The sequence below is a fragment of the Lacrimispora sp. genome, assembly GCF_047605665.1.
GTDB lineage: Bacteria > Bacillota > Clostridia > Lachnospirales > Lachnospiraceae > Lacrimispora.
Map to the genome: position 1 here is coordinate 57,672 of NZ_JASGFH010000010.1, position 57,671 is coordinate 115,342.

49 protein-coding genes and 1 other annotated feature (1 of these 50 only partly in view) are annotated in these 57,671 nt (G+C 47.5%); of the genes, 10 read left to right on the forward strand and 39 right to left on the reverse strand.

Annotation, left to right across the window (positions count from 1 at the left end):
- From QM657_RS09895 to QM657_RS09985, 19 genes are all read right to left on the reverse strand, one after another.
- Positions 1–854 carry the start of a hypothetical protein gene (locus QM657_RS09895; protein WP_415066474.1) on the reverse strand. 1,651 nt of this gene lie to the left of the window's left edge, so the window shows 854 of its 2,505 coding nt (coding positions 1–854); it begins with the start codon at positions 852–854; its stop codon lies off the left edge, out of view.
- Between the two features lie 1,238 nt (positions 855–2,092).
- On the reverse strand, positions 2,093–3,610 hold the full coding sequence (locus QM657_RS09900) for an ATP-binding protein (RefSeq protein WP_415066475.1): 1,518 nt from the start codon (positions 3,608–3,610) through the stop codon (positions 2,093–2,095).
- Positions 3,607–4,284 carry a response regulator transcription factor gene (locus QM657_RS09905; protein WP_415066476.1) on the reverse strand — a complete coding sequence of 226 codons (678 nt, stop codon included), beginning with the start codon at positions 4,282–4,284 and terminating at the stop codon, positions 3,607–3,609. The genes QM657_RS09900 and QM657_RS09905 overlap by 4 nt, the downstream gene beginning before the upstream one ends.
- 245 nt (positions 4,285–4,529) lie before the next feature.
- Entirely contained in the window at positions 4,530–5,372 is an 843-nt protein-coding gene (kduI, locus tag QM657_RS09910; RefSeq protein ID WP_415066477.1) for a 5-dehydro-4-deoxy-D-glucuronate isomerase, read from the reverse strand.
- Between the two features lie 97 nt (positions 5,373–5,469).
- Positions 5,470–6,579, reverse strand: a complete 1,110-nt coding sequence (locus QM657_RS09915; RefSeq protein WP_415066478.1) for a glycosyltransferase — start codon at positions 6,577–6,579, stop codon at positions 5,470–5,472.
- The gene (locus QM657_RS09920) at positions 6,576–7,688 is read right to left on the reverse strand and encodes a glycosyltransferase (protein ID WP_415066479.1); all 1,113 of its coding nucleotides are present in this window, start codon (positions 7,686–7,688) and stop codon (positions 6,576–6,578) included. The genes QM657_RS09915 and QM657_RS09920 overlap by 4 nt, the downstream gene beginning before the upstream one ends.
- Before the next feature lie 193 nt (positions 7,689–7,881).
- Positions 7,882–8,409, reverse strand: coding sequence for a GNAT family N-acetyltransferase (locus tag QM657_RS09925; RefSeq protein ID WP_415066480.1), 528 nt, complete (start codon positions 8,407–8,409; stop codon positions 7,882–7,884).
- 120 nt (positions 8,410–8,529) lie between these two features.
- Positions 8,530–10,359, reverse strand: a complete 1,830-nt coding sequence (locus QM657_RS09930; protein ID WP_415066481.1) for a 5'-nucleotidase C-terminal domain-containing protein — start codon at positions 10,357–10,359, stop codon at positions 8,530–8,532.
- A gap of 205 nt (positions 10,360–10,564) precedes the next feature.
- Positions 10,565–12,364 (reverse strand): aspartate--tRNA ligase, encoded by a 1,800-nt coding sequence (gene aspS / locus QM657_RS09935; RefSeq protein WP_415066482.1) that lies wholly within the window; start codon positions 12,362–12,364, stop codon positions 10,565–10,567.
- 33 nt (positions 12,365–12,397) lie between these two features.
- Complete coding sequence (hisS, locus tag QM657_RS09940) at positions 12,398–13,648, reverse strand: histidine--tRNA ligase (RefSeq protein ID WP_415066483.1); 1,251 nt, start codon at positions 13,646–13,648, stop codon at positions 12,398–12,400.
- 223 nt (positions 13,649–13,871) lie between these two features.
- On the reverse strand, positions 13,872–15,326 hold the full coding sequence (hemZ, locus tag QM657_RS09945) for a coproporphyrinogen dehydrogenase HemZ (protein WP_415066484.1): 1,455 nt from the start codon (positions 15,324–15,326) through the stop codon (positions 13,872–13,874).
- 10 nt (positions 15,327–15,336) lie between these two features.
- Positions 15,337–15,984, reverse strand: a complete 648-nt coding sequence (locus QM657_RS09950) for an MBL fold metallo-hydrolase (protein WP_415066485.1) — start codon at positions 15,982–15,984, stop codon at positions 15,337–15,339.
- A 31-nt stretch (positions 15,985–16,015) separates the two neighbouring features.
- Entirely contained in the window at positions 16,016–18,337 is a 2,322-nt protein-coding gene (locus tag QM657_RS09955) for a RelA/SpoT family protein (protein WP_415066486.1), read from the reverse strand.
- 54 nt (positions 18,338–18,391) lie between these two features.
- Positions 18,392–19,387, reverse strand: coding sequence for an adenosine deaminase (gene add, locus QM657_RS09960; RefSeq protein WP_415066487.1), 996 nt, complete (start codon positions 19,385–19,387; stop codon positions 18,392–18,394).
- Between the two features lie 141 nt (positions 19,388–19,528).
- Entirely contained in the window at positions 19,529–20,410 is an 882-nt protein-coding gene (gene lsrF / locus QM657_RS09965) for a 3-hydroxy-5-phosphonooxypentane-2,4-dione thiolase (protein ID WP_415066488.1), read from the reverse strand.
- 38 nt (positions 20,411–20,448) lie between these two features.
- On the reverse strand, positions 20,449–21,606 hold the full coding sequence (locus QM657_RS09970; RefSeq protein WP_415066489.1) for a substrate-binding domain-containing protein: 1,158 nt from the start codon (positions 21,604–21,606) through the stop codon (positions 20,449–20,451).
- A 53-nt stretch (positions 21,607–21,659) separates the two neighbouring features.
- Entirely contained in the window at positions 21,660–22,655 is a 996-nt protein-coding gene (locus QM657_RS09975; protein ID WP_415066490.1) for an ABC transporter permease, read from the reverse strand.
- Positions 22,652–23,650, reverse strand: a complete 999-nt coding sequence (locus QM657_RS09980; protein ID WP_415066491.1) for an ABC transporter permease — start codon at positions 23,648–23,650, stop codon at positions 22,652–22,654. The genes QM657_RS09975 and QM657_RS09980 overlap by 4 nt, the downstream gene beginning before the upstream one ends.
- Positions 23,647–25,182: a sugar ABC transporter ATP-binding protein gene (locus QM657_RS09985; protein ID WP_415066492.1), complete on the reverse strand. Its 1,536-nt coding sequence runs from the start codon at positions 25,180–25,182 to the stop codon at positions 23,647–23,649. Before QM657_RS09985 ends, QM657_RS09980 begins: the two co-directional genes overlap by 4 nt.
- A gap of 292 nt (positions 25,183–25,474) precedes the next feature.
- Between QM657_RS09985 and QM657_RS09990 the strand changes: the two genes are divergently transcribed.
- The 3 genes from QM657_RS09990 (at position 25,475) to QM657_RS10000 (ending at position 28,410) form a co-directional block, all read left to right on the forward strand.
- Positions 25,475–26,395 (forward strand): sugar-binding transcriptional regulator, encoded by a 921-nt coding sequence (locus QM657_RS09990; RefSeq protein ID WP_415066493.1) that lies wholly within the window; start codon positions 25,475–25,477, stop codon positions 26,393–26,395.
- Between the two features lie 30 nt (positions 26,396–26,425).
- Positions 26,426–27,991, forward strand: coding sequence for an autoinducer-2 kinase (gene lsrK, locus QM657_RS09995; RefSeq protein ID WP_415066494.1), 1,566 nt, complete (start codon positions 26,426–26,428; stop codon positions 27,989–27,991).
- A gap of 68 nt (positions 27,992–28,059) precedes the next feature.
- Complete coding sequence (locus QM657_RS10000) at positions 28,060–28,410, forward strand: cupin domain-containing protein (RefSeq protein WP_415066495.1); 351 nt, start codon at positions 28,060–28,062, stop codon at positions 28,408–28,410.
- A 69-nt stretch (positions 28,411–28,479) separates the two neighbouring features.
- Here the strand turns inward: QM657_RS10000 and QM657_RS10005 are convergent, their stop codons facing one another.
- The 15 genes from QM657_RS10005 to QM657_RS10075 all read right to left on the reverse strand — a co-directional run bounded on the left by QM657_RS10005 (position 28,480) and on the right by QM657_RS10075 (position 44,061).
- The gene (locus QM657_RS10005; protein ID WP_415066496.1) at positions 28,480–29,388 is read right to left on the reverse strand and encodes an AEC family transporter; all 909 of its coding nucleotides are present in this window, start codon (positions 29,386–29,388) and stop codon (positions 28,480–28,482) included.
- A 5-nt stretch (positions 29,389–29,393) separates the two neighbouring features.
- On the reverse strand, positions 29,394–30,617 hold the full coding sequence (locus tag QM657_RS10010) for an NAD(P)-dependent oxidoreductase (RefSeq protein ID WP_415066497.1): 1,224 nt from the start codon (positions 30,615–30,617) through the stop codon (positions 29,394–29,396).
- A 222-nt stretch (positions 30,618–30,839) separates the two neighbouring features.
- Complete coding sequence (locus QM657_RS10015; RefSeq protein WP_415066498.1) at positions 30,840–31,364, reverse strand: adenine phosphoribosyltransferase; 525 nt, start codon at positions 31,362–31,364, stop codon at positions 30,840–30,842.
- Between the two features lie 172 nt (positions 31,365–31,536).
- Entirely contained in the window at positions 31,537–32,424 is an 888-nt protein-coding gene (locus QM657_RS10020) for a site-specific tyrosine recombinase (protein WP_415066499.1), read from the reverse strand.
- Positions 32,425–32,622: 198 nt separating this feature from the next.
- On the reverse strand, positions 32,623–33,201 hold the full coding sequence (locus QM657_RS10025; RefSeq protein WP_415066501.1) for a stage II sporulation protein M: 579 nt from the start codon (positions 33,199–33,201) through the stop codon (positions 32,623–32,625).
- Between the two features lie 111 nt (positions 33,202–33,312).
- Positions 33,313–33,861: an NUDIX hydrolase gene (locus tag QM657_RS10030; protein WP_415066502.1), complete on the reverse strand. Its 549-nt coding sequence runs from the start codon at positions 33,859–33,861 to the stop codon at positions 33,313–33,315.
- Between the two features lie 26 nt (positions 33,862–33,887).
- Positions 33,888–34,682, reverse strand: coding sequence for a pyrroline-5-carboxylate reductase (proC, locus tag QM657_RS10035; protein ID WP_415066503.1), 795 nt, complete (start codon positions 34,680–34,682; stop codon positions 33,888–33,890).
- 79 nt (positions 34,683–34,761) lie between these two features.
- Positions 34,762–35,529, reverse strand: coding sequence for a DeoR/GlpR family DNA-binding transcription regulator (locus tag QM657_RS10040; RefSeq protein WP_415066504.1), 768 nt, complete (start codon positions 35,527–35,529; stop codon positions 34,762–34,764).
- A gap of 108 nt (positions 35,530–35,637) precedes the next feature.
- A complete protein-coding gene (locus tag QM657_RS10045) occupies positions 35,638–37,038 on the reverse strand; it encodes a GntP family permease (protein ID WP_415066505.1) in 1,401 nt (466 codons plus the stop codon).
- Between the two features lie 31 nt (positions 37,039–37,069).
- Positions 37,070–38,071 carry a 4-hydroxythreonine-4-phosphate dehydrogenase PdxA gene (gene pdxA, locus QM657_RS10050; RefSeq protein ID WP_415066506.1) on the reverse strand — a complete coding sequence of 334 codons (1,002 nt, stop codon included), beginning with the start codon at positions 38,069–38,071 and terminating at the stop codon, positions 37,070–37,072.
- A 20-nt stretch (positions 38,072–38,091) separates the two neighbouring features.
- On the reverse strand, positions 38,092–39,399 hold the full coding sequence (locus QM657_RS10055; RefSeq protein ID WP_415066507.1) for a four-carbon acid sugar kinase family protein: 1,308 nt from the start codon (positions 39,397–39,399) through the stop codon (positions 38,092–38,094).
- Positions 39,400–39,660: 261 nt separating this feature from the next.
- On the reverse strand, positions 39,661–40,995 hold the full coding sequence (nox, locus tag QM657_RS10060; RefSeq protein ID WP_415066508.1) for a H2O-forming NADH oxidase: 1,335 nt from the start codon (positions 40,993–40,995) through the stop codon (positions 39,661–39,663).
- A gap of 112 nt (positions 40,996–41,107) precedes the next feature.
- Positions 41,108–41,983, reverse strand: coding sequence for an L-serine ammonia-lyase, iron-sulfur-dependent, subunit alpha (gene sdaAA, locus QM657_RS10065; protein WP_415066509.1), 876 nt, complete (start codon positions 41,981–41,983; stop codon positions 41,108–41,110).
- Between the two features lie 13 nt (positions 41,984–41,996).
- Positions 41,997–42,662 carry an L-serine ammonia-lyase, iron-sulfur-dependent subunit beta gene (gene sdaAB / locus QM657_RS10070; protein WP_415066510.1) on the reverse strand — a complete coding sequence of 222 codons (666 nt, stop codon included), beginning with the start codon at positions 42,660–42,662 and terminating at the stop codon, positions 41,997–41,999.
- 232 nt (positions 42,663–42,894) lie between these two features.
- The gene (locus QM657_RS10075) at positions 42,895–44,061 is read right to left on the reverse strand and encodes an MFS transporter (protein WP_415066511.1); all 1,167 of its coding nucleotides are present in this window, start codon (positions 44,059–44,061) and stop codon (positions 42,895–42,897) included.
- A 144-nt stretch (positions 44,062–44,205) separates the two neighbouring features.
- Positions 44,206–44,467, forward strand: a binding site (T-box leader).
- Between the two features lie 142 nt (positions 44,468–44,609).
- On the opposite strand from QM657_RS10075, the gene trpE reads away from it, so the two are divergent.
- From trpE to trpA, 7 genes are read left to right on the forward strand one after another with little or no spacing between them, the layout of a single operon-like run.
- Entirely contained in the window at positions 44,610–46,082 is a 1,473-nt protein-coding gene (gene trpE, locus QM657_RS10080; protein WP_415066512.1) for an anthranilate synthase component I, read from the forward strand.
- On the forward strand, positions 46,082–46,651 hold the full coding sequence (locus QM657_RS10085; RefSeq protein WP_415066513.1) for an anthranilate synthase component II: 570 nt from the start codon (positions 46,082–46,084) through the stop codon (positions 46,649–46,651). Before trpE ends, QM657_RS10085 begins: the two co-directional genes overlap by 1 nt.
- A 14-nt stretch (positions 46,652–46,665) precedes the next feature.
- A complete protein-coding gene (gene trpD / locus QM657_RS10090; protein ID WP_415066514.1) occupies positions 46,666–47,685 on the forward strand; it encodes an anthranilate phosphoribosyltransferase in 1,020 nt (339 codons plus the stop codon).
- The gene (gene trpC / locus QM657_RS10095) at positions 47,682–48,476 is read left to right on the forward strand and encodes an indole-3-glycerol phosphate synthase TrpC (RefSeq protein ID WP_415066515.1); all 795 of its coding nucleotides are present in this window, start codon (positions 47,682–47,684) and stop codon (positions 48,474–48,476) included. The genes trpD and trpC overlap by 4 nt, the downstream gene beginning before the upstream one ends.
- Positions 48,473–49,147, forward strand: a complete 675-nt coding sequence (locus QM657_RS10100; protein ID WP_415066516.1) for a phosphoribosylanthranilate isomerase — start codon at positions 48,473–48,475, stop codon at positions 49,145–49,147. Before trpC ends, QM657_RS10100 begins: the two co-directional genes overlap by 4 nt.
- A complete protein-coding gene (trpB, locus tag QM657_RS10105) occupies positions 49,147–50,331 on the forward strand; it encodes a tryptophan synthase subunit beta (protein WP_415066554.1) in 1,185 nt (394 codons plus the stop codon). The genes QM657_RS10100 and trpB overlap by 1 nt, the downstream gene beginning before the upstream one ends.
- Positions 50,324–51,094: a tryptophan synthase subunit alpha gene (gene trpA, locus QM657_RS10110; RefSeq protein ID WP_415066517.1), complete on the forward strand. Its 771-nt coding sequence runs from the start codon at positions 50,324–50,326 to the stop codon at positions 51,092–51,094. The genes trpB and trpA overlap by 8 nt, the downstream gene beginning before the upstream one ends.
- 437 nt (positions 51,095–51,531) lie before the next feature.
- Here trpA and QM657_RS10115 read toward each other — a convergent pair whose 3' ends face one another.
- From QM657_RS10115 to QM657_RS10135, 5 genes are all read right to left on the reverse strand, one after another.
- Entirely contained in the window at positions 51,532–52,968 is a 1,437-nt protein-coding gene (locus QM657_RS10115; protein WP_415066518.1) for a D-alanyl-D-alanine carboxypeptidase family protein, read from the reverse strand.
- Between the two features lie 76 nt (positions 52,969–53,044).
- Positions 53,045–54,604: a ribonuclease Y gene (rny, locus tag QM657_RS10120; RefSeq protein ID WP_415066519.1), complete on the reverse strand. Its 1,560-nt coding sequence runs from the start codon at positions 54,602–54,604 to the stop codon at positions 53,045–53,047.
- Between the two features lie 125 nt (positions 54,605–54,729).
- A complete protein-coding gene (locus tag QM657_RS10125) occupies positions 54,730–55,338 on the reverse strand; it encodes a regulatory protein RecX (RefSeq protein WP_415066520.1) in 609 nt (202 codons plus the stop codon).
- A gap of 48 nt (positions 55,339–55,386) precedes the next feature.
- Positions 55,387–56,481 carry a recombinase RecA gene (recA, locus tag QM657_RS10130; RefSeq protein WP_415066521.1) on the reverse strand — a complete coding sequence of 365 codons (1,095 nt, stop codon included), beginning with the start codon at positions 56,479–56,481 and terminating at the stop codon, positions 55,387–55,389.
- A gap of 303 nt (positions 56,482–56,784) precedes the next feature.
- Positions 56,785–57,633: a S8 family peptidase gene (locus QM657_RS10135; protein ID WP_415066556.1), complete on the reverse strand. Its 849-nt coding sequence runs from the start codon at positions 57,631–57,633 to the stop codon at positions 56,785–56,787.
- Positions 57,634–57,671 lie beyond the last annotated feature (38 nt).

Sequence of the window (57,671 nt, forward strand, 5' to 3'; positions counted from 1 at the left end):
TGTTCGTCCTGTAGTCCATTTTCTATTGCAAACTTTAGATATTCATTCACATAAATTTGCTTCATTTTCTCCGATTGTACAATTACCTTATCGGAGTAGATGACCCCTGGTGTAGTAATAAAATGCTCTATACCATTAATTGCTGCTTGATCATCTAAATCAATCTCTTTCAAAACAAAATATGGGATATAGATTAATTCTTTTGTATATTTTTTTAATTCGCTTGCGTAAAAATTGGGATGAACACTTGTAACATAATTCCAATTATCATAAGGATTATGAATATAAATTATATCAGGATTGTGATCAGGCAAATTATATTCCTGCCACAAGGTAATCGGTACATAATCTGGATATCGGTCTCCCTCATAGTGCATCTGCCCTAAGCTGCCATCTGGATTTTTATCAAAATATGGAATTGGCACTACATAAGTCTCACATCTTTCATCTTCTTTTGCTGCCAGCCAAATACTCTCCATGCTATCCCACATGGCTGCATTATAAGGCAGAAATACAATTTCTTTCTTATCTTCTGGTAACTTGTACCGAATATCATTCTGTAGATTAATCAGTAATTTATGTATTTTTTTTGCTATTTTACGGTTATCTGCATCAGTTACCAATTGACTTAGCTGGTATAAATGCTCACAGTATTCCTCTAATAAATAAATAATTGAAGATACATCCATATCTTCATAAGCTATTTCTATGTAATTCCCCATATCAATTGCCTGCGCCTGGCACTGTGCAAGGTTGTTTACATCCACAAATTGACTTTTCTTTTCAAATTTTTCATTCAGCTGCTCGAAAACTTTCACTAACGTAAGCAACTCTTCTTTTTTTATCTTTCCCATATGGCCCCTTTCACAGGTATAAGCAGCTTTTTATCATTCATAATATTTATGCATTTTACTTAGCGATACTTCACTAACCAAAGCCTACCAATATTAGCTGATTTACTTAATAAATCCGTCTTATATCAGAACATCTCTACCTTTTATACCACAGTGTACTTTTTATATTAAATTTATAATATGCTTATTATTCTATTTCAACAAGATAACGAATCTGGCTTTATCCATGCACATTATCGGCATTATCTTATCATAGTTTATATATATTCACAATAATTTACATCAAGAAATGCAGGAACCTTACCCACCAAAATCATAACTTGATCTGAAATTGCTGTTTCTAATATCTCAAACAGCCAACTACTGTCATTTTTTTAACATACATCATTTTTTTGCACTAAAACGATCTCCTGGTCAAAGGTTTGCAGGGCTTGTTGTATTAATATCCATTATCTTACTCCTCTTCCCAAAACCTGTATTAAAAGATTTTCCGTTTTATTCCAATGTTATTATATCGGTTACTTTATGCTTTAAAATAACCCATTAACTTTCCGTTAATCATGATTAAAACAGAGCCACCTTTCTCCCACTGCTTATCTTATCAGCGATTCGTATATCCTATAGACTCCTCTGACTCCTAATATCGCTTCTTCAATAATTTCATGTGTACACTTATATCTTAAATTACATGTTTATGGAGCATGGCGGTATAAGGTCTCTTCTGTTTCATCACTAACTATCTTAACATTTCGCATCTTCTACACCGAAGGGTTCTTCAACGTTGCTTTTCCAGTATCTTCACGTCTTCCATGATCTTCATCAGAAAGTCAATAACTCGACTCCCTCTTGCCCTCTTATGAGGTCTAAGGTAACGATACTATAGAATTCACTTAATATTACGGACTGTTAATTTACACCTATTTCACATAGGTATACCTCGCTTCAACATAATTAGCCACCCAAGAGCACTGGAGGCTTGCTACAAGGCTCACTGGCAATTACCTCGACCGGATTTTCACCGGTAAGCTGATGACAGTTTTCAGAACACACAACTTTCACCCTTTAGAACATACGCCCGCTGGGCGCATAATACAGAACAAGGTGTATGGTAATATATACCTTATTCTGTTAAAAATCATTCATTTTTGCTAAACTGAATAGCATCATCAATTACACTGATTTTTTCATAGTTAAATTTTCATGTATCCGTATCAAATAATATATCTATATAGTATATTTCAGATATTTTCCTTATAACAGTCCAAAGTAAACCAAAACTCCACTCCGCCCTGCACATTCCTGACCCCACACCCCTTCCGGTGAGAATCCATAATAGCCTTCACAATAGAAAGTCCAATACCGCTCCCTCCGTACTCTCTCGTATGGGCTTTATCCACCTTAAAAAACTTGGACCACAGCTTGGGTAAATCTTCCTCCGGTATGTTCTGCCCCGTATTAAACACGGTCACCAGTGCTTCGTCTCCATTTTCCTCCGCAGTGATAACGATCTTACGTTCCCCATCCAGATGATTCAGCGCATTGTTCAAATAATTGGTGACCACCTCTTCTATTTTAAACTCATCTGCATACACAGCAATGGGCCCGCTATTCACAAACACCACATCAGCCTCTCTCTGCTGAATGAGAATCTTCACAGAATTCACCACACCCTGAATCAATTCCGTCAGATCAAAGGCCTCAGCCTGAAGAGTATCGTTTCCAAACTCAAGAGCTGTAAGATTCAAAAGCTGCCGGACCATCTGATTCATCTTGCCGGCTTCATCCATGATCACTTCACAGTAATAATCCCTGCTCTCCGGGTCCTCAGCCATGCCTTCGGTCAGCCCTTCCGCGTACCCTTGAATCAAAGCAATAGGAGTCTTTAACTCATGAGAAACATTGGCAATAAAATCCCTCCGCATCTCATCAATTTTATTTTTTTCTTCAATATCCCGCTTCAACTGCCCAATAGTTTCCTTCAAGGTATCCGACAGTTTATTCATGCTGTTTCCCAGCACACCGATCTCGTCCTCTTCCTGCCCCGTATACTTGGCGTCAAAATCCAGGGAAGACATCTTTTCAGACAAATTCGCAAGCTGAAGAATCGGAGATGTAATCCTTCTTGTGACCAGATAAATGAAAAAGCTGCCCACAACCAAAGCCGCCACCCCCACATAAGCCAGAAACCGGTTGGAAAGGTTCACGCTGTCCCGTATGCTGGCAAGGGGAATGGACAGCAGAAATATGGTCTTATTATCCGAAAAATACCCCCAGCTTTCCAGATAATAGGAATCGGAACGCTTATCATAAGTCTTTTGCACAATATAATTGTCATATCTTTTCAAAATACTGGCATCAGGCATGTCTCGTCCAAAAATATATGCCTCCACCCTGTTTTTCAAAAACTGCCTGTCCCCGTTTGTGGGAATGAGGACTTCGTCTGTGGTGCTGTCGATCAGCACCATCATCAGGTTGTACTTTTCCCCTAAGGCCCTGAACATCTTCTGGGGGACCCCTTCATTTTTCATATCCGGGTCATAGGAATCCATGTAATATGATATGATATTTTCTCCGCTGTCATTTGCCTCTCCCACCAGCTTGTCAATGGAGGCATATGCCTTTCCCATAATCCGCACCTTGTCTCTGGTGTAAAAGCTTTCCAGAAACCATGTGTTGATGCACCAGGTGGAAACGAGGACAAATGCCATAAGACACACAAAAACCACGGCAAAACGCGCTTTAATGGAGTGTTTCATTCCTTCACCTCAAATTTATACCCCATGCCCCATATTGTTTTGATGTAATCTCCCTTATCCCCCATTTTGCTTCTCAGCTTCTTCACATGGGTGTCAATGGTCCGGGCATCACCGAAATAATCGTAATTCCAGACATGGTTTAAAATCTTCTCTCTGGACAGGGCAATCCCCTGATTTTCCAGAAAGTAAGCCAAAAGTTCAAATTCCTTATAACTCAAATCAATGTTTTTCCCGTCAATGGTGACCTGATGGGCCGCTCTGTCCATGCAGATTCCTCCCACCTCCAAATCATCGGAAGTCACAGCCTTGCTGCGCCTTAATATGGCATCCACGCGGGCTGCCAGAATCTTGGGGCTGAAAGGCTTGGTAATGTATTCGTCCACGCCCAGTTCAAAGCCCTGAAGCTCATCCCGTTCTTCTCCTCTTGCTGTCAGCATGATGATAGGGACCTGGGAATATTGACGGATGGTTTTACAGGTCTCCCAGCCATCCACTTTAGGCATCATCACATCCAAAATGATCAGAACAATATCTTTTTGCTCAAAAAATATATCCACTGCTTCTTCTCCATTTGCTGCCTCTATCACCGAAAATCCTTTTACGCTCAAAAAATCCTTTACCAGCTTCCTCATTCTGGCTTCATCGTCTACTACTAATATTTTTAATGCTTCCATAATAACCTCCTGAAATCATACCTTGTTATTACTAAACTCACTAGGGAGTCCTCTCTTCGTCCTGTGGGCGAATTCACTTTGCTCTACAAGGAACACCCTACAGGCAAATTCACCTTACGTTTATGCACTCTATTCTACCAAATAGTCATGCAGATATCCACATTTTCACAGAGATTTCACATAGTGAAAAAGCAGATGCGCCCAAAGGGCTGCATCTGCTTCTCCATTTAAAACACTTTAAAACACTATCTCAATTCCGTAGTAGGAATGGTATCCATATCATCGAATGCCTGATTCTCTCCGCCCATTGCCCAGATGAAGGTATAATTGCTTGTACCCGCGCCTGAGTGAATGCTCCAGGAGGGGCTGATGACAGCCTGCTCATTCTGCATCACAATATGTCTCGTTTCCTTTCCTTCGCCCATCATGTGAAATACCACATTGTTCTCAGGAATCTCAAAATACATATAAATTTCCATACGCCTCTCATGAGTATGTGACGGCATGGTGTTCCATACGCTGCCTGGGTCCAGAACTGTCAGGCCCATGGAAAGCTGGCAGGTCTCCAGCACGTCCGGATGGATGAACTGGTTGATCACACGCTTATTGGAGGTCTCCATAGCGCCGAGAGGCTTTTTAGCTGCCTTCTCAATAGGAATAAAGGTTGTCTTACATGCCTTATGGGCCGGAGCGCTCACCATGTAAAACTTGGCCGGATGGGAAGAATCGTCACTGGAAAACAACACTTCCTTTGTGCCTTTGGTGATATATAAGCAATCCTTATAGCCCATCTTGAACTCTTCCCCGTCTGCTACGATCTTTCCAGGTCCGCCGATGTTGAAGATTCCTACCTCTCTTCTCTCAAGGAAATAGCTTGTACCAAAATTCTTCCATATATCGATTCCCTTGTCAATGGAAACAGCCTCTGTGGTAGGCATACAGCCTAATGTAACCATACGGTCCACGTGAGAATAAACAGCAACTACCTCATTGGCAATGTATAAGTTTTCAATTAAAAATTCATTTCTGGTTTCTTCTGTTGTATATCGTTTGAAATCTTTTTGATTTGCAGAATAACGAATATCCATGAATATCAACCTCCTTTTTTACTTTTGAAATAACTGACCATCTTCATCCTACCACAAGGCAGTTTTTAATTCAACCGCTTATTTTGCCTCTGGGGAATTATTCCCCAGAGGCTGCGATTAAATCCAGATTATTTTTCAGACGCTCATTATCCGGGGCGTATTCCAGCGCTTTTTTCGCATGTTTTAAGGCTTCCTCTCTCATGCCCAGATAATAAGAGGAGATGGCACAAAGATCATCCAGTGTATAATCCCAGGAATATCCCATGTTGACAAAAGTCCTGGATTTTTCTTTGATCTTCAAGGCTTCCTTTCCCAGAAAATACACCATGGGCCAGTCTTTTAATTCATAGCACATATTTGAAAATTCCACATAGGGATCACGAAGCTCCGGCATTTCTGCGATGGCTTTACAATACCAGCCGTAAGCTTCCCCTATTTTCTCCAGATGGAAGCAGGAGGTTGCAATCCAGCGCATGGCAGCGCACCGCTCATCGCGCCACTGGGCAGATGGCAGGTCTAAGTATTCTTTCAGAGCAGCAATGCACGGTTCCCATTCCTTTTTATACATATACTCTCTGCCCAGATAATACCGCATCCGCTCATCATCCGGGTCTTCCTTTACTGCCAGCTCCAAAAGAGGCAGATAAGAGCCTCTGGACTTTGACATATCGGGATAATGGTTGAGCACCATTCCTTCAATGTATATGATTTCAAGAGGCAGATTCCCTGTATACTGGACGTGCTCATGAATCGGGCACTTCCAGCGGAAATCTTTCCGCTCATGGGCCTTAAAGTAATAAAACTGTACGTCTGGAGTTCCATCCGGCTTTAAGCTCCAGTTATAAAGATATCTTCCGTGTTTTGCCGAAGATCCTTTTATGGCTGATTTATGATTCACCCAGGCATCTTCCAGGTTCTTCCTCCAACCCGGTTCAAACCGTTCGTCTAAATCCGTGCACACGCATACATCTGCATCCTCAGGAACATGGTCCAGGGAAATATTCCGGGCCACGTCAAACCTCCACGGTTTAACTATATCCACGTATACAACGGCTCCCCGTTCCCTCAGACGCTCTACCGTGCCGTCATCAGAACCGGTATCCGTGACCACGATCATATCCGCTTCGCTCATGGAGTCCATCCATTGGTCTACAAAATGAACCTCATTTTTGCAAATGGCATAAACGCATACTTTTAAGCGACTCATGAGCCTTCCTCCCCTTTGACCCGCTGGCTGAATTTCTCCTCGATAAGCATTAAATTGTCCTGAAGCCTTTTATTATCCGGCTCCAGCTTTAAGGCCTCTTTGGCATACTCCCTGGCTTTCTCATAAAGCCCAAGCCCATAGGTGCTGATGGCGCCGTAATCATAGAGGGAATATCCCCAGTTCTCCGGTTCTACCAGATAGCTTCCTGTGCTCTGGGTGATGGAAAGGCCTTTCTCCACCATTGCATAGACCAGAGGCCAGTTCTTTTCCTTATATCCTGACTTTACCAGAGCCATATAAGGCTCCCGCACATACTGGCATTCTGCAAGGGCCCGGTAACGCCATGCTCTCGCTTCTTTTAAGTTTCCCTTTCCTTCATAGCTCTGGGCCAGAAAACGCATGGAAGCGCTCCGTTCTTCATCCCACTTTGCCGTTGGGAGAGATAAATGCTTTTTCAGGGTCTGGATGGCTTCGTCAAATTTTCCGTAGTACATATATTCTCTTCCAAGCCAGAACACAGCCCTGTCATCCAGGGGATTTTCCTGCACAGACAGCTCCAAAAGGGGCAGATACTGGCTCCTGGGTTTTGACAAATCCGGGTAATGGTTCAGATGAAGCCCTTCCACCCACACGGTATTTTGAGGTCCTTCCCCTGTGTATTCTAAAACCTCATGGACGGGATGGACCCAGCGGTATCCGTGCCTGATATGAATCTTTTCCATGGGAAACTGTTTCTTTGGCGTTCCGTCAGGATTACAGGTAAATGCAAACAAATAGCTTGCCCTGGTATGCCCCGGCTTCCAGGCCTCCTCCAGCTTCTCTCTCCAGCCAGGCTCAAACACTTCGTCTAAATCGTTGGAAACGCAGATGTCCGCATCCTCCGGGACATGGCTTAAGGCCACATTTCTGGCTGTGTCAAACCGCCAGGGGGATATGGTCTCTTCATAAACAATGGCTCCTCTTTCCCGCAGCTTTTCAACAGTCCCATCCGTTGAGCCCGTGTCCGTCACAATGACGGCATCGGCAGTTGATACAGCATCCATCCAGCGGTCCACAAACTGTTCCTCGTTTTTACTGATGGCATATACACAAATTTTATATCGGCTCACTTTATTAACTCCTTTTTCTTTTCTTACTCAACCAATCTTACGTCGTGCACTCTGGGTATCGCGCTACTATTAATATATGCAGTCCCCGGCTTGTTCCGTGAGAAATCACTGATTTGGACAAACAAAAAGGATATAAGCGTTTATCCTTATATCCCTCTTTGGTTTCCCACTGATTACAACCTGACAGCCCTCTCTATATGTTTTTCACACCGTACACCGTCTCATAAATCTCTTCCTTATACACCTTAAATTCCTCCTCCGTCACACCCTTCCCATAGCTCATAATCTGCAATGGCGTCGGCATATCCCCGGCTTTTAAAGGCATTTGTTCATAGTAAAAGAAATTCAAATGAAAGCCGATCCTCTCATAAAATCCGGCCCGGCGGCCTGTCATGGGGTCTTCTTCTGTAACAGGCTCTATTTCCAGAAACACCGGCTTTGAACTCTCCCCTATAACCTCTTCCACCAGTTGTTTTCCGTATCCCTTTCCCCTGCATTTTTCAGTGGTTGCCAGATGCTCTAAGAAAACGCAGGCCGAAAGCTCCCAATATCCCAGAAAAGCCAGAATCTCCCCCTCTTCTTCCACAACACGGATTCTATAGCAGGGGTCGCCAAAAACCTTTTTCTGCCCTTCTCTGGTCCTGCGTTCAACATCCGGAAAGGATCCCTCATAAATCCGGTATATTTCCTCAAAACGGGTTTCAGGGGTATTTAACAGCATAATATCAATCTCCTAGTCTTTATTTCTGATCACTTCTTCCTCTCAGTATACCACCTTCCGCCAGAAGAAACCACCAAAACAGCCTGCCCCTTACGGAACAGGCTGCCTTTCATTTTACATTTATTTCACAGTAATTCTTCCCTGGCCTGCCGGATAGGCATAATCGGAGCCCACATTGCCGCCTAAATTGCTGCGGACATAAGCGGAAAGAATATCCACGTCAGTCATGACCTCATCCCGGAGGACTTTGCTTCCCTTAAACATGGTCATACCGTCTCCGGCGGATTTTAACATGTAGTTATGGGAGGCCACGGTATAAGTCTTATTCACATCAAGAGCTGCACCGCCCACCATGATATCGGATACCCGGTATGCTCCGTTCACTTTTACGAAATTACCTTTTTCATCCACCTGCACATTGGAGGTCTTTGAGCTGTCAATGGTATAGGTAAGACCGGATACCTGAAGGAAGCCTCCGCTCTCTTTTGGATAATTGGAGGAAGCCATCTCCAGGGCATCCTTGATCTGCTGGCCTGTCACTTCTACCACACACCCCATATTTCCAAAGGGGAATACCGTGAGCGTATCGTTATAAGTGATATTTCCTGCCTTGATATTGGCTCTGACACCGCCGCCGTTGGTGAGGCCGATATCTGCGCCAAGGACAAAGCGGTATGCATCGGCACACAGATCGCCAAGGTTTGTCTCTGCACTTCTGACTGCCCGGTTTCCTGTTGCCGGATCATTGACGGTCAGCTCCACATCCGTATGTCCGATTACAACCTTTAAGGTTTCATTGTACTGGGCCTGGATCGCTTTTATGAACTTATCCGTATCGTAATCAATGGCTTTTCCGTCAGCCGTGACGGCGCTCTTTCCCGGAAGCACAAGCTGAGTGCCCACTGCCAGCACATCAGGAGTCCTGATCTTGTCCCTGTTTGCCGCATAAATTTCTTCCCAGCGGTTATAAGAACCCAGTTCCCTTTTTGCAATTCTGCTTAAAGTATCCCCGGACTTCACCGTATAAACACTGGTTCCTGCTCCTGGGGGAACCTGGGAAACCAGTTCACTGGTGATGGTTCCGTCTGTGCGGAGCGTCAGTTTTCCGATGTTCTTCAGCTTTGTGCCGGACTGGGTAAGAAGCACATCACGTCCATCCTTATTTTTCACGTACTTTTCATATTCTTCATGGGAATGGCCGTCAATGAGTATATCGATTCCAGTGGTATTTTTGATCACACTGTCAGAGGTCCAGCGGTCCGTTGTCCCATTTTCACCCAAATGGCCTACTAAAACCACATAGTCAGCGCCCTCTGCCTTCGCACTGTTTACAGATTCCTGAATTCTGGCGTAAAGCTTTTGTCCATTTTCATCTTCACAGAATCCATAAATATAATTTCCGTTTTCATCCTGAAAATAAGCCGGTGTGGATTTGGTAAAGCTTTCGGGAGTGGTGGCTCCTACGAATGCAACCTTGGTATCGCCGTATGTAAACATCTTATAAGCCTCAAATACGGGAGCGCCGGTTCTCAAATCCATAAAATTGCTGGAATAATAACCGCAGTTCAGTTTTCCTGCCAATTCCAGAAAACGGGGCATCCCATAATCGTACTCGTGATTTCCCGGCACAGCGAAATCATAGCCGACCTGGTTCATAATGTCGATCAAATACCCACCGTCTGACAAGGTTCCGATAGGTGCGCCCTGGATAGAATCACCCGCATCGATCAGCGTCACATAAGGGGTCTGGGCCTGCATCTCTTTTTTATAGAGGGACAGTCCGGCATATCCTATGTTGTTATCAACCCCGCAGTGGACATCGTTGGTGTAGAGAACCACGATATCCTGATCCGCCGCCAGGGAAGAAAAAGACATGCCCGTGGTCAGGGACATGACCATAACCAGGACCAGCCATAGTGACAGGAACCTTTTTTTCTTGCTTCTGTTCATTACTTAAAACCTCCTTTTAATAAAATATAGTTTTCCCTTATTATATCAGATAATTTCATAAATTAATACAATGTTTTTCAATATTTAAAAGCCAATCCCCATTTTTATCAGCCATTTTTCGACATAATCCCCCATAAGCACAGACAAAAAACACCCCTCTGCCTCAAGCAACGCTCTTAGCAGAGGGGTATCCCTCACTGATTCATTATTGATCACTGTTCACTTCTTCACTGACTTCTATTCCCAAATCCAAAAGCTGCTTGGGATCAACAGGAGCCGGTGCCTCTGACATCAGACAGGAAGCATCCTTCACCTTCGGGAATGCCATAACATCGCGGATGCTGTCAGCGCCTACCATCAGCATCACAATACGGTCTAAGCCGTAAGCAAGGCCGGCATGAGGCGGAACGCCGAAACGGAACGCATCTAACAGGAAGCCGAACTGCTCCTGAGCCTGCTCCTTGGTAAATCCAAGAACCTCAAACATTCTGGACTGAATGTCACTCTGGTGGATACGCACAGAACCGCCGCCAAGCTCCGTACCGTTTAATACCATATCGTATGCCTTGGCCCTGATTGCGCCCGGATCGCTGTCGATCAGAGCCCAGTCCTCATCCATGGGCGCGGTAAATGGATGGTGAACTGCGGTAAAACGGTCCTGCTCCTCGGAATACTCCAAAAGCGGGAACTCTGTCACCCACAGGAATTTGAACTCATCCTTTTTCAAAAGCTCAAGCTGCCTTGCCAGCTCCAGTCTCAAGTTGCCCAGAACATCAAAGACCACACTGTCCTTATCTGCCGCAAACAACAGAAGGTCGCCAGGCATTCCTTCCATGGCATCAGCCAGCTTATGAAGCTCTTCCTCTGACATGAACTTTGAGAAGGAGCATTTATAAGTTCCGTCCTCATTGATCGCCAGATAAGCAAGCCCCTTGGCCCCAAAGCCCTTTGCATACTCCACAAGTGCATCAATTTTCTTACGAGGCATAGCGCCCTGTCCCTTGGCATTGATACCGCGGACAGAACCGCCCATTTCCAGAGCGCCCTTAAATACAGCAAACTCTGTATCCTTCACGATATCGGAAACATTTTTAAGCTCCATTCCAAAACGCAGATCAGGCTTGTCAGAACCAAAACGGTCCATAGCCTCTCTCCAGGTCATTCTCTGGATAGGAAGCTGTATATCATAATTACAAATTTCCTTAAATAACTTCTTCAACAGCCTTTCATTGACGCCCAGAACATCTTCCACGTCCACAAAAGACAGCTCCATATCGATCTGAGTAAATTCCGGCTGTCTGTCAGCCCTCAAATCCTCATCCCGGTAACATCTGGCAAGCTGGAAGTAACGGTCATAGCCGGAGCACATAAGAAGCTGCTTAAAAAGCTGAGGAGACTGAGGAAGAGCATAAAAGGAGCCCGGATGAACACGGCTGGGAACCAGATAATCTCTGGCGCCTTCCGGAGTGCTCTTGATCAAAGTAGGTGTTTCAATCTCCAAAAATCCCTCTTCCGCCAAAAATGCCCTGGTCAGAATAGCAACCTGGCTTCTCACCATAATATTCCTCTGAATATCAGGTCTTCTCAAATCCAGATAACGGTATTTTAACCGCAGTTCTTCCTTTGTCTTGCTGTTTTCCTCAATAGGAAATGGAGGTGTATCTGATTCAGAAAGAATCCTCAAGCCCTTGGCACGCACTTCAATGGCACCTGTAGCCAGGTTCTCATTAACACTTCCTGCCCGATTTTCCACAATTCCGGTAACTGCGATAACAAATTCACTTCTCAGCTTTTCTGCCTTTGCAAAGTTTTCCGCTCCGCAGTCGCTTTCTTCAAATATGATCTGCAAAATTCCGGAACGGTCCCTTAAATCCACAAAAATGATACCGCCCTTATTTCTGCTCTTCTGCACCCAGCCCATAACAGTGACTTCTCCGCCTGCATTGGCTGTCGTAACCTCCGTACATCTATGGGACCTCTTTAAGCCCAACATTGACTCTGCCATAACTTCCTCCTAATGTCTCTTTAATTTTAAGCATCAATCTTTATAAAATTCTTTAAACTTGGTATAGCCTTCCTTTTGGAGGCTTTCCTTCTGGAATTTCTTATTCTTGTTCATCTGGGACACTAAAACAACCTCTCCCTTTGAACGCAGCTCCATAGCCTCCCTGATCGCCTGATTCAGCACAAGATCGCTGGCTCCCTTTTCAATCAGAAATGCCATCTTTTCTTCTTTTCCCGGAACCGTAAATCCTTCATCCATAAGAATGGTAATAATCCGCTCAAACCCAACAGAAAATCCGCAAGCCGGAGTATCCATCCCTGTAAATTTCCCGATCATCTTATCGTAACGGCCCCCGCCGCCAACAGAACCCGGAAAACCTTCTACCTGAATCTCAAAAATAGTTCCTGTGTAATAGGACATTCCCCTTACCAGCGTCGGATCAAATACAATATTAAACTGGCTGGTGGAAATCTCAGTAACACTATCTATAATCGACGCCAGATTCTCCGCCTGAGACTGATCCATGGCACCCTTTAATAATTCCCCAAGGCCGCGCACTCCCGCCGCATCAGGAGTAGAATTTTCAAAAAGATTTAAATACTTACTGATTTTCTCTTCATCATATCCGGCCTCTGCCAGTTCTCTTGCAACACCGTCAGCACCAATCTTGTCCATCTTATCCAGAATAATAAACACCTGATCATAAGCTTCCTCAGCAAAGCCGCAGTAAGCCGCCATCCCCTTTAAGATATTCCTGTCATTAATCCTTATGGAATAGCCCTTAAAACCAATTTTACCAAGCAACGTAGTAGTCGCCAGAATCAGTTCAATCTCCGCAAGCCGTGTAGAATCCCCCAGAATATCGATATCACACTGAACAAACTGACGAAAACGCCCCTTCTGCGGACGGTCCGCCCTCCATACACTTCCCATCTGAAGCGCTTTAAAAGGGGCAGTGAGGGATGCCGCATTATTAGAATAATATCTGGATAAAGGAACGGTCAGGTCATAACGCAAACCGCTGTCAACCAAATCACTTTCCGACTGAGCCGTCTCCAAATTCAGCTTTTCTCCCCTCTTCATAACCTTAAAAATCAACTTTTCATTATCTCCGCCCTGCTTACTCGTCAGGTTTTCGATATGTTCCACGCAAGGAGTTTCAATGGAATGAAAACCAAAACTGCCATACGTTTCCCGTATCTGTTCCATCACATATTCCCGTATCTGCATTTCCGCAGGAAGAATATCCTTCATCCCCGTAACCGGTTTCTTTTTTAACGCCATTTCATTTTCTCCATTCCTATATAATTAACAGCTAATCACAAATTTAATATCCAAACCCAGGAAATGCCAAAAAGCAGGAAGCAGGTAAAGCCACCAAAATAAAGGCGACTTGCCACTGCATCGGAGCCTGTTTTTGGTGGCTTTACCTGCTTCCGTTACCCCCGGCTCTGCCACACTCAACCCCTTCACATTCAAAAACCTTTTCTCAATCACATATCCAAGATTAAGAATTCTGAGTTGCCAGCAATTTTTCTTTCCTCTCCAGCATTTCATCAATTCTGCTCACATACTGTTCTACATCCTTGACATTTTCCACCCGTTCCAGACGGTTTTCCGCAGGATATACCACTTTGGTAGTGGTCCCTGCCCCGCAGGCAATGATGGTCTGCTTTTCCTCCATAATTAAAACATTATAGATGCAGGCCTTTCCAGGACGGGCATAGCCTACGTTTTCAAAATTTCCGGCCATATTTTTCTGGCGGTAAAGGTAATAAGGCTCCTGTCCCATTTTTCCGGCATAAGCTGCTGTCACCTCAATCATTTCAGGAGTATTGGTAATCTTTAAATCTCCGTACCGCTCCTTAAACATATTAAGGCGGGCCGCCCTTTTAATAGCAAGGGAATGAACCGTAATGCCGTCAGGGCCTAATGCCTGTATTTCCTCCATGGTACGGATCACGTCCTCCACGTCCTCTTCCGGCAGCCCTACAATCAAGTCCATGTTGATATTATCAAATCCCATGGACCGGGCCATGAAAAAGCAGTCCTTTACCATGCCTACCGTATGCCTCCGGCCAATCAAATCCAAAGTTTCCTGCTTCATGGTCTGGGGATTAATGGAAATCCGGGTCACTCCATGATCTTTTAAAACCCGAAGTTTTTCCTCTGTAATGCTGTCCGGCCTTCCGGCCTCCACCGTAAATTCCTTTACCCCGGAAAAGTCAAAGGTTTTCTTCAGTCTGGTTATGAGCTGCTCCAAATGGTCAGCAGAAAGGGAAGTGGGAGTACCCCCTCCGATGTATACGGTATCCAAAGGTCTCCCTGCCATTTTTCCCGCCACGTAATCCATTTCTTTAAAAAGGGCTTCCAAATACTGCTCCATCCGTTTCTCCCAATGTCCAATGGGGAAGGATGTAAAGGAACAGTATAGACAGGTAGTGGGACAAAATGGAATGCCCACATACAGACTGTAGCCGTTTTCATAATCAATGGAAGACAGCAAATCCATTTCCCGTTTTGCAATTTCCAGACTCAAATCAACCTTCTGGTCACCGGTAAAATAAGTATCCTTCATATACCTTCGGACCTTCTCATCCTCCCAGCCCTCCAAAAGCTTTGTCATAGCAATTTTCGTAGGACGGATTCCCGTCAAAGTTCCCCACGGGAGCTCTGTCCCCGTAATCTCCCGAAGCATTTTATAAAGCATCCGCTTGATCCTGTTTTTCGTCTCAAAACGGTCTGAAAAATCTACTTCCGTCACAGAGGATTTTACAATTCCCTTTTCAAGGTCATGAACAGCCAGCTCAAAAGAAGCTTCCCCGGTCCTGCCGCGGATCACAAGCCCCTTCCCTTCCCCCGGCACTTCTTCACGGCTAAAACTTTCCCCCGGATAAAATGCCATTAAAAGCTCCCTGATATCCTGTTCAAAGGATTGGTCATCCAATATCATTCCTATCATTTCATTCTTCCTATCCTCTGTTATATGATGCCACCGGGTTATACACTTTTTCGTGTCCTACAGTGGTCTTATCCCCATGTCCCGGATATACAAGGATATCCTCCCGCAGAGTAAACAGCTTTTCTCTTATGGATTTAATAATCTGATTCTGATTTCCCGTAGGAAGGTCGGTCCTGCCCAAAGACTCCTGAAACAGGGTGTCCCCGCTTATGAGAACATCTTCTTCCCGGACCAGATAACAGACCGAACCAGGCGTATGCCCCGGCGTAGACAGAACTTCAAAAGAAATCCCGGCAAGGGAAAGCAAATCCCCATCCCCGACATATTCCACATCAGAAACCATGCAGACTGAACCAAACGCGGCGGACAGATTCAGGGCAGGATTGGTGAAAAGGTCTTTTTCCGCCTCTCCCCCATACACCTTGATCCCAGGAAATGCCCTCCTGATATCCTCCACTGCAAGGATATGGTCAAAATGGCCGTGAGTCAGCAAAATGGCTTCAGGAGTCAAAGAAAGCTCCCGGCACATATTCAGGATATACGCCCCATTATCTCCCGGATCAACAATGACCGCGCCCTCTGTTCCCTGCCGGTATAAAACATAACAGTTTGTTCCTATCTGTCCTACGGGATAAGTCTTGATTCTGAAATCGCTCATAATCCTGCCTTTCTCATGCAAGAGAACTGCGTTATCCCGCAGTCCTCTCAATGTCTATGACGCCTTCGATCTGTCTCAGCTTATCGATCAGCTTGCCAAGCTCTTCCACCCCATGAATATCAAAGGTCATGGTAATGGTGGCATTGCCCTGCTTGTTGGTTCTGGAATTCATAGAGGTGATATCGATCTGTCTCTCCGAAAATACCTTGGAAATATCCACAACCATGCCGATCCTGTTTCTCGTAAATATATTGATTTCCGTGGAATACCGCTCCTTGGCATTATTCCCCTCAGGCTCCTGCCACTCCGCGTCAATCATACGGTTTCTCTCATCCTCAGGCAGCGCCAGAATATTGACGCAGTCCGTTCTGTGGATGGAAATTCCCCTTCCTCTCGTTACAAATCCTACAATCTCATCTCCCGGCACAGGGCTGCAGCACCTGGAAAAACGAACCGCCAGATCGTGAATTCCTTTTACCACGATTCCGCTGTTGGAACGCTTCTTCACCGGAAGCTTATTGCTCATATCTTCAATGTCATTTAAAATGCTGGTGTCGGTCACTTCTTTCTTAAGCTTCTTGTTCCGCTCATCCACCATCTTGTTGATGACCTGGCCCTCCTTTAATCCACCGTGTCCGATGGAAGCGAGGACGGATTCCCAGTCCCGGAAGGCATAGCGTTTCATGACCTTATCCTGGTATTCCGGTTTATTGATATCGGAAAATGTGATTCCCTTGGTCTTGCAGTAACGCTCCACCATTTCCCGGCCTCTGAGGATGTTATCCTCCTTAAGCTCTGTCTTAAACCACTGTCCGATCTTGGTCTTGGCCTGGGTGCTCTTTACGATATTCAGCCAGTCTCTGCTGGGCCCGCGGCTGTTCTGGGAGGTGATGACCTCCACCTGGTCGCCGTTTTGGATCACATAGTTGATGGTCACAAGCTGGCCGTTTACCCTGGCGCCCACCATCTTATTTCCAACCGCACTGTGAATGGCGTAGGCGAAGTCAATGGGAGTGGAACCGCTGGGTAAGTTCTTCACATCTCCGGAAGGAGTAAAGCAGTAAACGCTGTCAGAGAACATGTCTAAATCGCCCTTGACCACGTTTAGGAATTCCTTGTTATCGGACATATCCTTCTGCCACTCCAGAATCTGGCGCAGCCAGCTCAACTTCTCTTCTTCCTTGCCCTCTGCCACCTGTCCGCTTCCGCTTTCCTTGTACTTCCAGTGGGCGGCAATTCCGTATTCCGCAGTCCGGTGCATCTCATAGGTCCGGATCTGGATTTCAAAGGGCTGGCCGTTACTGCCGATCAAAGTGGTGTGAAGGGACTGGTACATGTTGGGCTTTGGCATGGCGATGTAATCCTTAAACCGGCCCGGAATGGGCTTATACATCTCATGGATCACTCCAAGGGCTCCATAACAGTCCTTGACGCTGTCCACAACGATCCTCACCGCAAACAAATCGTATATCTGGTCCAGAGTCTTGTTCTGGTTTACCATCTTCTTATAAATGCTGAAAAAATGCTTGACCCTGCCGTCTACCCTGGCTTCGATTCCCGCTGTCTCCAAATGGTCATGGACCTCATCGACAATGCTTTTTACAAAGGTTTCCCTGGCATCCTTTTTCAAGGATATTTTTTCTGCCAGATCAAAATAGACATCAGGCTCTAAATATCTTAAGGATAAGTCATCCAGCTCGATCTTGATTTTTGAAATACCCAGACGGTTGGCAATGGGAGCATAGATTTCCATGGTCTCCCTGGCCTTTTCCTTCTGTTTTTCCGGCTTCATGTACTGCAGAGTCCGCATGTTGTGAAGGCGGTCCGACAGCTTGATGATGATGACCCGGATGTCTTTTGCCATAGCCAAAAACATCTTTCTCAGGTTTTCAGCCTGAATTTCCATCTTATCCATGGACCAGGATATCTGGGTCAGCTTGGTAACGCCATCCACTAAGAGGGCTACCTCTCCTCCGAACTCCGCTTTCAGCTCATCAAGAGACATAATGGTGTCTTCCACCACATCGTGAAGGATTCCGGCGGCAATGGTTTCCTTATCCATCTCTAAATCAGCCAGAATAATGGCAACACAAAGAGGATGAATGATATAAGGTTCCCCTGACTTGCGCCGTTGATCCTTATGTGCTTCATCCGCAATGCGATACGCTTTTTCTATCATGGAAATATCATCGGAAGGATGATATCTTCTTATGGTTTTTACCAGCTCCTGGTAAAGCGCCTCCGGGCTGGTGAAATCAGCTGGGCCCTCCCGGTCTATTCCTATTAATTTCTCCGGATTCTCTCTTGCGGGATCTTCCGGATCACTTTTTTCCATTATTGGATTCTCTGCCATATGCCGCCACCTTTTTTTGTAACAATCCTGATCATTGCCTGCTTTTAAACATAGTTATGATTCATTATAATTATTTTTGTCGAAAAATGCAATTATTTTTTCTTTTTCTGCTTTTTCCAGAAAAGCCGCTTCCAGGGCGTACCGGTTCATTTTAACCAAATCCTCTGGCAAAAAGCCCAGATGCTTTTGGATCAGTTCTGCTTCTTTTTCCAGAGAAGTGTCTGAAACCGCCATATTGTCCGTGTTGTATGTGACCCGGATTCCCCTGTCGTAAAAGGCCTTTAAGGGATGGTCCTTGATGGAGGGAACCGCCCTGGTCTGGAGGTTGCTTATCACGCACATCTCTAAAGTAATGTTTTCCCTTTTTAAAAGGTCCATACATGCCTCTGACTGAATGGCCGCACAGCCGTGTCCGATTCTTCTGGCTCCGTAGTGGACTGCCTTTACGATATTTTCAAAATCCCCTGTCTCTCCTGCGTGGATGGTGAAGGGAATTCCCTTTCTGTCAGCGCCTTTAAAAAGAGTTTCAAAATGGGACATGGGAATCAGCCCTTCCGGCCCTGCGATGTCCACGCCCACAACTCCCTTTCCAAGATAAGAGGCTGCCAGATCAAAGGTTTCGTCATTGCCTTTGTCCGGTCCATTGACCATGGCACAAAGAAGCAGTCCGGCTTTCATGGGAGAATTTCCAACGCCCTGGTTTACCCCTCTTATGACCGCCTCCACCACCTGCTGCCCTGTCAGCCCTTTTTTCATGTGGAGCTGAGGCGCAAAGCGGATTTCCGTCAGAATAAGCCCCTGGGATACCAGCCTCTGTGTCAAATCCCTGGCTGCCAGCTCCAGAGCCTCCTCGGTCTGCAAAAGCTGCCCAGGTAAGTCAAAGCACTTTAAGTACTCAACCAGGCTTTCACAATTCTCCCCTACGGAAATGAGTTTCTTGATATCCCGGCCTTCCAGATCATATCCGATCTGTCCTGCAAGCTCCTTTACCACTTCAACGGACAAAGAGCCGTCTAAATGCAGATGAAGGTCTGTTTCCAATAATTTCATAGCTGTCCCTCCCTTTTATAAAAATGGTATCAAATAACGTTCATTAAGTTTTCTGATAGTATTTTATCATATAATAGGAAGGAAGGAAACAAAAACAGCATCCCGCCTTTAAAAGACCGGAATGCCGCTTTTTTAGAAAATTTACTGATGGATCATATCCTGATAATATTCCCAGGCTTCCTTATCTGTAAAGCCCTCATGAACGATCTTTCTGACTGCTGCGCTCATTTCTACAGGATTTTCACTCTGGAAAATATTTCTTCCCATATCCACCCCTTTTGCTCCCTGGCTGATGGATAAGTACGCCAGTTCCAGAGCCTCCCGTTCAGGGAGTTTCTTTCCTCCTGCCACCACAATGGGAACCGGGCAGGCGGATACTACTTCTTCAAAATTTTCACAGTAATAGCTCTTGATGATGTTGGCTCCCAGCTCTGCCACAATGCGGGTTGCCAGCTTGAAGAACCGGTCCGTGCGCTCCATCTGCTTTCCGACTGCCACCACTCCCATGGTCGGGATGCTGTAGCGGATTCCCAGGTTCACGGCCTTTGACAAATTGTCAAGACTGGAAAGCTGTCCGTCCGCTCCGACAAAGGTCTGGATTGCCATACAGTCCGCATTCATGCGGATCACATCTTCAATATCAACGGCCAGCACTTCATGGGATAAATCATCGTCAAGCATGGAAGAGCCGGAAGTGGTCCGAAGGGCAATGCCTTTTCCCGCAGAAGCAGGTATACAGCTTCTAATGGCGCCTCTCGTCCCCATCAATACGTCAATGTTGGGAAGGAGCTTTGGCACCACTAAATCCAGACGCTCCAGCCCGGCTGCCGATCCCATAAAATATCCGTGGTCAAAGGCGAACATCACTGTATTTCCGCTGTTTTTATCAAAAATATTAGATAAGTGTTTTTTCATGCCCCAATCCAGGTTATTGGCGCCTTTTACATGAAATGGTTCATTGTTTGCAAAAGGAACCGATATATGATAATTGTGAGCTGCTTTTACGCCTTCCAAATCTGCCATATTACTCTCTCCTATTCTTTTAATCGCTGTTTTAATGCTTAGAAATCATAGTTATTCATGTTGTCTTTGTTAAATACGGTACGCTCCGGAAGAAGCACAACGCCGTTGTTGACATCTCCTGTTGCCGCGCCTTCTACCAGACTGTCATTTGGAACCACTTCTACGGTTCCGATTTCAGGAATATCGATCTTGTCGCCTACCTTCACCTGGTTTCCTGCTGCCAGATATGCAGCGAGATAAGTTCCGATAGCGCCCTGAATCTGGCAGTCCCAAAGTCCCCACTGCTCAATAACGCCTGCATCGCAGTAATCCTTAATGGACATAGGAGAAGCAAAACCGGTGATGGTCACATCGTCTTTTGTAAGCCCCTTGTTCTGAGCTGCCTTGCACTGTCCCGGAAGGGCTGTGGAGTCATTGCAGATAATCAGATCAATATCCTGATTAGCTTCTAAAATAGAGGAGCCGATGGAAACCGCTTTCTCCGCATCCTGTTCGGAATAGTAGTTATCCGGAGCTACGTTGACCCAGTTCGGGAAGTTTTCTTTGATATAAGCCTCTCCTGCCACCTGCCAGGAGTTCTGGTCTGCTACGGTTGCCTGGGAATAATGCCAGCAATATTTGATCGCATCGGCCTTTGGATCTTTTCCGCGTTTTCCTAAGGAATCCACGCCCATGTCAACCAGCATTTTTCCAAGAATTTCAGGCGTTCCCTGGGAAACCATCAGCGTACGTGCCGTATCAGAAACGTCAGAGTCCCACGTTACCACAGTTACCCCCGCATCTGTGGCATCCTTTAAGGCTGAGTCAAGTCCTGTTGCGTCTACAGAAGAAATGCAGATGGCATCCACGCCGCTTGCCACGGCATTGTTGATGACCTGAACCTGGTCTGCTACGGCTGCGTTGGGGCTTCCCTGATAATCGACCTGAACTCCCCATTTCTCTCCGTACTTCTGGGCGCCGTTGTTGGCTGATTCAAAAAATGCGTTTCCTGTCAGCTTCGGAACAAAAGCAACGGTTTTCCCTTCCACACCTGCTGCCTGACCGGAGCCGCCTTCTGCCTTTGCGCTCTCCTCTTTTGCCTGAGCGGTTGTTCCCCCTGCCGCTGTTGTCTCCTTTGCTCCGCCGGAGCTGCTGCATCCTGCCAAAACGGAAACGGCCATCATTCCTGCCAATACTAATGCTGCTGCCTTTCTCATAAAAATCCTCCTTCTTAATATAAAATTCTTATTTTTAAGGGTTTCCCCTTGTATTACCGGATTTTAAACTTCGGATTATTCCATAAAGCCCTTCCGATTACAACTACCAGCAAAAGCACCCCCACCGGAATATCCAAATACTGCTGACTCACTTTAAAGCAAAGAGGCAGTCCAAACCTCAGTGTGCCGATAGCAACGGCTGCCAGGGCAGTTCCGGGAACGCTTCCCTTTCCTCCCGTGCTCAAGGTTCCTCCCAGCACCACCGCCGTGATAATCGGAAGAGTAAAGGTCGACCCGATATCGCTTTTGGCGGTTCCCAGATAAGAGGTGAGCACAATTCCGGCTATGGAAGCGCTGATTGCAGAGAGAATATAGGTGCTCATAATGATCCATTTCCCATGGATTCCCGAATATTCCGCTGCATTCCGGTTCACTCCCACCAGAAATACCTGTCTTCCGTATCTGGTTTTATGTAAAAGAATGTAAGCGATGACCGCCAGAACCAGGAATATGATCACCTGGCTGGGAATGACCCCAAACAGCTTTATTTTAGAAAGCTTTAAAAAGCTTTCAGGAAAGCCGGAAATTCCTTTATAACTCTCCGTTGCCGACAAATTGGAAACCAGAAGGGCAATTCCCGTATACAGGAAACTTCCTCCAAGGGTGACCACCATGGGCTGTACCCCGCAATAGGCGATAAAGAACCCGGAAAGAGCCCCGCATAACCCTGCGGCCACTGCGGCCAGCAGAGAAGCCATCCATATATTCACCCCTCCATCCTGCCAGGCAACGCCTAAAATAATAGAAGAAAGTCCTACAATGGAGCCTGCCTGGATATCAATCCCCCCGGTGATCATGACAAAGGTCACAAACAGGGAAATAATACAAATGGAAATAATATCATTCATGCTGCCAAACAGCACCCTGGGCATGAGAAAACGGCTGTTTTTCCATGCAAACACCGCAATTTCCAGAATAATGATCAGAAGCAGGATGGATTCCCAGCTCTTCCCCAGATTTTTTATTCTGTTTCGAAAGGGAGCATTCATCTCTTCTCTCCTCCTTTTTCAGCCGTTCTGGCAGACAGTATTTCATGGCGGTTCTTTAAAATAAGCCTGTTCTGGGCCACTGTATTGATCACCACAATCGTCAGAAGCATAATGCCTGTAATGGTATTGTCGTAATCAGAAGAAAAACCGAGAAATACTAAAATTCTGCTTATGGAGGACATGATCACCGCTCCCACCGAAGCGCCCAGCAGGCTTCCGATGCCTCCGCTTAAACTCAATCCCCCCAGAACACAGGCTGCTATGGCCTTCATCTCATACCCGTTTCCTGCCATCGGAGTAATGAATCCAATTCGTGAAACGTAAATCATGCCCGCAATGGAAGCGAATACCCCGCACAGGACATAAGCTGTGATCTTGATCTTATCCGCCGGAATTCCAACCATGGCAGCGCCTGCCGCATTGTCTCCCACCGCAATAAAGTACTTTCCCTTTCTCGTCTTAACGAGAAGCAGATGCCCGATCAGAACCACCGAAAATGCCACGGCATAAAATACGGTCAGATTCCCCACCAGGGGGCGGTTGGATATTTTGGTAAAGGACCCAGGAATGTTCTCCACCCAGGCGCCTTTTGTATACACATAGATCATCCCTCTCACCACTCCATTGACACCCAATGTGAAGATGAGGGAGGGGATATGGAGAACTGCAACTCCGATTCCATTTACCAGTCCGATGACAGCGCCAATGGCAACAGCCGCCAAAACAGCCGGGATTACGCCGGAGCCGTCTCTTAAAAGTGTCGCTCCCACCGCAGCCGACAGTCCCATCACCGCACTGATGGAGACATCAATCTCCCCGGTAAAGATGACAAAAGCAATCCCTGTGGCAAGAAAGGTAAACACCACGCTGTCATTGAAACAGTTTATAATGGTCGATGGCTGCCAGAAGTTCCGGTTCACCAGGCCCACCAGAAAGATCAGGGCTGCCAGGAACAGAAAGCTGTTCATCTCACGGGTTTTTAAAAGCTTTTTCATTCTTCCACCTGCCTTCCTTCTGTCACACCAAAGGAGGCGGCCATAAGACTTGCCTGGCTTATCTCACATTTGCTCAGTTCTCCTCTGATCCTTCCCTGAAAAACGATTACCGCCCGGTCTGAAAGCTCCACAATCTCCTCCATGTCAGAGGAAATCAGCATGACTGCCACCCCCTGTTTTTTCAGTTCATGGATAATCGTATACACGTCTCCGCGGGCCGCCGCATCAATTCCCCGTGTGGGTTCATCGAGAATCACCAGCTTAGGGCCGGTGGCCAGCGTTCTTCCAATGGCGATCTTCTGCTGATTGCCTCCCGATAAGCTTCCTGCTGTCTGGTCCTGTCCCGTGACCTTGATCCGGAAATCATCGATGTATTTCTGAGTGATATCCTGTTCCTTCTTTTTGTTTAAGAATATACTGCCCATGGTTTTTCCGAAGATAAGGGCAGAGGTGGTGTTGGCAGCCACATCGCTGATTCCAAACAATCCGTTCAGCCGCCTGTCCTCAGGCACATAATTGATACCTGCATGGAGCACCTCTCTGGTGGATAAGCCGGTCACATCCCGCCCTTCCAGAAAGGCAGTTCCGCCTAAAACCTTATCTCTTCCAAAAATAGTAACAGCCAGCTCCGTCCGCCCGGCTCCCACCACTCCGGCCACTCCCAGAATCTCTCCCGGATAAATCTTTAAATCAATGTTTTGAAACCCGTAGCCGGAAAAGTTTTTCAGCTCAAAGACCGGGGCCAGGGAGCTGTAATCCACATCTGTCTCATCCCGTTTTTCAGCCTCCTCAATTTCCTCCATATTAGGAGGAAGAAGCCCCTTGACCAGCATCTCACGGGTAAACGCCTCAATCTTTCCTTTTAATGTGATGACACCGTCTCTCATAATTGCCACGTGAGTGCCGATCTGGAACACCTCAGCCAGACGGTGGGTTATGTAAATCATACCGATTCCTTTTTTCTTTAAGTCCTTTACGATCTTAAAGAGGCTTTCCACTTCATCAAAGGTTAAGGCACTGGTAGGCTCATCTAAAATAAGAAGCTTTGCCTCCCGAAGCAATCCCCTCAGCAGTTCTACCAACTGCTGTTCCGCGATGGAAAGGCTCATGGCTTTCCGGTTTAAATCGAGATGCCAGCCGATATCATCCATGATCTTTTCCAGCCGTTTCTGAAGCACCTTTGTGTTTTCAGAAAAACCCATTAAAATATTTTCCTCTACCGACATATTGGGAAACAGCATGGGCTCCTGAGGAACCATGTAGATGCCCCTGGCCAGGGAAACAGAAGGCTTGAACACGGAAATCTTTTCTCCGCCAACGCTGACCTCTCCCTTATCCGGCTGGTATATTCCCATAATGATCTTCATCAAGGTGCTTTTTCCCGCTCCATTGCCCCCAATGAGAGCGAGTACCTCCCCTTTTCCTACATTTAAGTCAATTCCTTTTAAAACAGCATTTTGACCAAAGGCTTTAAAAATACCGCTGACAGAAAACAATTGGTTGTCAGAAAAATTGGTTTCCGGCTGTTTCATAAGTCTTCCCACCCATCCTTTGATATTTTTGTTTAAGATCGTTACTTTTGTTCTTGCACTTATGATACATGATGGAATTTAGATTGTCAATAGCCTCCTTTGTTTTTTTTAGTTATTTTACACTAGTTTCAAAGCAAAAAGCACATATATATGTACTTTATTGTCATTTCTCTTTTTCTTTTATCTCTATTGACATACAGCCCCCATCTTGTTATACTAGGATTAGATTTACAAACATTTTATATTATTACAAACATTTGTTTAAAACTTTCAAAAACAGGAGATGAAAATAATGAATTATGAAGATTCCCTTATCGTAAAGACAGCCTGGTATTATTATATAGAAAACATGACTCAGCAAAAGATTTCCGAAATGCTGGGCATTTCCAGAATGAAGGTGATTAAATTCCTGGAAAAAGCCAGGCAGGATGGCGTGATTCAGTTTAAGATTTCTCAGGAGCGAAGCCACCACCTTCAATTAGAACAGAAGATCATACAGAAGTGGAATTTAAAGGATGCCTTCGTGGTTCCCACCCCTCCCGATGATTCCTGCCCCAACGATACCATTGCCAAGGCAGCGGCCATGTATATCAACGACCGGATCACCGAAGACACTTACATCAACATCGGATACGGAGACACCTTAAGCCGGGTGTTAAATCACCTGGCCACAATGACCGAGTCTCCGGTTTCCGCCGTTTCCTTAACCGGAGGAGTCAGCTATTACCTTCCCAATACATTTTCCAGCACCTTTAATGCAAAGCTGTACCTCTACCCCGCGCCTCTCATCGTTTCCACCAAGGAACTTTGCAGCGCCATGCAGAAGGAGCCCTCTATGCAGTCCATTTCCCGCATGGTAAACTTAGCTTCCATGACCATCGTGAGCGTAGGGGGGCTGAATGAAGACGCAACCGTTATTAAAAACGGCATTTTTACAAAAAATGATTTCCTCTACCTTTCCATGCAGGGCGCGGTGGGAGACATTTTAAGCCAGTTCATTGACAAGGACGGAAATCCCATACAGACCGATATTGAAGAAAGGCTTTTGAGCACTCCCCTTTCCACGCTCCGCACCCTTCCCAATGTCACCGGGGTGGCTTCAGGAAAGCACAAAGTAAAAGCGATCCGGGCCTGCTTAAAGGGAGAGTATCTGGACATTCTGATCACAGATGAAGAGACGGCCTTAAGCCTGATTGAAGAAGACCTTGATTAATTAAGTATAAAAGTGAATGGAGGAATTGATATGATACCAAATTATCTCTTAGCCATTGACGCAGGCACAGGCAGTGTGAGGGCCGTGCTGTTTGACAGGAAAGGAAATCAGATATCCTGCATTCAGGAGGAGTGGGATCACAAAGAAGACCCCCGGTATCCGGGAAGCATGGATTTTGACTGGAATCATAACTGGAAGCTGGCCTCTTCCTGCATTCAGAGAGTGATTACATCAAGCTCCATAAGTCCCCAGGAAATAGCGGCCATCTCCACCACATGCATGAGGGAAGGGATCATTCTCTACGACAGAGAGGGAAAAGAAATCTGGGCCTGCGCCAATGTGGATGCCCGCAGCGACGACGAAGTGATACAGTTGATCCGGCAGGACCCGGAGCTGGAACGGCTTCTCTACTTGGAATCCGGCCAGTCCTACGCTCTCGATGCCCTTCCAAGGCTCCTCTGGGTGAAGAACAAAATGCCGGATATCTATGAACGGATCGCATACATAGGCATGTTCAACGACTGGCTCTGTTACAAGCTGACAGGGCTGTTGGCAGTGGAGCCCAGCAACGGGTCCACAACAGGGCTTTTCGACTTAAAGAGCAGGTCCTGGAACCCTGACATCGCCAAAAGAGCCGGACTCAGAGACGACATCTTCCCCCTTGTAAAGGAATGCGGCACAGTCCTTGGAAAGACTGTTTCCGCCTGCACCGGGGATACGGGGCTCGTGGAAGGAATCCCTGTTGTGGTAGGGGGAGGAGACGCCCAGTTAGGCTGTATCGGCATCGGAGCCGTGGATGCAGGCCAGGCTGCCGTATTCGGCGGAAGCTTCTGGCAGTATGAATACAATACGGATAAACCGGATACGGATTCCGATTGCCGGGTCCGGGTGAACTGCCACGCCATACCGGGCATCTGGCAGTATGAAGCCCTGGCATTCCAGCCGGGTCTGGTGATGCGCTGGTACAGGGACAGCTTCTGTCTTGCAGAAAAGAAGATCGGAAAAGAAACAGGAAGAAGCGCCTATGATCTTATGAATGAGGAAGCAGAAAAAATACCGGCAGGCTGCCACGGCATGATGTGCGCGTTTTCTGATGTCATGAACTTCATCAATTGGAAACACGCTGCCCCCACCTTTTCAAACTTCGGCCTCGATCCGGAAAAATACAACCACTATACGTTTTACCGGGCGATTTTAGAAAATACCGCCCTGATTACAAAGGGACATCTGGAGCTGGTGGAACAGGCCACCGGAAACCGTCCAAATGAAATCATCTTTGCAGGCGGCGCCTCCAACAGCCCCTTATGGGCTCAGATTCTCTCTGATGTGTTAGGGCTGCCGGTGAAGGTTCCAAAGGTGAAGGAAGCCACTGCATTGGGGGCCGCCATCCTCGCAGGCCACGGAATCGGCATGTTTGAAGATATCTCAGAAACAGCCAGGGAATTGGTGGCCATTGAAAGACATTTTACCCCCAATATGGAAAATCACCGTATTTACAGCAGCATTTACAGCCGCTGGAGAGAATTTTATCAGGCACAGCTGGGGCTTTGCGACCGCAAAATCACAAAAAATATGTGGATCGCTCCAGGCCTGTAACAGAAATCAATAAATCAGAGTGAAAAAGCGTTTGGAAAAGAAAACAGAGATAAAAGGAGACAAAGCTTATGTTTATTGTGAATGAATCAGAAAAAGAATACCGTTTCGGAGACAGCGGTCCAAAATACCTGATGAAAGGCCCCCGTATGAATTTCGCAATCGTGCAGTTTCATCCGGGACAGGATTTTACAGCCCACTACCATAATGTTATGGAAGAAAACTTTTACATCCTGGAGGGAGAAATCAATATCGTTGTAGACGGCGTGGTTCACCATTTAAAACCTGGGGACTTGATCCATATTGATCCGCTGAAAGTTCATTACTGCTTTAACCCATACAAGGAAACAGTTAAAATGATATCCACACTGGCTCCCTTTCAGGAGGTGGATAAGGTAGAAATAGAAAATTACACCTTTTAATCCCCCACAAACCACAAGCAGCCGGGAAGCTTTTACGAAAGCTTCCCGGCTGCATCTTACTGTCTGCCTTTAAAGAACCAGGCACCAAAGTGGAATGGTCACCAAGGATAAGAGGGTGGTCACTACCACACACTTTGTGGCGAATATGTAATCTCCGTCGTACTTTGCCGCCAGTATGGCGGTGGTGCTTCCCGCAGGCATTCCGGTCAGAAGAACGGAAATTCCGGAAAGAAGAGGGTCCACATGGAATAAGCGGCAGCAGGAATAGACTAAAAGAGGAATTAAAAACAGACGGAAAAACGTATATCTGATGATTCCCCAATCCAAAAAGCTGCCCGGAGCCACCTCTGCCAGTATGGTTCCGATCAACACCATGGACACGGTTGTGGTGCAGCTTCCGATGCTTCGGATGGTATTTTCCAGAAACTCAGGCAGGGGAAACTGGGTGACCATGAGCACCACTCCGATGTAAACCGCTACGATACAGGGGTGGATTAAAACCTTTTTCACCACTGCCTTTCTGTCCGGGCTGTCCGTAAAATAAGAGACGCCGGCAGACCACATGACAATTCTCTGAGGCACCAGGAAGATGGAGGCATACATAAGCCCCTCAGGCCCATAGACCCCTTCTGCAATGGGGTTTCCCATAAATCCGGCATTGGAACAGACGGTTCCGTATTGGAGCACCTTTTTTCTCCGGGCCGGTTCTCCGTTATAGAGAACCTTTGCAAGCACGAGGCAGCCAGCCTGGATTAAGGATGAGATTCCAAGAATGACAGCAAATCCCTTTAAGATATCCATATTAAATTTGATCAAAAAGGAACTGATGACATTGCAGGGAAGGATTAGGTAAATGACCAGGTCCGTAAGAATGGTCTTTGCTCCCTCCGGCAAAATCTCTTTTTTCCTGAGAATCACACCTGCTGCCACCAGGAGAAACAGCATCCCCTGGAGATTTATGAGATTACCATTATTCATCTTTATCACTCTTCTAAGGATTTCATATATTCATCCATGGCTTCCGCCACTTTCTTGGAGTAAGCCACCGCTTCCACCACAGTTCTGGCTCCTAACACCACATCTCCGGAGGCAAAGATACCGGGAATGGTGGTCTGGCCTCTTTCATCAGTCACCAAAAGACCGCTGCTTCCGGCCTTTAAGCCCTCTGTCGTATTTACCAGCTTGCTCTTTGGTCCCTGGCTGATGGAAATGATGGTGGAATCTGCATGAACCTGCTCTAACTCCTCCTCGTTTCCGATATGATTTTCTTCATCATCATAGATCAGGTTTTCAAATACAGGGCCTTCATCGGTGATTTCCATGATCTGTTTTCCGAACTGGAAATCAGCTCCGTCGATCTTCGCATAATTGGTTTCATGGTCGCTGGCATTGCTGTGAAGACCTCTGGCATAAAGGGTCACCTTCCTGGCACCGTGGCGGATGGCAGTTCTTGCCACATCCATGGCGGAATTTCCCATGCCGATGATGGCTATCGTCTCTCCCAGATCATAGGCATCCGGGTTTGCCAGATAGTCAATGGCATAGTGGACATTTCCCAGGGATTCTCCCTTAACGCCCAGAGTCTTGGGCCTCCAGACACCTGTTCCGATGAAGATGCTCTTATAACCGTCACGGAGCAGGTCCTTGATTTCCAGAGCCGTTCCGATGGCTGTGTTGGGGCGGATTTTCACTCCGATTTCCAAAAGCTTCTTTTTATATCTGTCTAAAATCGTCTTGGGCAGGCGGAAGTCCGGTATTCCGTACTGTAAAACGCCGCCCAGCTTGTCCTTGGAATCAAAAATCGTCACGCTGTAGCCTTCCTTGGTCAGAAGAAAGGCGATGGTAATTCCCGCAGGTCCTGCGCCGATTACCGCCACTTTCATTCCGTTTTTCGGCTTGCATTCGATTTTCATTTTATCGAAAATAGTGTCGGAAATATAGTTCTCGATACTGCTGATGTGAACCGGCTGTCCTTTTTTACCCAGAATGCAGTGGCCTTCACACTGCTTTTCGTGATTGCAGACGAGGGAACAGACAATGGACAGGGGATTGTTTTCAAATACCATGTCTCCTGCTGCGTTTAAATCCCCCCCTTTAAACGCCTGAATCATCTGGGGAATCGGGGTATTGATGGGGCAGCCCTGACGGCATAACGGCTTTTTGCAGTTTAAACATCTGTTTGCTTCATCGATTACATGAACTCCCATAATTTACTTTCCTCTCTTCTTTCTTATTGGCCGCCGGATTACATCTCCGGAGAACGACTATTCTTACCGCATACTGTATACAATAAGTTTACATATTTCACATCATATCACACTCAAAATAGTAAAATCAATAGGCTTCACCAATGTATAAAAAAAAATAAATTATGACAAAAATATATCGAACAAACCCTGTATTTTCCCCGTTTTCCCGCCTTTTTCAGATTATTTTCCCTCGTATACGATCAGGGATTCCACATCATATCCGGCCAGTTTTTCCGCTCCGTTTAATCCGGCCAGTTCCATGATAAAGCAGATCTTCACAACCTCTCCTCCAAGCTCTTCAACCAGCTTGATAATGGCTTCTATGGTTCCGCCTGTAGCGATCAGATCATCGATGATAACCACCTTCTGTCCCGGCTTGATGGAATCCTTGTGAATCTCAATGGTAGCTGTTCCATACTCCAGTTCATAGTCCGCAGATACCACTTCCCTTGGAAGCTTCCCTTTTTTTCTGACGGGAACAAAGCTTTTATGCTCTGCGTAAGCTACGGGAACGCCAAAAATAAAGCCTCTTGACTCCGGTCCCACAACAGTGTCATACTCCACTCCGTCCAACATATTCCTTATGCCATCAACTGCCAGGGCAAGTCCGTCCGCATCCTCCAGTATGGTGGTCACATCCCGAAAAATAATTCCCTCTTCCGGGAAATCCGGAATGCTTGTAACATAGTCCTCTAATCGCTTCATCTTTTATACCTCGTATTGTTTTATTTTTAACCAACTTAAACTTTCCCAACCGTTCTATTATAACGCAAATATTTCTTTGAAGCAAATGTTGTTTTTTAATATGGCCAATTTTCGGGCAAAAAATTAAAGCCTCCCGCATCATCACCACGGAAGGCCCTTACACTGTCTTTTATTATCTTCTCGGATGCGCTCCCGTATAAGCACGGCGCACAGATTCTCCCCTGGTGCAGTTCATATAAAGCTGGGTGGAGGACATGTCAGAATGTCCCATCATGGCCTGTACCGCGTGGATATCGGCTCCCCCGTGAAGCAGATGGGCTGCAAAGGAGTGGCGCAGGGTGTGGGGCGTGATGTCGGCCTCGATTCCCGCCTTATCTCCGTAAAATTTTATGATCTTCCAAAAGCCCTGGCGGCTCATGGGCATTCCGTTGCAGTTTGTGAAGAGCCACTGGGAATCCATGTCCCGGAGCAGGCATGTCCGTCCCCGTTCTATATAAGCGGAAAGCGCCAGCTTTGCCACCTTTCCAAAGGGAACCATACGCTCCTTCTGCTCATCCTTGCAGGTGATATAGCCTACGGTCAGGTTCACATCCTCTCTTTTCAAATGGATGATTTCCGATACCCGTATCCCGGTGGCATAGAGAAGCTCCAGCATGGCCCTGTCACGCAGCTCCTTGGGGGATTCCCCGTTTGGCTGGCTTAAGAGGCAGTTCACTTCTTCCACCGTCAGAATAGTCGGTGCCTTTTTTTCCACCTTAGGAGCCTTTAAAAGCTCGGCCGGATCTTTCGGTATATTCCCTTCCCCCCACTCATAGTGAAAAAAAGCCTTCATGGAAGCCAGACTCCGAGAAATGGTGGTGGAAGCTTTTCCTTCTCTTTCCAGGTACAGGATATAGGAATTCAGACTGGTCTTTGTCACCTTGTCCACAGTCTCAATTCCCTGCTGTCTTAAAAAGGAGGCCATCTGCATCAAATCTCTTTGATAAGATACCTCCGTATTCTTCGATGTCTTTTTGATCTCTCTCAAATAAATGATAAATTGGTCTATCTCTCCTAACATTACCCTATCCCCTAACCTGACTGTTTAAAAACGCCCTAAAACAAGGCTTCTTTCTAACATTATATATACTATTTTCGATAAAATCAAACACATTTTTTTACATTGTAACCATTTTAAAGCCTTTTTTTGCAGTCAGTACAAGATGTAGGAAAGGAATTATTTTTTTCCGCAAGATATGGTAAACAAAGGGGAATTATTTTAAAGAACAAATTTTAAAAAAACCGGGTTCAGCCAGGCTTCGCAGGCACTTCCCAGGGCAGCCAGGGCCAAAAGCAGCAAAAAGGCCGGTATCCGGAACCGCCTCTCCTTTTGCATTCCCCAAAAGAGAAGAATGCCCCAAAGAGGGATGTAAAGAAGTCCCTGAGGCATCATGGACATGAGAAAAACAGGAAGCCCCATAAGCCCTTTTTGAATGGTTATGACCGAAAGAATAAATCCCATGGAAAACCCCATTCCTGCCGTCAAAAGGCAGAAGAGAAAAGCGCCGTAAACGGTGAGCCCCATGAGCCATGCAATCCAGACCTCTGCCGCCCTCTGCCTAAAAACCTGCCCGAACAGTCCCAGACGCTCCGCCTGGTTTAAATTTACCTGTCCCTCCAAAAGAGCCAGATAATACCCCGCTTCCTCCATAAAGGCGGGATACCAGAAGTTTGCCGCCGCCGTCCCGGCCACGAGTCCGGCTAAAAAACAGAGGATATAGCGGTCCCAGGCCCGGTTCTCCAGCGGCCTTAAACTCCCCTCCGGTTGAAATTTTAATTGATCCAATACCTCAGCCATACAAAAATCCCCTTACAGGTTTTCTCATGACAGGACGTTTCCAGGACGCCTGTCTGCTTATGAAAACAGCCTTTGTTTCCACAAATATATGCCTGTAAGGGGACATTTATTCTATTTCACTCCGTACTTGCGGGCGTAAGCCAGGATCGAAGCGATGGTCTTTCCATCAGTGATCTCACCCCGGTATATCAGCTCCTCTAAATCCTTTACCTCCCACTCTTCCACTTCAATGTATTCATCCTCATCCAGGTTCTGCTTAGAGGGCTTTAGCTCCCTTGCTACGAATACATCGATGGCTTCATCGCAAAAGGCCACGGTGGTATTGATGGTGATCAGATATTCCAGATTTTCCTTATCCGTCTTATATCCGGTTTCCTCTTCCAGCTCCCTGTGGGCGCAGTCGATTTTCGGCTCGTCAGGATGGTCTAAGGCGCCCGCCGGAATCTCTAAAGTATAACGGTCCAGGGCATTGCGGTACTGGCGCACCATCAGCAGCTTTCCGTCTTCTGTCACCGGAACCACGGCTGCAGCTCCATTGTGGTGGATGAAGTCCCAGTGGGCCAGATGGCCGTTGGCATCCACCGTATCCTCATATATTTTTAAAATCGTTCCCTGGTATTTTAAGGTTCTTTCCAGGCGCTTTACAGGCTGCTGTTCCATTTTTTCCTTACCTCCGTTGTATGGGATTATATTTTTTCACATTTTGCAAAACAGGCGTCAGCCGCCTTGATCACTGCATTTCGAAAACCGTGTTCTTCCAGGGCGGACACTGCTGCAATGGTCGTTCCTCCGGGGGAGCAGACCTGATCCTTTAAAGCACCCGGATGGGCCCCTGTCTCCAGAACCATCTTCGCGCTGCCAAGAACGGTCTGGGCGGCCATCTCATAGGCGGCATCCCTAGGGAGCCCATACTTTACGGCGCTGTCTGCCAGAGCCTCGATGAACATATAAACATAGGCAGGAGAGCTTCCGCTGACGCAGACCACCGCATTCATCAGCCGTTCCTCTACGATCCGCATCTTGCCGAGGGAAAGGAAGATGCTCTCAATGGCCTCTTTTTCCTCCTGGGAAAAATCCTTTTCAGAGAAGCAGACTCCCGTCATGCCCTCTCCAAGGAGAGCCGGAGTGTTGGGCATGGCGCGGACCACCCGGATTTCCTCTCCCAGCTTTTCCCTCAACTGGTCCGTGGTGATTCCTGGGGCAATGGAAATGACCGCATGGCTTTTCGTCACCACAGGCCGGATATCCGCCAGCACCGGGGAGAAATACTGAGGCTTTACGGCCAGCACAACGTATTTCGCCTGGTCTGCGCACTCTGCATTGGTTTTTACGTGAACCACCCCGGTCTCCTCCGTGATCTGTCTGCACTTGTCCGGATTGACATCGGTAAAGACGATGTCTTCTTTTTTATATTCTTTAAGCAGCCCTTTTAATATGGCCCCTCCCATGTTTCCGATTCCTATGATTCCTATTTTTGCCATGGTCTCATTCTCCTGCCTCTCTTATTTCCAGTCCCGAAAAACCGGTTAGCACCATTTTAGCACTACCTTTTTGCCAATGTCAATTTAAGACTTTTTTCCCCGCAGCAGAAATAATCCGGACCGCCTGTTTTCTTAAAACAGATTTTTCCGGCTCCCTAAATTCATAATCCGTTATGATTCCCGTATAGTCTGATAAATGGTTGATCCGGTTCATCCCCTGACGGTTGAACTTGGACTCGTCAACAGCCAGAAAAGACTGCTGGCACTGGCTCATAAGCTGGCGCTTTAAAAACGCCTTATCGATGGAGGGCGTCAGCACATGAAATTCCCTGCTTATGGCCGCTGCTCCAAAAAAACCGATATCAAACCGGAAATCCTCCAGCATCCGGGTGGCATGATATCCTAAAATGCTTCCCGTGGATTTCTGGACGTAGCCTCCGCACACAAAGAGCTCTGCCTTGCTGTTTTTCATCAAAAGAGCGATTTCAAGGTCATTGGTCACGACCGTCATATTTTCCATATCCATAATATTTCTTGCGATCTCATAGGTGGTGGTTCCCGCATCGAGATAAATGCAGGTTCCCTCCCGGATAAATTCCATGCATTTATCCGCAATGCTCTCTTTCTGATCCCGGTTTTTCACGCTTTTTTCCGCATAAGCCACTTCCGTCTTGCTGACCGCCCCGCCGTGACAGCGCTCAATCAGCCCGTCATTCTGGAGCTTTTCCAAATCCCTGCGAATGGTCATGGGACTTACACCAAGTTTTTCTGCCAGTTCCTCCACCTGAACACTGCCGTCTTCCTGGATCATGTTCAGAATCTTAATCTGCCTTTCTGCCATCATCATGTACCTTCTCCTCCTGTTATGGATTTCAAAACGCAAAATTCCCCGCCGCCAGACAAGCGGCAGGGAATCCTTGCTCCGGATCAAATCCCTTGCTTATATCATAAATGATTAAAGAAAAATACTCAATATCAAAACTTCAACAAATCCAACAGCCCAGGCAATTGTGGAGGTGATGGAATAGGTCATGATCTGGTCCTTTACCTCTCCCACTCCCAAAGTCCGGTTTACCACCCAGAAATAGCTGTCATTAAAATAGCTGAAAAACAGAGAGCCGGTACAGCAGGCCAGTGCGCCCAGAATCGGATTCACTCCTGCCGCCAGGATAATGGGAGCCGAAATGCTGGCAGCCGTTGTCATGGCAACCGTGCCGGAGCCCTGGATAAAACGCATGGCAGTTGAAATGATAAAGGGAAGTATAACAATGGGAATTGCAGTGCCGGCAAGAGCCTCTGCCATGTAGGTGCCGAGTCCGCTGTCTTTAATAACCTGGCCTAAAGCTCCGCCGCCGCCTGTTACCAGCATGATAATTCCGGCAGATGCCATTCCAAGCTCCATTTCCTTAATGGCTTCCTGTCTGGTCAAGTTTCTTCCCAGGGTGAAGATCGCCAGCACAAGGCCGATTCCAACAGCCACAATCGGGGAGCCTAAGAACTGGAAAACTGCCATAAAACCGGTTGTCTTTCCCGCAGCGCTGGAAACAGTGCTGATGAGAATTAAAATAATGGGAAGAAACAAAGGTGCAAAGGATTCAAACGCAGAGGGAAGCTTCTCAGAATCGATGGAAAAATCCTGGGAGTAATCCGGTTCCTGATAAGGCATGCGGATAAACCCTTCTTTTTCATCGGGAATCTGATAAATCTTTTTTCCCACCCATCTGGCATAAATCGTACAAACCACTGCCATGGGAATGGAAACCACCATTCCATAGAGAATGAATTTTCCTACATCCACCCCAAAGATTCCGCACACGCCCAAAGGACCGGGAGTGGGAGGCACCATGGTATGAGTGATAACAAGGCCTGCCGCCAAAGCAGCTCCGAGAGAAATCAGGGATTTTTTCGTCACCCTTGAAATGGCCTTTGCAATAGGAGCCAGAATCACGAAGCCGGAGTCACAGAAAATGGGGATGGAAACCAGAAATCCCGTCAGAGCCAAAGCTTCCTCTTCCCGTTTCTTTCCAAAAAGCTTCAAAAAGGTCTGAGCCATACACTTTGCCGCACCGGTCCGCTCAAAGATCTGGCCCATCATAACGCCAAAGCCGATAATAATACCGATGCTTCCAAGGGTTCCCCCGAAGCCCGTTGTAATGGAATTGATGATTCCAAAGGTCTTTCCGTCCTCCAGCTTGATGTTTACCATAGGCATTCCTCCTATAACACCTATGATAAGAGCCGCCATAATCAGAGCCAGAAATGCATGAATCTTGGTTTTCAGCACCAGAAATACTAAAAGCACGATTCCGATACCTAAAGCAACCATCATTCTTTCGCCGCTAAGTCCGCCTACCATAAAGAAACCCTCCTATTAATTTATTTCCCTGTTATGCTTTTTTAAAGCAGGGAGAATATTTTGCCGCAAGTAAAATGGCTTCAATCATGCTGACAGCCGAAGCCTCTCCTTTGCCTGCAATATCAAACGCTGTTCCGTGGTCTACCGAGGTCCGGAGTATGGGCATCCCATTGGTAATGGAAATCGTCCGGTCAAAGTCCAGAGTCTTGGTCGCAATATGTCCCTGGTCGTGATACAGGGAAAGAACGCTGTTATACCGTCCCTGTGCCGCCTGATGGAACACGGAGTCCGCCCCGATGGGGCCTGTCACCGGATATCCTTCCGCCTGCAGCTCCAAAACCGCCGGAGTGATCTCATTTACCTCCTCATCTCCAAACAGTCCATGCTCGCCGCAGTGGGGATTGAGCCCGGCAATGGCCATGGTTCCATCTTCCACGCCCAGACGCCTTAAGGCTTCCAGACACCGCTTTACATAGTCCTTGATTCTGTCCTTGGTGATCAAATCCAGCATCTGTCTCAAAGAAACGTGCCTTGTGAGGAAAAATACTCTCAGCCCGTTTGTCTCAAACATGGTCAGAGGGTCTTCCGTATCGGTCAGGGCGCTGAATATCTCCGTATGGCCGATGAAATGAATTTCTCCTGCCTTTAAGGCTTCCTTGTTGATGGGGGTAGTGGCCACTGCATCGGCTCTCCCCTCATTTGCCAGCCTGATGCTCTCCGCTATGTAATCGTAAGCCGCCTTGCCGCACATTCCGCTGACCTTGCCGAAAGCAAACTGGTCCATGTCAATGTTATCCAGATCGATGAGGTTTAAGATTCCCGCTTCAAACTTTCCCTCTTCCGGCTCCTTAATGGTTTCCACCGTTAAATTTACTCCGGTGATTTCAATGGCCTGCTCCATCACCTTTTTATCTCCTATGATGACGCATCTGGCCGCCGTAAAAACATTGGGCTCTGCCAGAGCCTTTGCCACAATTTCCGGCCCAATGCCCGCCGGGTCTCCCATCGGTATGACGATTAATGGTTTACTCATAAATATTTTCCTCCTTTTATTTACATAAATAATTTTTCTTTCAGATAAGTGATGCAGCGGTTGGCAGCGTCGGATTCTCCCACCATGCCGCCCTTTGTGATGATGGACACTCCTTCAAAGTCTCCCTTTAAAAATGTCCCGTAAGCTGCAAGGGGAAGCACCTCATCGAGCAGGCATAAGCCCGCCGTATGAAACCTTCTGCAGACGGCCACCGTAATATCGCCTCCGCTGCTGTAAATCCCCTTAAAGCTGCTGTTTTCCGAGAAAATCCGGCGGGCGATCTCTGCAAAGGAATCGCATATGATTCCCGTCATTTCATCTATGCCGCCTGCATAACCTGCCTTGTACTCATCAAAGTCAATCCGGTTTTCCGGATAGATTCCGTCTCCCGTAACCGTCAGGATATCGTAGGCGCCGCTGGCCTCCAGCACAGCTTTTGAAACCTTCTTAATCTCATCTTCCCGGCTTTCTTCGCTCTCTAAAAATCTGGCTGTCTCCACAAAAACATTGTGGGCAGTCCGCTGGGTCAGCCACAGCTCTTCCATCTGCTTTTTGGTCACCGGATTCACGCTTCCCACAACGGCCAGAATCTTATTTTTCCGGTCTCTGGTCGGAGGAACAATCAGCTTTCTGGCAATGGTGGCCGTAAACACTCCAGGGTCCACTGCCGCAAATTTCAGCTTGCTGGTGATGGCCGCATCTGCAATCAAGTCCAAATCCTCCTGGGTCACACAATCCAGGACAATGATCCTGCATCCGCTGTCTGCAAGGGCCCTCATCTGATCCGCAAGGGCGTGTTTTCCATCCATCATCCCGTTCATCTCAATGCTTCCCACCTTGTATTTGGTCTGCTGTTTAAAGATTTCACAAACAACAGAGGTGGAAACCGGGCTCTTAGGGTCCAGGGCTGCTTCCGTCTTATGGACGGGAAGGCCTTTGACCAGCATATAGCCGCCGATCACGATTCTGCCTGAGGCAGGAAAACAGGGGGCGCAGATCGCTATGTACTCCGGTCCCAGGGCATCTAAGAGCGCATCGGTCTCGCTCCCTATGTTTCCCCGCAGCGTGCTGTCAATCCGCTTGGAGTAAACGATCACTTCCTCCTTTTTCAGCAGATTGGTCACATTAAACACCCGGTTGTAGGCTGCCGTGCCATCGAGCCCCCGGCTATCCGTCGGATACATGATGCAGTCGCACTGGTCAAAAAGCGACAGATTGAGGCGTTCCGAATTCATCACAGTGTAGGTTCGGTAATTCATCTTCTTTAACAGAACCCCAGTGGCATTAGCCCCCGTCAAATCATCTGCTACCACAACACATTGAGGCATACTTATTCTCCCTTCTCCCTATGATTTCCGGTTTGAAAATGCTCATACCGGAAACGTTTTTGTTTGTTTATGTTCATCACCGTGTTTATTTATGTTCTTAATCTTATATTAGTTGTTCGTTCCTGTCAATATATTTTTCATTTTCTTTCTATTTTTATTTAATTTTACCAATTCTCCTTTCTCTGCCTCTGTTTACCGCAAACAAAAAAAGAACCCGGTACACATTTTTTTGTATACCTGGTTCTTTCTGAATTCTGTCCGTTATTCCGCTCCAAGGGCCGCCATGGTGAAGTAATTATAAGGCTTGTTAAAATGAGGCAGGAATAAGATATCCGTCAATTTTAACCGGTCTATGGTAACCTGCTCCTGAATGGCGAGGGAGAATAAGTGAATGGCCATGGAAATGTCATACTCCGAACACATCTGGGCTCCTAAAATCACACGGGTTGTCTTGTCATAAACGATTCTGATTTTCACCTTGTAGTTGTCATGTTCAATAAAGGCCGGCTTCTGGGTATCCTCATAATCGGTCACTGCCGCATCATAACCCAGGGCCTTTGCCTTGGTATAGGTGATTCCTGTGGAAACCATCTTTAAATTCCAGATGCAGATTCCGTTTGAGCCCTGCACTCCGATGGATTCCATGGAGGTGCCGCAGGCATTGTGAGCCGCTACGATTCCGGAACGGACTGCATTGGTGGCCAGGGCGATATAGCTGGTCTTTTGGATGGAATTGTCGAATACGGTTGCACAGTCACCGATGGCATATACATCGGGCTGGCTGGTCTGCTGGCATTTGTCCACCAGATAGGCGCCGTTTTCAAACAGCTCCAGCCGGTCTTTTCCAAGGCCGCTGTTGGGCTTAAATCCAACCCCCAGAATCACCATATCCGCCTTGTACTCGTGCTTATCGGTAATTACCTTTTCCACTCTGCCGTTTCCTTCGATCTTCATCACGGTTTCGCCGTAAGCCAGGCGGATGCCGCTGTCTTCCAAGTTTTTTGACATGATATCGGAAAATTCCCGGTCATAGTAGCCTGATAAGCAGGTGTTCATGTTGTCGATCAATGTCACATTTTTTCCCACGCGGCGGAAGGCTTCTGCCAGCTCCACGCCGATGTATCCGGCGCCCACAACTGCCACATCCTGAATGGAATCCTGATGAAGCTTGTCAATGACGTCCTTGGCATTCTGGTACAACTTTACAAACTGAACGTTCTCCAGCTCTTTTCCTTCAATCCTGGGAGAGATGGGCAGGGAGCCTGTTGCGAGAATCAGCTTGTCATATACCTGCTCATAGGTTTGTCCGTCCTTGCCCGTCGCGCGGACGATTTTGTTGTCATAGTCAATGGATTCCACCTTTGTTTCCATATAGACCCTTGCGCCCTTTTGCTCAAAGATTTCTTTGCTGCAGTAAAATAATCCGTCAGCCGATGAAATCTGGTTTCCGATCCACAGAGCCATTCCGCAGCCTAAAAAGCTGATGTTGTTGTTGGAATCAAATATGACCACTTCTTTATCTTTATAATTATCTAAAATCGTATTAATTGCTGCTGTTCCGGCGTGATTTGCGCCGATCACTACGATACGTTCCATAAGAGACCTCCTCTTTATCATACGAGTCCGCAGGTTTTATCCTGTTCATTGTTTTCATATGCATTATAACACATCGTTAAAATAAAAACAATTACTATTATTAAAAAGCCCGCTATTCTTTCAGAATCCCCTTACAGAGCTCGCAGGCCGTAGGTGTGGCCGCCGCTCCCCCCAATGCTGTCTCCCGAAGCTCCATGGGCATCCGCAGTCCCACCCGGTAGGAAGCCTCTAAAATCTCGTCAAAGGGAACCACAGACCTGGTGCCGCTTAAGACAATTTCCGCACACACCAGAGCATTGGCCGCTCCAACGGCATTGCGGTTCTGGCAGGGCGCTTCCACCAGTCCTGCGATGGGGTCACAGACCAGTCCCATGAGGTTGGTGATGGCGATGGAGGCGGCTCCCAGGCACTGCTCCGGAGAACCTCCCATCAGCTCTGCCACCGCCGAGGCAGCCATGGCCGCAGACGAGCCCACCTCTGCCTGGCAGCCTCCCTGGGAACCTGCAACTGTGGCGTTTCGCATGATTAAATAGCCCACTGCCGCCGTGTGAAACAGAGCTTTTACCATCTGTTCATCGGAAAAACCGAATTCCTCCTGGAGGGACGTAAAAACCCCCGGAATGATTCCCGAAGACCCTGCTGTGGGCGCTGCCACAATCAGTCCCATGGAAGCATTGACCTCCAAAACACCCATGGCATAGGCAATGGCCTTGGAAGTGACGGTGCCGCAGATGGAATGGCCTTCCAGCCGTCTGGCATTCATCCGGCTGGCCTCTCCTCCGATCAGCCCTCCCATGGACTTTCCCGGCTCTTCGATGGCCTTTCTGACAGCCCGCTTCATGATCTGCCAGGAATGGGCCATGCGGGCCATGGCATCCTCTCTCTTTACCCCTAACTCCTCTTCTTCCCGGCGCAGCATGATCTCAGATATGGGAAGCCCCTGCTCCTTACAGAGCTTCAGCAGCTCATTTCCTGAACGAAAATCCATAAAACTTCCTCCCTTACTCAATCAGAATGGCGCTGAAAATCGATGGATGCTCTTCGATCTGATGGACAACGCTTTCTGAAATGGTTTCATCTGCTTCAATGATGGTATAGGCATTTCTGCCTTTTTCTTCCCTGTATAAATGCATAAAGGCGATATTGATATTATTTTCGCTTAAACAGCCCGCAATATGGGTGATGACGCCCTGGGTATCCAACTGCTTCACAAGAATGGTGCTGTACTCTCCGGAGAGCCTGATGTTCACTCCGTCAATGGCGCTTAACTCAGCTCTGCCTCCCCCGGTGGAAACTCCCCTGATCACCATATGCTCGTCCCGGTCAGTGGTCACGTCAATATCAACGGTATTGGGATGGACATCCAGCTCCTCCGTGTTGATTTCAAAGGAGATGTCCACTCCTCTTTCCTTTGCGATCTTAAGGGAATCGGGAATCCGCTCATCGTCGGCCTGAAACCCCATAATTCCCCCCGCCAATGCCCTGTCCGTACCGTGTCCCCGGTAAGTATGGGCAAAAGAGCCGTAAAGAATAAACCGGGCGGAAACCGGCTCTCCCTTTAACAGCTTCCGGGCCAGCTCTGCAATGCGCAGGGCTCCGGCCGTGTGGGAGCTGGAAGGCCCGATCATATTGGGGCCGATCACATCAAATGCACTGATTAATTTCATAGGCATAAGCCTCCTTCTGAAAATAGAATGTTCATTTATAACACACAATATGCGGCCCTGTTTTACGGACCGCATGAAAAAACTTAACGCGGAGATATTTCAGGCGGAATGGCGCTTTCAAAAGCCTTGCCGCCCAGATTTCTATTATGCTCTTTTTGGGCCTTTCTTATGATCTCGCGCGTATGCTGAAACGCTCATACGCTTGAGCGGCTTGAATCAATTTGTATAAAATTTATTTTAAACTGCCTTTTATCCGGTTCACCCGTTCTACGGTTCCAACGAGAACAGCGGCAAATGCCAGCAGATAAAAGGGATACAGCTTAATGGACACGTATTCCGCCAGAAGTCCCATAAAAAGGGGCATGAGGGCTGCTCCCACATAGGCACACGCCATCTGGATTCCCATAATGGCCTGGGACAGCTCTTTGCCGAAATTCTTTGGGGTTTCATGAAGCATACAGGGGTATATGGGACCGCAGCCCATTCCAACCAGGATGAAACCGGCCCCTAAAAATGTGCTTCCCCTTCCCACAAGGATGGTGAAAATCCCAAAGAGAATGACTCCCTGCCCTATGCGTATCATCTCCTTGTTGGACAGCTTGATGGCAGCAAAACCGTTTAAAAATCTTCCGAAGGTGATTCCAAAGTAAAACAGAGAAGCCCATTTTGCCGCGGACTCCGGGGAGATTCCTTTTTCCATCACCATATAGCTGCTGCTCCAGAGGCCTGCGGTGGCCTCCAGGGCGCAGTAACAGAAGAAAGCCGTAAGAATGGGCTTTGCGCCTTTCATTTTCAGAATTTCCTTTATGGTCAAATGACCGCTCTCTTCCTCTTCCTCCCGCCCCTGCTCAGGGCTTTTCTTCCAGAGGGGAAGGGAAATCATCAGCGCGGCAGCCAGGACGATCTGGATAAAGGAAATGGAACGGTAGCCCATGGACCAGGGTTTTCCGCCGGTAAGAAAGTATCCCATGATATAAGGACCGAGAGTGGCCCCCACACCCCAGAAGCAGTGAAGCCAGCTCATATGCCTCGCCTTGTAATGGAGGGCCACAAAGTTATTCAAGGCCGCATCCACCGAACCGGCTCCAAGGCCGTAAGGGATGGCCCAGAAACAGAGAACCCAAAAAGAACCGGAAATCGAAAATCCCCACAAAGCCATGGCCGTCATTGCCACGCTGACAGCCGTCACCTTTCCGGTGCCGAACTTCCGGATGAGGCGGTCGCTGTTTAAGCTGGAGATAACCGTGCCTCCTATGATGATGGTGGAAACGACGCCCGCATAGGATAAAGGAACGTCAAGCTCCCGGTACATGGCAGGCCAGGCTGACCCCAGCAATGCGTCCGGAAGGCCCAGGCTGATAAAGGATATGTAGATGATGACAAGTAATATAGTTAGCATAATTTCCTCCTGTAAAACAGCAGCCATATGCTGCCATAGTCCATATCATACCACGAAATCCGGGATTTTTTCCATACTATATTGATGAAAAAACAAATTTCCCTATTGACATTTTCATTTCCATCTCCTATACTATACCAAAATAACAAACTGTTGAGCAGGAGTAAGTAAGATTTCTTCATCATGCCCAGAGAGCTTCCGGTTGGTGGGAGGAAGCGTTGATGTTTAATCTGAATGGACCTGCGAGGGCGGCTTGAAACCAGAAACAACTGGGAGTAGATGCCGACGGGTTTCCTATCCGTTACCAAGGGGAGGCACATGTCAGTGTGTTACAGAGCGGAAGAAGTCTATCTTCTTCAATCAGGGTGGTACCGCGGAAAGCGATTTATAAGCTTCCGTCCCTTAGCCATATTCATATGGTTAAGGGGCGGGAGCTTTTTTGATTTTAAGATTATGTCTCGAAAACCCGGACAATAAAGTTGAATCACCCTACGGGTATACCATTATGTCCTGAAAACCCGGACAAAAAAGTTGAAAGGAGTTTAACCATGAACATCACACCGGATTGCAGGGAAATTGAAGCGCTTGCCGCTTCCTATCCCGTCATACCGGTCTGCAGGGAAATCTTTGCAGACATCGTCACACCAATTACCCTGCTGCGCAAGATCGCAGCCTTAGACAGCCGTTATTATCTGCTTGAAAGCATTGAAGGCGGAGAAAACTGGGGACGCTACTCTTTTCTTGGCTATGATCCGGTCTTAAAGATTTCCTGCAGGGATCATGTGGTGACAGTTCACCACTACCACACCAACGAGGCGGATCAGGTGACTGAAACCAGAGAGCCTTACGATGTGCTTCGAACTATTTTAAAGGATTACCGGTCTCCAAAGCTTCCCGGTCTTCCTCCCTTTACCGGAGGCTTCGTCGGATACTTCGCTTACAGCATGATCGGCTATGCGGAACCGGTCTTATCCATAAAAAAAGGGGACTGTAACGATTTTGACCTGATGCTTTTTGATACGGTCATCGCCTACGACCATTTAAAACAGAAGATCAGCCTTGTGGTCAACATGAAAACAGACCGGGTAATGGAAAATTACGGGAAAGCCTGTGCCAGGCTGGAAAGCATCGCAGCCATGATCGCAGAAAACACCCCTTTGAAAAAATCCGCTGTCACCAGCCGTCCCAGCTTCCGCTGCAATGTGACAAAAGAAGAATTCTGCACCATGGTGGAGCGGGCAAAGGAATACATCGTGGACGGAGACATTTTCCAGGCAGTGCTTTCCAGACAGTTTACCAGCGACTACCACGACAGCCTGTTAAACGCCTACCGGGTATTAAGAACGACGAATCCTTCTCCTTATATGGTATATCTCCACATGGATGACATGGAAATCATGAGCACCTCCCCGGAAACCCTGGTCCGCTTAAAAGACGGGCGGCTCACCACCTTCCCGGTGGCAGGCTCCAGGCCAAGGGGAAAAAGCGAGGAGGAAGACAAACGGCTGGAAGAAGAGCTCCTTGCCGATGAAAAGGAACTGGCAGAGCACAACATGCTGGTGGACTTGGGAAGAAATGACTTGGGAAGAATCGCAGCATTTTCCACAGTGGAGGTGACCGGCTATCAGATGATCCACCGCTATTCCCGGATCATGCACATCTGCTCCCAGGTGGAAGCCGATATCACCCCTGACCGGGATGCCTTTCATGCCATCGAAGCAGTCCTTCCGGCAGGAACACTTTCCGGAGCGCCTAAAATCAGGGCCTGCGAGATCATCGAAGAGCTGGAAGCAGAGCCGAGAGGCATTTACGGCGGAGCCCTTGGATACATCGATTTTACCGGAAACATGGATACGTGTATCGCCATACGGATGGCGGTGAAGGTCAAAGAAAAGGTATACGTTCAGGCCGGAGGCGGCATTGTGGCTGACAGCGTGCCGGAGAAGGAATACGAAGAATCGGCAAACAAGGCAAAGGCCGTGATCAGGGCCATTGAAACAGCAGAGGAGGTGAATGACTGATGATTCTCTTAATCGACAATTACGACAGCTTCTCTTACAACCTGGTTCAGATGTTCGGGAGCATTAACCCGGATATCAGGGTCATACGAAACGATGAAATGACCGCAGAGGAAATCAAAGACCTTTCTCCCAGCCACATCATCCTCTCTCCCGGCCCCGGCTACCCAAAGGATGCGGGCGTGTGCGAGGATGTGGTGAGGAAGCTGGCAGGAACCGTTCCCATTCTGGGGGTGTGTCTGGGGCATCAGGGAATCTGCGAGGTATACGGCGCAGAGATCACCCACGCCAGAAAGCTGATGCATGGAAAACAGAGCATCCTCACCATTGACACCACAGATCCCATATTTAAAAACTTAGAAGAACGGCTTCCTGCTGCCAGATACCACTCTCTTATCGCTAAAAAGGAATCCCTTCCCGATTGTCTGGCCGTCATCGCCACCGATGATATGGGGGAGATCATGGCAGTAAAACATAAAGATTACGCTGTTTACGGAGTCCAGTTCCACCCGGAATCCATTTTGACACCGGACGGCAAAACCATACTTGAAAATTTCTTATCCATTGCATAAAGGAGGCAGACGAAATGATTCAGCAGGCAATTCACGAAGTGATCACAGGGCAGGATTTAAGCTTTGACGCAGCCAGAGAAGTGATGAACGAAATCATGAGCGGAGAAACGACTCCTGCCCAGATGGCAGCCTTTTTGACCGGGCTGCGGATGAAAGGGGAAACCATTGATGAGATCACCGCATGCGCCACGGTTATGCGGGAAAAAGCCCTGAAACTGGAACCGGATTTCCCGGTCATCGACATCGTGGGCACAGGAGGCGACGAGGCAGGAACCTTTAATATTTCCACCACCAGCGCATTTGTGGTAGCTGCCGGAGGCGTTCCTGTGGCAAAACACGGAAACCGCAGCGTTTCCAGCAAAAGCGGAGCTGCCGATGTGCTGGAACACCTTGGGGTGAACTTAAACCTCACCTCAGAGCAGTCGGGAAAAATATTAAAGGAAACCGGCATGTGCTTCCTCTTCGCTCAGGCCTACCACTCTTCCATGAAGTACGCAGGCCCTGTCCGCAAGGAATTGGGGGTGAGGACTATATTTAACATATTAGGCCCTCTTTCCAATCCAGCAGGAGCCACCATGCAGCTTCTGGGCGTCTACGATCAAAAGCTGGTAGACCCCCTGGCCCAGGTGTTAAGCAATCTGGGGGTAAAACGCGGAATGGTGGTATGCGGAGATGACGGACTTGACGAAGCCACGGTGACGGGACCTACCCATGTATGCGAAATCCGTTTCGGGGAACTGACCCGCTATGTGATTTCACCGGAGGATTTTTCTTTACAGAAAGCTTCCCTTTCTGATCTGGTGGGCGGCGCACCGGCTGACAATGCCCAGATTACCAGGGATATTCTTTCCGGAAAGCTTCACGGGCCAAAACGGGATATCGTCATCTTAAACTCCGCATTAAGCCTTTATCTGGGAATTGACGACTGCACCATTGCAGAGTGCATTAAAAAAGCGGCAGACTTAATCGATTCCGGAAAGGCTGCTGCAAAGCTGGAAGAATTTGTGAAGGCAACCCAGGAGGTGACTGCATGATTTTAGACACTCTGGCTGCTGCTTCAAGAAACAGGGCACTGGCTGCAAAAATGTTCATTTCCATGGGGGAAATAGAAAAGCTGGCATTTCAGGCTTATGAGAACACAAAGGACCAGACACCTTCCTTTGAACAGGCCCTCTCCTCTCCTGATATGGCCTTTATCTGCGAGGTGAAACGTGCTTCTCCCTCAAAAGGGCTCATTGCCCCGGACTTTCCTTATGTGGAAATCGCAAAGGATTATGAGGCAGCAGGTGCAAATGCGATTTCAGTCCTTACGGAACCGGAGTATTTCCTGGGAAGCAATAATTACCTGACAGAAATCAGGCAGGAAGTGTCCGTTCCCCTTCTGAGAAAGGATTTCACCGTAGACCCTTACCAGATTTATGAGGCAAAGGTCATGGGCGCTTCGGCGATCCTGCTGATCTGCGCTCTTCTGGATACAAAGGCTTTAAAAGAAGGGATTGAGCTTTGCGACAAGCTGGGATTAAGCGCCCTGGTGGAAGCCCATGACGAAGCGGAAATCCATTCCGCCCTGACCGCAGGAGCCAGAATCATCGGCGTCAACAACCGGAACTTAAAAACCTTTGAAGTGGATTTTAACAACTCCATCCGTTTAAGGTCCCTGGTTCCCTCTGATGTGCTCTTTGTAGCGGAAAGCGGAATCAAGACGGAGGATGATATCAGACGGTTATCCGAAGCAGGCGTCAATGCGGTCCTGATCGGGGAAAGCCTGATGCGCTCTCCGGATAAAAAAGAGATCATAAGCGGCTTTAAGAGGGCTGCACGATGAGCAGGAAGAAAAACCGGATTAAAATATGCGGGCTGACCCGCAGGGAAGACATTCTGGCCGTCAACACATGGAAGCCGGACTATATCGGATTTGTGTTCGCCCCCGGAAAGCGTCAGGTTACCGCTTTAAAAGCAAAGGAATTAAAAGAATTATTGCTGCCGGAGATTCCGGCGGTGGGAGTTTTTGTAAACAGTCCGATGGAAGACGTTCTGGCTTTGGCAGAGCAGAAAACCATTGACTGCGTACAGCTTCATGGGGATGAGGATTGTAATTATATACTGGAATTAAAAAAACATCTGGGCCCAGGTGTTCCCATCATAAAAGCCATACGGGTTCAGACGGAGGCGGATATCATACAGGCCGGGGAACTTCCCGCTGACTTTCTGCTTTTTGATACCTATACAAAAGGTGTCTACGGCGGAAGCGGAAAAACCTTTGACTGGTCCATGATTCCAGCCATCAAAACTGCCCAGGGAGCCAGCTCATTGCCCTGGGGGCAAATTCACCGTAAGCCCTGGTTTCTGGCGGGAGGCATTGACGCTTCAAATATAAGGCTTGCCATGGAAACGGATGCATTCTGCCTGGACTTAAGCAGTTCCCTGGAAACAGAGGGGAAAAAGGACCCTGAGAAAATCAGAGAAATCATACAAATAATAAGGAGTAAAGAATGATGTCAAAAGGAAGATTTGGACAGCACGGAGGACAATTTGTCCCGGAAACGCTGATGAACGCAGTCAATGAGCTGGAAGCAGCTTACGAAAAATACAGCAAGGACCCGGAATTTATAGCTGAACTTCAGGAGCTTCACCAAAAATATACCGGAAGACCCTCCCTCCTCTACTATGCAAAGAGGATGACAGAGGACTTGGGCGGCGCAAAAATCTATTTAAAGAGAGAAGATTTAAACCACACCGGTTCCCACAAGATCAATAACGCCCTAGGCCAGGTTCTCTTAGCCAGGAAAATGGGAAAGACCCGTGTTATCGCTGAAACAGGTGCCGGGCAGCACGGCGTTGCCACCGCCACTGCCGCTGCCCTTATGGGAATGGAGTGCGAGGTCTACATGGGTAAAGAGGATACAGACCGCCAGGCCTTAAATGTATTCCGTATGGAGCTTTTAGGCACAAAGGTTCACTCCGTTACCAGCGGAACCCAGACCTTAAAGGATGCGGTTAATGAGACCATGAGAGAATGGACCAATCGGGTGGAGGACACCCACTACGTTTTAGGCTCTGTTATGGGCCCTCACCCCTTCCCAACCATTGTAAGGGATTTCCAGAGCATCATCGGCAAAGAGGTTCGCTCCCAGCTCATGGAAGCAGAAGGAAAGCTTCCTGACATGGTCATTGCCTGTGTGGGCGGCGGCAGCAATGCCATGGGAATCTTCCACGAATTTGTCAATGAACCTTCCGTAAAGCTGGTGGGGTGCGAAGCAGCAGGCCACGGCATTGAAACAGGAAAACACGCGGCCACCCTTACCACCGGCTCCCTGGGAATCTTCCACGGCATGAAGTCTTACTTCTGCCAGGATGAATACGGTCAGATCGCCCCTGTTTTCTCCATTTCCGCAGGGCTCGACTATCCGGGCATCGGGCCGGAGCACTCAGCACTCTATGACTCCAAAAGGGCCAGCTATGTGCCCATTACAGACCAGGAATCCGTTGATTCATTTGAATACTTATCCCGTTTGGAAGGGGTTATTCCAGCCATTGAAAGCGCCCATGCGGTAGCTTACGCCAGGAAAGTGGCTCCTTCCATGGGGAAAGACGAAATCATTGTTATTAATTTATCAGGGCGCGGTGACAAAGATGTGGCAGCCATTGCCCGTTACAAGGGGGTTGATATCTATGAGTAGAGTAAGAGACGTATTTTCAAAAGGAAAGGCATTTATCCCGTTTATCACAGCAGGTGATCCTGATCTGGCCACCACAGAAAAGCTGGTTCCGGCCATGGCAAAGGCAGGCGCTGATTTAATTGAACTTGGAATCCCATTTTCCGATCCGATTGCAGAGGGAATTGTCATCCAGGAAGCCGATATGCGGGCTCTGGAGGCAGGAACTACCACGGATAAGCTCTTTGACTCCGTAAAACGAATCAGAAAGGAAACCGACGTGCCTCTGGCATTTATGACTTACATCAATCCGATTTTCGTGTACGGCAGTGAAAAGTTCATTAAGAATGCGGCAGAATGCGGCATTGACGCTCTGATCGTGCCGGATATGCCCTTTGAAGAGCGTGAAGAGCTTCTCCCCCTCTGCCAAAGGTTTGGAATCGAACTGATTTCCCTCATTGCCCCCACCTCTAAGGACCGGATACAGACCATTGCCTCTGAGTCGGAAGGCTTTATCTACTGCGTTTCCTCCATGGGCGTGACCGGGGTGAGAAAGGAAATCAACACCAACATCGCAGAAATGGTTTCTCTTGTAAAAGAAGTCAAGGACATTCCATGCGCCATAGGCTTTGGAATCTCCACACCGGAGCAGGCAAAGGAAATGAGCCGGCATGCCGACGGAGTCATCGTAGGAAGCGCTATTGTAAAAATAGCTGCCAGGTACGGAAAGGACTGCGTGGAACCCATTTGTGACTATGTGAGGGAAATGAAGGCGGCTATATCCTGATTAGGGTAATGTCAGCGCAGGGATTCACACGGGATTATTGAGTCTGATTGAGCCTGTACCTGTTGGTATGGGCTCTTTTCATTTTTAAAGGCCCCTCAGTTTCTTTATCAAGGTAAAAGAGGGGTCACAGATGAACGGAACCACACAAATAAATACCGCAAAAAGGGGCTTTCCGAACCCAAAAAACCGGTGACTGGAGCAATGGCTTTTTTCCATTTTCACATTTTCCACAATTCCCTGTATCAAAAAGGAAAAATACACAATTTTATCCTTTAAATTTATTAATCTTTGTTAACATTTTCTGACGAAAATAGGGTATATTATTAAATGTAACCCCCCAATACATTATATAGTTTTTGCTACACCCCATAAGAAATGAAATACCTTCTCCGAAAAAGACCGGCCTCCCCAGCCGGTCTTTTTCATTTCTATTTTTATCACTTTTTCTTTATATTACGGCGCTCGTTGAGAATCTTTTCAAAGGCCTCTGAATTCCCTTCTGCCCTTAACCTTCTTCTCCTCTCTTCTCTTCGAAGAGCGTAGGCCCTGGCCTCTGCTTTCTTCCGGTACATGAAAAACCCCGCCCCGCCTGCTGCCAGAACCAGAAGGATTCCCAACACGGCAATCACTCCTAAAAATCCCCTGCCCCGCGAAGCATTTGCCTTTTCTGAATCAGAACCTGTTTCCGGCTCCCCGGCGCTTTCCGTCAAAGATTCCTGCTCTGATTCCTCTTCAGACGGCAAAGCCTCTTTCTCTGCAAGGAGATAAGCCTGTCCCACATTCCTTTCATTGTAAGAATATTGAATCAGGGCTACCGCGCCTTCGGGACTCTTGGCAGGAAGCTCCGTTACCAGAGTCTTATGCGCCTGGGAAAATTCAGAGCCTCTGGGCAGGGTTATGACCTGATCTGCCTCCAGCTTCAAGTCAGAAGGCTTATAAGCAGTCCCATTGATTTCAACAGAATCCTCTCCGGATATATAGCCGGTTTCATTCCCTGTAACAGGGATATTTTCAAAGCGGTCATAGCCAAACTGCAGAAGATTTTTTCCGTCGACAAAGTACTGCCTTGGGCTGCCCTTTAAGATAACGGAAACCAGCCGTCTTCCATCCTGTTCCGCATACGTAACAAGGGTATTTCCGGCCTTGATCAGGTATCCGGTCTTCCCCGCCACAGCAGAGGGAAAGTAAAACTCGCTGTTAGGGTCTGTCGTCTTCACCAGACGGTGTTCGTTGTAAATGGTGAGCCCTTCCGGGTTATTGATCATGGGCGGAAACGTATGGCTTAAGGCAGAGCTGATTTCCACAAGCTTTTTATTGCTGTAAACCTCTCTTGCGATCAATGCCATATCATAGGCGGATACGTACTGGGTATCGCCGTTAAGCCCTGACGGATTGTCAAAATGGCTTTCCTGGCACCCCAGCTCTTCTATTTTTTCATTCATCATGGTGACAAAGTCTTCCATGCTGCCTGCCACATGCTCTGCAAGGGCATTTCCCGCCTGATTGCAGGAATTGAGCAGAAGGGAGTAGAGACAGTCCTCTACGGAAAGTTGGTCCCCTTCCGTCACGTTTAATTTATTTCCGCTGTCCGGTTCCACATTGTAAACGGCATTCTTTGAAAATGTGACCATTTCCTCCGGACTGCTGTTTTCCATAACCACCAGGGCAGTCAAAATCTTCGTAATGCTGGCCGGCGGATACGTGGAATGAATTTTCTGACCGAATAAGACAGCTCCGGAATCCACGTCCATCACAATGCCCGCTTCCGCCTGGATTCCCGTATCAGAAGGCCACTCCGGATTTGCATATACAGTCATAAGTAACATGTGGCTGGCCAGCAGAAAGCTTACCAATGCCTTTAATCGGCCTTTCATCTATCAATCCTCCTGACATGAAATATGCCCTAAAACCGCATGGAAATACTTATACGGTTTTAGGGCACTATTGGCTTTACTTCGCGTAATCTGTAACTCTGGATTCCCGGATCACGTTGACCTTGATCTGTCCCGGATATTCCAAGGATTCTTCGATCTTCTTGGAAACCTCGCGGGCTAAGAGAATCATGTCATCGTCACCGATCTGGTCCGGAACTACCATAATCCGAACTTCACGTCCTGCCTGAATGGCAAAGGACTTGTCAACTCCCTTAAAGGAGTTGGTAATATCTTCTAACTGCTTTAATCTGTTTGTATATGTCTCCAGAGTCTCTCTTCTGGCTCCAGGCCTTGCTGCAGAAATGGTATCTGCGGCCTGAACAATACATGCAATGAGGCTCTGCGGCTCAACGTCGCCATGATGGGATTCCACCGTATTCAGCACAATCGGTGATTCCTTGTACTTCTTACACAAATCCACACCTAACTGAATGTGAGAACCTTCCATCTCATGGTCAACGGCTTTTCCGATATCATGTAATAAGCCGGCCCGTTTGGCCATGCGGATATCAAGGCCAATCTCTCCGGCTAAGAGCCCGGATAACTGAGCGACCTCGATGGAATGCTTTAATGCATTCTGTCCATAGCTGGTTCTGTACTTCAACTTTCCAAGAAGACGAATGAGTTCCGGATGAAGTCCGTGAATGCCCACTTCAAGAGCAGCGGCTTCTCCTTCTTCCCTCATATTGGTTTCCACTTCTTTTTGCGCCTTTTCCACCATCTCCTCGATTCGGGCCGGATGAATCCGCCCGTCTACAATAAGACGTTCCAGGGCAATTCTGGCTACTTCCCTGCGAACCGGGTCAAACCCGGATAATACCACTGCCTCAGGGGTATCGTCAATAATCAGCTCTACTCCCGTAAGGGTTTCCAAAGTACGAATGTTCCGTCCTTCCCTTCCGATGATTCTGCCTTTCATCTCATCGTTAGGAAGCTGCACAACGGAAACAGTTGTTTCCGCAACGTGATCGGCAGCACATCTTTGAATGGCTGTTACCACGTATTCCTTTGCCTTTTTATCGGCTTCTTCTTTTGCTTTGTTGTCAAGTTCTTTAATTAATTTCGCAGTGTCATGTTTTACATCATCTTCAACAGATTTTAAAAGATATTCTTTTGCTTGTTCGGAGGTAAGTCCGGAAATCTTTTCCAGCTCCTGAATGCCCTTTTCATAGAGAGATTCCACTTCGGCATTTCTCTTTGTTAAGGCATCCTCTCTGGCAGCCAGACCTGCCTCCCGTTTTTCCATAACTTCGGACTTCTTGTCCAGGTTTTCTTCTTTGCTTAATACTCGTCTTTCATAACGTTGAAGCTCAGCTCTTCTTTCTCTGGTTTCCTTTTCAAGCTCATTCTTAGTCTTTAGAGACTCTTCTTTTGCCTCAAGGAGAGCTTCACGCTTCTTTGTCTCAGCGGTCTTTAATGCTTCATCTATTATTTCCCGGGATTTTTCTTCTGCAGTACCAATTTTGCTCTCGTAGGTATTCTTACGATAAGCTATGGCAGCAGACCAGGTGATAAAAGCAACTACTACTGACGCGGCTAACGCAATCAATGCAGTCGTTAATACTGGTACTGACACAGGAGCACCTCCTTATTCGTTTTTCATTGTACGACAATACAACACTACAATTTTAAACTGTTTTATACATTATGTCAAGCATTTCGCCCCTGTTTCCAGCATACTTGCGCATATTTGTAATGAAGTCAGTCCATATCCCAGCCGCCGCCTAAAACCCTGCTTATCGCTTCGTAAGAAAAACCCTTTCTGCCCAGGGAAGCCATGACCTTTCCCTTTTCTTTAAACTCCATATTTTCCGGCTTTAATCCCTTTTTCCGGAGGTGTTCCCGAATGCGCGCTTCCTCGTCTACAGGCTGGTCCTTAAGGATGTCCCGGATCATCTCCTTATCCAGCCCTTTTCTCTGGAGCTCGCAGCGGATCTGTCTCTCGCTCTTTTGCCTGGAACGGTATTCCACGTACCTGCGCCCATACTCCTGGTCATTGATAAAGCGGTGGTCCTTTAAAAAGCCTATGGCATGGTCAATGGCTTCCTGGGGGTAACCCCCTTCTTTTAATTTTCTCCTCAGCTCCTGCTCCGTCCTATCCGAAGCCTTTAAAAGAAAAAGCACCCGCTCCCTGGCCCGTTTCATCAAAACGTCTTTGAGTATCTCCTCATAAACTTCCTGGGAAAGAGTCTCTCCTTCCTCAATCCCGAATCTCTTAATCTCCCCTTTATAAAGAACAAAAGTAAAGTCTTCATCAAGAAAGACTTTACTCCTGCGCTTATCCACGGGCACAATCTCTGTCACTGTCATAGATGCCTCTTATATTTATAAATATTCCTTCTAAAAACGGTCTGAGGATTACTCATCAGCCTTTTCTGCACTGCTCTCTGCGGCTTTGATTCTCTTGCTCTCTTTTGCCGCAGTTTCACCGGCCTGCTCCTGAGCCTGTCCGGAAGAACCGCCGGCTCCGTACTTATCTCTTACCTTGGCTTCGATTTCCTGGCATACAGCAGGGTTATCCTGGAGATAGGTCTTGGCATTTTCACGGCCCTGGCCGATCTTGGTGCCGCCGTAGGCAAACCATGAACCGCTCTTTTCCACGATGTTTTCCTTTACAGCCAGATCGAGAACATCTCCTTCGGTGGAGATTCCCTTGCCGAACATGATATCAAATTCAGCCTCCTTAAAGGGAGGTGCGATCTTATTCTTCACTACCTTTACACGGACCCGGTTTCCTACCATATCTCCGCCCTGTTTCAGCGTCTCGATCTTTCGGATATCCATACGGACAGAAGCATAGAACTTCAGGGCACGTCCGCCTGTGGTGGTCTCAGGGCTTCCGAACATGACTCCGACCTTTTCACGAAGCTGGTTGATGAAGAGGACGATACAATTGGACTTGCTGATAACGGCTGTCAGCTTTCTGAGAGCCTGGGACATGAGGCGGGCCTGAAGGCCAACGTGGGTGTCGCCCATCTCTCCTTCAATCTCAGCCTTTGGCACCAGGGCTGCAACGGAGTCCACGATCACGATATCCACGGCTCCTGACCGGACCATGGTCTCTGTGATCTCCAATGCCTGCTCACCGTTGTCCGGCTGGGAAATGTAGAGGTTGTCAATATCCACGCCAATGCTCTTGGCATAGACAGGGTCAAGGGCATGCTCTGCATCGATAAAGCCTGCAATGCCTCCCCGCTTTTGCACCTCTGCAACCATATGTAAAGCCACAGTGGTCTTACCGCTGGACTCAGGTCCGTAAATTTCCACAACTCTTCCCTTGGGGATTCCTCCCAGACCAAGGGCGATGTCCAGGCTTAAGGCTCCTGTAGGCACTGTCTCCACATTCATGTTCTTTCCTGAATCACCGAGCCTCATGATGGAACCTTTTCCATAGGCTTTCTCTATGTTGGTAAGGGCCGCATCAAGGGCCTTCATCTTCTCATCTTTATTCATATTATCCTCCGATACGAACAAACGTTCTTTTTCTACTTATCATAATAGTATACTTCCGTGAAAATGTCAACTGAAATTTTATCTTATTGAGGCCAATGCACATCACACTCCCTGCCTGTCCGGCCAAAAATAATTTTTTCCTGGGAAAATCCCGGCGAAACGCCTGAAAAATAACGAGAAAGAAAAGCAGACTGCCTTCTGATTTCTAAAACAACTATAGCACACCGGGCGGGAGGCTGCAAGGAATTTTAAAAGGCATCCCAAAATCGTGTTATTTTGAGATGCCTTAAATCCCGCTTCGTTCTAATCCGCTATAAGCCTTTCCACATCTAACAGTCCCCAGCCCTGCTGGTTGATGGGAAGACCTAAGTCCACTGACCTCTCCCTCAGCATCAGCTTCACATCCCGGTTGCTCATATAGGGATATTTTTCCAGTAAAAGCGCAATGGCCCCCGACACCAGGGGAGTTGACATGGATGTGCCGCTTTTGACCTGATACTGCCCGGCCTCATTGGCACAGCTCATGATCCCTGCACCGGGAGCAATGATTTCCGGCTTGCAGATGCAGGCCCCCGTAGGGCCTCTGCCGGAATAGTCCACCATACGGTTTCCCATGACATTGACTTCCTTGTAATCGTCGGAACAGCCTACGGTAATCACCTTCCGGCTGATTCCCGGAGTTGTGATGGTGTTCATTCCCGGCCCCATATTTCCTGCCGCCACACAGACCACCAGCCCGTCATCCCAGGCCGCATTGACTCCCCTCACAAGGACCGAGCTTTCCGTCATCCCTTTTTTTGAGAAAGAGCCCACGGAGATATTCACAATCCGGATTCCGTACCGTTCCCTGTTGTCCCTGACCCATTTTAAGCCGGCCAGCACATCGGAGGCATATCCGTTTCCCTTCTTATCCAGCACCTTCAGCATGATGATATGGCACTCCGGGGCAATTCCCATATATTTTCCGCCGGAAGCATTTCCTCCGCCTCCAATGATGCCGGAAATATGGGTTCCGTGGCCGTTATCGTCATACGGGTCTCTTTTCCTGTGTACGATATCTACAAACGCTGCAACTCTATGTTTAAAGTCTTCATGGAGATAAATCCCTGTATCAAGCACCGCAACACCGACTCCCCGCCCGGTCAGACCCATGCGGTAAGCGGCTTCACAATGTATTTCTTCTCTTACAT

Excerpts from the sequence above, each read along its gene's own strand:
- QM657_RS09985 (WP_415066492.1), bottom strand. The coding sequence starts at position 25,182 with ATGAAACAGCCGGAAACCAATTTTTCTGACAACCAATTGTTTTCTGTC.
- QM657_RS10005 (WP_415066496.1), bottom strand. The coding sequence starts at position 29,388 with ATGAATAATGGTAATCTCATAAATCTCCAGGGGATGCTGTTTCTCCTG.
- recA (WP_415066521.1), bottom strand. The coding sequence starts at position 56,481 with ATGAATAAAGATGAGAAGATGAAGGCCCTTGATGCGGCCCTTACCAAC.
- QM657_RS10010 (WP_415066497.1), bottom strand. The coding sequence starts at position 30,617 with ATGGGAGTTCATGTAATCGATGAAGCAAACAGATGTTTAAACTGCAAA.
- QM657_RS10040 (WP_415066504.1), bottom strand. The coding sequence starts at position 35,529 with ATGATGATGGCAGAAAGGCAGATTAAGATTCTGAACATGATCCAGGAA.
- QM657_RS10075 (WP_415066511.1), bottom strand. The coding sequence starts at position 44,061 with ATGCTAACTATATTACTTGTCATCATCTACATATCCTTTATCAGCCTG.
- QM657_RS09990 (WP_415066493.1), top strand. The coding sequence starts at position 25,475 with ATGAATTATGAAGATTCCCTTATCGTAAAGACAGCCTGGTATTATTAT.
- hemZ (WP_415066484.1), bottom strand. The coding sequence starts at position 15,326 with ATGATAGGAATGATATTGGATGACCAATCCTTTGAACAGGATATCAGG.
- kduI (WP_415066477.1), bottom strand. The coding sequence starts at position 5,372 with ATGGATATTCGTTATTCTGCAAATCAAAAAGATTTCAAACGATATACA.
- QM657_RS10000 (WP_415066495.1), top strand. The coding sequence starts at position 28,060 with ATGTTTATTGTGAATGAATCAGAAAAAGAATACCGTTTCGGAGACAGC.
- pdxA (WP_415066506.1), bottom strand. The coding sequence starts at position 38,071 with ATGAGTAAACCATTAATCGTCATACCGATGGGAGACCCGGCGGGCATT.
- trpE (WP_415066512.1), top strand. The coding sequence starts at position 44,610 with ATGAACATCACACCGGATTGCAGGGAAATTGAAGCGCTTGCCGCTTCC.
- aspS (WP_415066482.1), bottom strand. The coding sequence starts at position 12,364 with ATGGCAGAGTCAATGTTGGGCTTAAAGAGGTCCCATAGATGTACGGAG.
- lsrK (WP_415066494.1), top strand. The coding sequence starts at position 26,426 with ATGATACCAAATTATCTCTTAGCCATTGACGCAGGCACAGGCAGTGTG.
- QM657_RS09955 (WP_415066486.1), bottom strand. The coding sequence starts at position 18,337 with ATGGCAGAGAATCCAATAATGGAAAAAAGTGATCCGGAAGATCCCGCA.
- QM657_RS09970 (WP_415066489.1), bottom strand. The coding sequence starts at position 21,606 with ATGAGAAAGGCAGCAGCATTAGTATTGGCAGGAATGATGGCCGTTTCC.
- QM657_RS10125 (WP_415066520.1), bottom strand. The coding sequence starts at position 55,338 with ATGACAGTGACAGAGATTGTGCCCGTGGATAAGCGCAGGAGTAAAGTC.
- trpB (WP_415066554.1), top strand. The coding sequence starts at position 49,147 with ATGTCAAAAGGAAGATTTGGACAGCACGGAGGACAATTTGTCCCGGAA.
- trpA (WP_415066517.1), top strand. The coding sequence starts at position 50,324 with ATGAGTAGAGTAAGAGACGTATTTTCAAAAGGAAAGGCATTTATCCCG.
- trpC (WP_415066515.1), top strand. The coding sequence starts at position 47,682 with ATGATTTTAGACACTCTGGCTGCTGCTTCAAGAAACAGGGCACTGGCT.
- QM657_RS09925 (WP_415066480.1), bottom strand. The coding sequence starts at position 8,409 with ATGCTGTTAAATACCCCTGAAACCCGTTTTGAGGAAATATACCGGATT.
- trpD (WP_415066514.1), top strand. The coding sequence starts at position 46,666 with ATGATTCAGCAGGCAATTCACGAAGTGATCACAGGGCAGGATTTAAGC.
- nox (WP_415066508.1), bottom strand. The coding sequence starts at position 40,995 with ATGGAACGTATCGTAGTGATCGGCGCAAATCACGCCGGAACAGCAGCA.
- QM657_RS10030 (WP_415066502.1), bottom strand. The coding sequence starts at position 33,861 with ATGGAACAGCAGCCTGTAAAGCGCCTGGAAAGAACCTTAAAATACCAG.
- QM657_RS10055 (WP_415066507.1), bottom strand. The coding sequence starts at position 39,399 with ATGCCTCAATGTGTTGTGGTAGCAGATGATTTGACGGGGGCTAATGCC.
- sdaAB (WP_415066510.1), bottom strand. The coding sequence starts at position 42,662 with ATGAAATTAATCAGTGCATTTGATGTGATCGGCCCCAATATGATCGGG.
- sdaAA (WP_415066509.1), bottom strand. The coding sequence starts at position 41,983 with ATGGATTTTCGTTCAGGAAATGAGCTGCTGAAGCTCTGTAAGGAGCAG.
- QM657_RS09975 (WP_415066490.1), bottom strand. The coding sequence starts at position 22,655 with ATGAATGCTCCCTTTCGAAACAGAATAAAAAATCTGGGGAAGAGCTGG.
- QM657_RS10045 (WP_415066505.1), bottom strand. The coding sequence starts at position 37,038 with ATGGTAGGCGGACTTAGCGGCGAAAGAATGATGGTTGCTTTAGGTATC.
- QM657_RS10015 (WP_415066498.1), bottom strand. The coding sequence starts at position 31,364 with ATGAAGCGATTAGAGGACTATGTTACAAGCATTCCGGATTTCCCGGAA.
- QM657_RS09980 (WP_415066491.1), bottom strand. The coding sequence starts at position 23,650 with ATGAAAAAGCTTTTAAAAACCCGTGAGATGAACAGCTTTCTGTTCCTG.
- QM657_RS09905 (WP_415066476.1), bottom strand. The coding sequence starts at position 4,284 with ATGGAAGCATTAAAAATATTAGTAGTAGACGATGAAGCCAGAATGAGG.
- QM657_RS09900 (WP_415066475.1), bottom strand. The coding sequence starts at position 3,610 with ATGAAACACTCCATTAAAGCGCGTTTTGCCGTGGTTTTTGTGTGTCTT.
- hisS (WP_415066483.1), bottom strand. The coding sequence starts at position 13,648 with ATGGCGTTAAAAAAGAAACCGGTTACGGGGATGAAGGATATTCTTCCT.
- QM657_RS10085 (WP_415066513.1), top strand. The coding sequence starts at position 46,082 with ATGATTCTCTTAATCGACAATTACGACAGCTTCTCTTACAACCTGGTT.
- QM657_RS10115 (WP_415066518.1), bottom strand. The coding sequence starts at position 52,968 with ATGAAAGGCCGATTAAAGGCATTGGTAAGCTTTCTGCTGGCCAGCCAC.
- QM657_RS10135 (WP_415066556.1), bottom strand. The coding sequence starts at position 57,633 with ATGGGTCTGACCGGGCGGGGAGTCGGTGTTGCGGTGCTTGATACAGGG.
- QM657_RS09930 (WP_415066481.1), bottom strand. The coding sequence starts at position 10,359 with ATGAACAGAAGCAAGAAAAAAAGGTTCCTGTCACTATGGCTGGTCCTG.
- QM657_RS10020 (WP_415066499.1), bottom strand. The coding sequence starts at position 32,424 with ATGTTAGGAGAGATAGACCAATTTATCATTTATTTGAGAGAGATCAAA.
- proC (WP_415066503.1), bottom strand. The coding sequence starts at position 34,682 with ATGGCAAAAATAGGAATCATAGGAATCGGAAACATGGGAGGGGCCATA.
- QM657_RS10025 (WP_415066501.1), bottom strand. The coding sequence starts at position 33,201 with ATGGCTGAGGTATTGGATCAATTAAAATTTCAACCGGAGGGGAGTTTA.
- add (WP_415066487.1), bottom strand. The coding sequence starts at position 19,387 with ATGAAATTATTGGAAACAGACCTTCATCTGCATTTAGACGGCTCTTTG.
- QM657_RS10100 (WP_415066516.1), top strand. The coding sequence starts at position 48,473 with ATGAGCAGGAAGAAAAACCGGATTAAAATATGCGGGCTGACCCGCAGG.
- lsrF (WP_415066488.1), bottom strand. The coding sequence starts at position 20,410 with ATGGCAGATTTGGAAGGCGTAAAAGCAGCTCACAATTATCATATATCG.
- QM657_RS09915 (WP_415066478.1), bottom strand. The coding sequence starts at position 6,579 with ATGAGTCGCTTAAAAGTATGCGTTTATGCCATTTGCAAAAATGAGGTT.
- QM657_RS09950 (WP_415066485.1), bottom strand. The coding sequence starts at position 15,984 with ATGAGCGATTTCAGAATCAAGACTTATCCCGTAGGACAGATAGGAACA.